Raw genomic sequence first — 57001 nt, 5'->3', positions numbered from 1 at the left:
CCAGCTCAGCCGCCGCACGCAGGGCCTCATCGGTGTACTCGATGCCATGGTGCGCTTCGAAGCGCCCCTTGAGCCCGCGCAGGATGCCGATGGTGTCTTCGACCGAAGGCTCGGACACATCGACTTTCTGAAAGCGACGCGCCAGGGCACGGTCTTTCTCGAAGATGCCGCGAAATTCCTGGAACGTGGTCGAGCCGATGCAACGGATATCACCCGAGGATAACAACGGCTTGAGCAGGTTGGAGGCATCCATCACCCCACCGGAGGCGGCACCGGCACCAATGATCGTGTGGATTTCGTCGATGAACAGAATCGCCTGCGGGCGTTTTTTCAGCTCGCCGAGCAACGCCTTGAAGCGCTTCTCGAAATCGCCCCGGTACTTGGTCCCGGCGAGCAAAGCGCCGAGATCAAGGGAGTAGACGACGCTGTTGGCCAGCAGGTCTGGCACCTGGTTATCCACGATGCGCTTGGCCAGGCCTTCGGCGATCGCGGTTTTACCCACACCCGCCTCACCCACCAGCAACGGGTTGTTCTTGCGACGACGCGCGAGGATCTGCGCCACGCGCTCAACTTCCAGCTCTCGCCCCACCAGCGGATCGATCCGCCCCTGGCGCGCCAGTTCATTGAGGTTGCTGGCATAGGCATCCAGTGGATTGCCCGAAGAAGAAGACTCACCACCCTCTTCGTCCTGCATCTCCTGCTCACCCTCGGAATGATCGCCGTGCCCAGGCACCTTGGAGATACCGTGGGCGATGTAGTTGACGACATCAATACGGGCAACGCTCTGCTGTTTCAGCAGGAACACTGCCTGGCTTTCCTGCTCGCTGAAAATCGCCACCAGCACGTTGGCGCCTGTGACTTCACGCTTACCGGAGCTCTGCACGTGGAAAACAGCACGTTGAAGCACCCGCTGGAAGCCCAGGGTTGGCTGGGTTTCACGGTCTTCATCGTGGACGGGAATAAGTGGCGTCGTGGAGTCGATAAACTCCTGCAGGTCATGCTTGAGTTTGTCGAGGTTAGCGCCGCACGCACGCAGAACGGTGGCGGCAGCTTCGTTATCCAAAAGTGCCAGCAGCAGGTGTTCGACGGTCATGAATTCATGACGCTTCGAACGGGCCTCCTTGAAGGCAAGATTGAGGGTGACTTCGAGCTCGCGGTTTAACATAGCTTCACCTCATACCCAAGTGGTCGGCGTTAACCGTCCTTCTCGATTTCACAGAGTAGCGGATGCTGGCTTTCCCTGGCGTACTGGTTGACCTGCATGGCCTTTGTCTCGGCGATGTCGCGGGTAAACACTCCACATACTGCCCGTCCTTCTGTATGAACGGCCAGCATTACCTTGGTGGCCAACTCGCGGTTCAGGTTAAAAAACACCTCGAGCACTTCGACGACGAAATCCATCGGTGTGTAGTCATCATTGAACAAAACCACCTTGTACATCGGCGGCGCCTGTAAAGCAGGCTTGGCCTCCTGAACAGCAATGCCTGCAGAACCGTCGTCATCATGTTCATGATCCGGTCGATCCTGATTGAATGTTAGTCGAATCTGGCTGTTTGCATGCATGGAAAGAAAGGTTCGTCAGTGGTTCAAATACAGTGGTGGGGGCGACCTGTCAGAATTTCAACTCTGACCGACTGGTCGCCTTGACTATCGGCAAATCGGTGTTACAACCAATAGAACCCACAGTGGGTAAAAAAGGTCCGCGCAGTCAACCTTATTTATTCGGGTTAGGACGGATAAACTGGATGATACTCCAGTGATGGAGTCTGGTGCAGAGGGATATGGGTATGTCTGGCGTCAAGATCAATGGAAAGAAAAAGGGCAAGGTCAAGTGGTTCAATAATGCCAAGGGGTACGGCTTCATTATTGAAGACGGCAAGGATGATGACCTTTTCGCGCACTACTCAGCGATCGAAATGGACGGGTACAAGACCCTGAAAGCGGGCCAAGCGGTAAGCTTCGAGATCATTCAAGGACCAAAAGGGCTGCACGCCGTGGGAATCTCTGCCGCTAAGGTTGATGCGCCTGAAAAACCAGCCACATCAAACGCTCCCAGCCAAAAAACGTTAACGACCTAAAAGCCCCTGAGTGCGAATATTGCAATGAAAAAACCGGTCAACTCAACCCAATGAGGTGACCGGTTTTTTTGTGCCCTTCCTTTACATATGCGAAATCAACGCATCGCCGAAGGCCGACGAAGACAGCAACTTGGCGCCCTCCATCAAGCGATGGAAGTCATAAGTCACTGTCTTGGCCGAAATGGCACCATTGGTGCCCTTGATGATCAAGTCCGCCGCCTCGATCCAGCCCATGTGGCGCAACATCATTTCCGCCGACAGAATCAGCGAACCCGGGTTGACCTGGTCCTTGCCCGCGTATTTCGGCGCAGTACCATGGGTAGCCTCGAACATCGCCACGGTGTCGGACAGGTTCGCGCCCGGCGCAATACCGATTCCGCCCACTTCTGCCGCCAAAGCATCGGACAGATAGTCACCGTTGAGGTTGAGAGTCGCAATCACGTCGTACTCAGCCGGACGCAACAGGATCTGCTGGAGCATGGCGTCCGCAATGGCATCCTTGACGACTACATTCTTGCCAGTCTTCGGGTTCTTGAACTGCATCCAAGGGCCGCCATCGAGCAGCGTTGCGCCGAATTCTTTTTCAGCAATACCGTAGGCCCACTCCTTAAAGGCGCCTTCAGTAAACTTCATGATGTTGCCTTTGTGCACGATAGTCAGCGAGTCGCGATCGTTGTCCACTACGTACTGGAGAGCTTTGCGCGCCAGACGCTCAGTGCCTTCCTTGGAGACCGGCTTCACGCCAATCCCGCAATCCTGATCGAAACGGATCTTGGTCACACCCATTTCTTCCTTCAGGAACTTGATCACCTTGATCGCCTCGGGCGAACCGGCCTTCCACTCGATCCCGGCGTAAATATCTTCGGAGTTCTCGCGGAAGATGGTCATGTCCACATCGCCAGGCTTTTTGACTGGGCTGGGCACACCTTCGAACCAGCGCACCGGACGCAAACACACGTAAAGGTCGAGTTGCTGGCGCAGGGCCACGTTCAACGAACGGATGCCGCCACCGACCGGCGTGGTCAGTGGGCCCTTGATGGACACCACGTAATCCTTGACCGCATCCAGGGTTTCCTGGGGCAGCCAGGTGTCTTGGTCGTAGACCTGGGTGGCTTTCTCGCCAGCATAAACCTCCATCCACGAGATCTTGCGCTTGCCGCCGTAAGCCTTTTCAACAGCTGCGTCGACCACCTTGATCATCACCGGACTGATGTCGACGCCGATACCGTCACCTTCGATATAAGGGATGATCGGTTGGTCAGGAACATTGAGAGAATGGTCTGCATTGACGGTGATTTTGTCGCCGACTGCCGGAACCTGAATCTTCTGGTATCCCATGCTGAACTCCATCTATGGATTAAACATCTGGCTGCGTTCGAGCCTACTCCAGATAAATGACGACTGAAACCTCACGCCAGGCTCATTTGCATCGAAAACAGCACATTTAGTCGCCTACAAGCTTGAAAGCAAAGGTAAAAGCGCCAATCTTGAGCACAACGTACGACTTTAGGTGCAACGTGGTACCTGCGACCTTTAGACCAATGGACGACACACCTTTTGTATGAAGGCTCGGCGTAAGCATAGCGACCTATGTATAATGCCGCCGCTGACCCAAGAGTCACGACAGCCGACCGCTCTAGAACAGATGCCCTCGGCTCGCAAAGCAGGACTATTACAATAGTCCACCCGCTTGACGCTCGACTGATGCAACCCAACATCACCGCGAAGAAACCTCGACATTTCGCTCATGGATGACTTTGAACGAACGCGCTCCACCCGGCGCATCTCGAGTTTCTGCGCACGCTTTCAGCAAAGAAGAGAGTTAATCCGAATATGCCCACCCGCTCGAAGATCATCTATACCTTCACCGACGAAGCCCCGGCCCTCGCCACCTATTCACTGCTGCCTATCGTAGAGGCCTTCACCGCTTCCGCTGATATTGCCGTGGAAACCCGCGACATCTCTCTCGCCGCGCGCATCCTCGCAAGCTTCCCCGAGCAACTGGGCGCCAAGGCTATCGCGGACCACCTCGCCGAACTGGGCGACCTGGCCGTTACGCCTGAAGCCAACATCATCAAACTGCCTAACATCAGCGCCTCGACCCCGCAGCTGCAAGCCGCGATCAAGGAACTGCAGGCCCAGGGCTACGCCCTGCCGGACTACCCGGAAACCGTAACCACCGACGCGGAAAAAGAAACCCGTGCACGTTACGACAAGGTCAAGGGCAGCGCCGTGAACCCGGTACTGCGCGAAGGCAACTCCGACCGCCGCGCACCGCTGTCGGTCAAGAACTACGCACGCAAGCACCCGCACAAAATGGGCGCCTGGGCTGCCGACTCCAAGTCGCACATTGCTCACATGAACAGTGGCGACTTCTACGGCAGCGAAAAAGCCGTACAGATCGAAGGTGCTGATGCCGTCAAAATCGAGCTGATCGCTCAAGACGGCACTGCGACCGTCCTGAAGGAAAAAACCTCGGTACAGGCTGGCGAAATCATCGACACCGCCGTACTGAGCAAGAAAGCCCTGCGCAGCTTCATCGCCGCTGAAATCGAAGACGCCAAGAAACAAGGCGTACTGCTGTCGGTTCACCTGAAAGCCACCATGATGAAGGTCTCCGACCCGATCATGTTCGGCCAGATCGTTGCCGAGTTCTATAAAGACGCCCTGGCCAAGCACGCGACCGTGCTGGAGCAGATCGGCTTCAACTTGAACAACGGCATCGGCGACCTGTACGCACGCATCAAGGCCTTGCCGGCTGACCAGCAAGCGCAGATCGAAGCTGACATCCAGGCGGTCTATGCCGCTCGCCCTGCCCTGGCGATGGTCAACTCCGACAAAGGCATCACCAACCTGCACGTGCCGAGCGACGTCATCGTCGACGCCTCGATGCCTGCCATGATCCGTGACTCCGGCAAAATGTGGGGCACCGACGGCCAGTTGCACGACACCAAGGCTGTGATCCCGGATCGCTGCTACGCCACCATTTACCAAGCCGTCATCGAAGACTGCAAGGCCAATGGCGCGTTCGACCCAACCACCATGGGCAGCGTGCCAAACGTTGGCCTGATGGCGAAGAAAGCCGAAGAGTACGGTTCCCACGACAAGACGTTCCAGATCAAAGCTGACGGCGTAGTCCGCGTCACCGACGGCAAGGGCAGCCTGTTGATGGAACAGAAAGTCGAGGCTGGCGACATCTTCCGCATGTGCCAGACCCAAGACGCGCCGATCCAGGACTGGGTCAAACTGGCCGTCAACCGTGCCCGCGCCAGCAACACCCCGGCCATTTTCTGGCTGGACCCACAGCGTGCACACGATGGCGTCGTGGTCGAGAAAGTTCAGGCTTACCTGAAAGACCACAACACCGAAGGCCTGGACATCCGCATCATGTCGCCCGTCGACGCGATGAAGTTCACCCTGGAGCGCACCCGCAAGGGCCTGGACACCATCTCGGTGACGGGTAACGTGCTGCGTGACTACCTGACCGACCTGTTCCCGATCATGGAGCTGGGCACCAGCGCCAAGATGCTGTCCATCGTGCCGCTGATGAACGGCGGCGGCCTGTTCGAAACCGGCGCTGGCGGTTCGGCCCCGAAACACGTTCAGCAACTGGTCGAAGAGAACTTCCTGCGCTGGGACTCCCTGGGCGAGTTCCTGGCCCTGGCCGCCTCCCTTGAGCATTTGGGTGTGACGTACAACAACCCGAAAGCCCTGGTACTGTCCAAGACCCTGGACCAGGCCACCGGCCAGTTCCTCGACAACAACAAGTCGCCATCGCGCAAAGTCGGCAACATCGACAACCGCGGCAGCCACTTCTACCTGGCGCTGTACTGGGCTCAAGCCCTGGCCGCTCAGACCGAAGACACTGCACTGCAAGCGCAGTTTGGCGAATTGGCAAAAACCCTGACCGCGAACGAAGCAACCATCGTTGCCGAACTGAACGCCGTACAGGGCAAGCCAGTGGACATCGGCGGCTACTACGCGCCAAGCCCTGAGCTGACCAGCAAGGCCATGCGTCCGAGCAACACGTTCAATGCAGCAATTGCCAAGTTGAAGTAAGGTTGTAAGGATGCAAAGAAGCCCCGGCCTTGTGCCGGGGTTTCTGTTCCTGGACTCTGCGGTTTTGCTGAAGAAACCGGATCAAAATGTGAGAGTGGGCTTGCTCGCGAATGCGGAGTGCCAGTTGCCCGATGCCTATCTGACCCATTGCATTTGCGAGCAGGCTCACACTGACTGCAATCCTGACTAAAGACCGCACCGCGCCATGAATCGAGGTTTTGAATGACCTGGCAACCCCACATCACCGTCGCCACCCTTGTCGAAGACAACGGCCGCTTCCTGATGGTCGAAGAGCTCAAGGGCGGCCGCGCCGTACTCAACCAGCCCGCCGGCCACCTCGACCCGCATGAAACCCTGACCGAAGCCGCCGTGCGCGAAACCCTTGAAGAAACCGGCTGGGACGTCGAAGCCACCGGCATCGTCGGCATCTACCTGTACACCGCCCCCAGCAATGGTGTGACTTACCAGCGTGTGTGCTTTACCGCCAAAGCCCTGAAACACCACCCGGGCTATCAACTCGACGAAGGCATCATCCGCGCCCGCTGGCTGACCCGCGACGAATTGATGGACCTGCGCGACAGCTGGCGCAGTGAGCTGATCATCCGCTGTATCGACGATTATCTGGCCGGCCAGCGGCACAGTCTCGAATTGATCCGCCCTTCTCTTTAGCCTTGAAGGCTCGGGCCTGATAGAATCGCGTCCTTTTTCAAGACACCCGTTGAAACCTATGCGTGATCCAGCCCCTTCTGACACCCAAAAGAAGCGCGTCATCGTCGGCATGTCCGGCGGCGTGGATTCTTCCGTTTCCGCCGTTCTGCTCATGGAGCAGGGTTATGAGGTGGAAGGCCTGTTCATGAAGAACTGGGAAGAAGACGATGGAACGGAATATTGCACCGCCATGGACGACCTGGCGGATGCCCAGGCCGTGTGTGACAAGATCGGCATCAAGCTGCACACCGCCAACTTTGCCGCCGAGTACTGGGACAACGTGTTCGAGCACTTCCTGGCCGAATACAAGGCCGGCCGCACGCCGAACCCGGACATCCTGTGTAACCGTGAAATCAAGTTCAAGGCGTTCCTCGACTACGCGATGATGCTCGGCGCCGATCTGATCGCCACGGGTCACTACGTGCGCCGCCGCGACATCGAGGGGCGCACCCAACTGCTCAAGGGCCTGGACCCAAACAAGGACCAGAGCTACTTCCTGCACGCCGTCGGCGGTGAACAGATCGCCAAGACCCTGTTCCCCGTGGGCGAACTGGAAAAGCCCGAAGTGCGCAGGATCGCCGAGAAACACGGCCTGGCCACCGCCAAAAAGAAGGATTCGACCGGGATCTGCTTTATCGGCGAGCGCCGCTTCAGCGACTTCCTCAAGCAATACCTGCCGGCGCAACCGGGCGAAATCAAAACCACCGAAGGCGACGTCATCGGCCGTCACCATGGCCTGATGTACCACACCATCGGCCAGCGCCAGGGCCTGGGCATTGGCGGCTTGAAAGACGCCAGTGAGGAGCCGTGGTACGTGCTGGTCAAAGACCTGGAACACAACGTGCTGATTGTTGGCCAGGGCAACGAACATCCATTGCTGTTCTCCGGCGCCCTGCTCGCCTCTGAAATCTATTGGGTCAACCCGATCGACCTGAGCACCCCGCGCCGCTTGACCGCCAAAGTGCGCTATCGCCAAAGCGACCAACCATGCACCCTGGAAAAAACCGCTACTGGCTACCGCGCAACCTTTGATGACCCGCAACGCGCGGTCACCCCTGGCCAGTCCGTGGTGTTCTATGACGGCGAAATCTGTCTGGGCGGCGGCGTGATTGAAGTCGCGCAAGCCTGGAGCAACCCGGCATGAGCCCGACCCAGGAGCAATTGACGGCACTCGGCGGGGTTTTCCTCGCCGCAGTACTGGTGGACAAGATCGCCAAGACTGGCCAAGTCACCGAGGCAGGCCTGACCTGCATGCTCGGCAGCTTGTTGATCCGCGACCCCAAGGACACCCTGGAAGTCTACGGGGGTGACGATATCGCGCTGCGTGAAGGTTACCGCGCCCTGATCGGCGCCCTGGAGCGCGACCCCAGCACCTTGCAGCGCGAGCCATTGCGCTACGCCCTGTCGATGCTCGGCCTTGAGCGTCAACTGGCCAAGCGTGAAGACATGCTCGAGGTCATCGGCAAGCGCCTGCCACAGATTCAGTCCCAGGTGGAACACTTCGGCCCAGCCCACGAAAACGTGGTCGCGGCCTGCGGCGCGCTGTACCAGGACACCTTGAGCACCTTGCGCCAGCGAATCCAGGTGCACGGCGACATGCGCAACCTGCAACAACCGAACAACGCCTCGAAAATCCGCGCCCTGCTCCTGGCCGGTATTCGCTCGGCGCGGTTGTGGCGCCAGCTGGGCGGTCATCGTTGGCAGTTGGTGATCAGTCGTCGCAAATTGCTCAAAGAGCTTTACCCGTTGATGCGCAACGAATAAGTCGCACCAGCAGGCCATTTTCAAGCCGTTACGCGTAATACGCCGGTCAGTTGGCAACGGACCGGCGGATTTTTTCATGTATGATACGCGCCCCATTTCGTTGCCCGACTGTCCGAGAACACCCCATGCAGCTTTCTTCGCTCACTGCGGTTTCCCCTGTTGACGGCCGCTACGCCGGCAAAACCCAGGCCCTGCGCCCTATTTTCAGCGAATACGGTCTGATCCGTGCTCGCGTACTGGTTGAAGTGCGCTGGCTCCAGCGCCTGGCCGCTCACCCTGCCATCAGCGAAGTGCCGGCGTTTTCCGCCGAAGCCAACGCTGTGCTCAACACCCTGGCGGAAAACTTCTCCCTGGAGCACGCCGAGCGTGTGAAAGAGATCGAGCGCACCACCAACCACGACGTCAAAGCCATCGAATACTTGCTGAAAGAGCAAGCGGCGAAGCTGCCGGAATTGGCCCAGGTCAGCGAGTTCATCCACTTTGCCTGCACCAGCGAGGACATCAACAACCTGTCCCACGCCCTGATGCTGCGCGAAGGCCGTGATGACGTCATGCTGCCGCTGATGCGCCAGACCGCTGAAGCCATCCGCGAACTGGCTATCCGTTTCGCCGATGTGCCGATGCTGTCGCGCACCCACGGCCAGCCGGCATCGCCAACGACCTTGGGCAAAGAACTGGCCAACGTGGTGTACCGCCTGGAGCGCCAGATCGCTCAGGTCGCAGCCGTGCCCCTGCTGGGCAAGATCAACGGCGCCGTAGGCAACTACAACGCCCACTTGTCTGCCTACCCTGAGATCGACTGGGAAGCCAACGCCCGCGCCTTCATCGAAGACGAACTAGGCCTGGGCTTCAACCCGTACACCACGCAGATCGAACCGCACGACTACATTGCCGAGCTGTTCGACGCCATTGCGCGCTTCAACACCATCCTGATCGACTTCGATCGCGATATCTGGGGCTACATCTCCCTGGGCTACTTCAAGCAACGCACGATTGCCGGTGAAATCGGTTCGTCGACCATGCCGCACAAGGTCAACCCGATCGACTTCGAAAACTCCGAAGGCAACCTCGGCATCGCCAACGCGCTGTTCCAGCACCTGGCCAGCAAGTTGCCGATCTCCCGCTGGCAGCGCGACCTGACGGACTCCACCGTACTGCGCAACCTCGGTGTGGGCTTTGCTCACAGCGTGATCGCCTACGAAGCCAGCCTCAAAGGCATCAGCAAGCTTGAGCTCAACGCGCAGAAGATCGCCGCTGACCTGGACGCGTGCTGGGAAGTCCTGGCCGAGCCAATCCAGACCGTGATGCGCCGCTACAACATCGAAAACCCTTACGAGAAGCTGAAAGAGTTGACGCGCGGCAAGGGCATCAGCCCCGAAGCACTGCAAACTTTCATCGACGGCCTGGACATGCCAGCCGCGGCCAAGGCCGAGCTGAAACTGCTGACCCCGGCCAACTACATCGGCAACGCTGTAGAGCAAGCCAAGCGCATCTGATTACCGCATGCCCCTTGAGACGCCCGGCCGCGCCGGGCGTTTTTATTTCAGTCTGAAAAGTGCATTTTTTCAATAGGTTACAAATGAATCCTGATATTCCTCTTCAACTTCTGGGCGGCATCACGGCACGGGAATTCCTGCGCGACTACTGGCAGAAAAAACCATTGCTGATCCGTCAGGCCATCCCTGATTTCGAAAGCCCGATCGACGCCGATGAACTGGCCGGCCTGGCCCTGGAAGAAGAAGTCGAATCGCGTCTGGTGATCGAACACGGCGAGCGTCCGTGGGAACTGCGTCGTGGCCCGTTCGCTGAAGACGCCTTCAGCACCCTGCCCGAACGTGAGTGGACCCTGCTGGTGCAGGCCGTCGACCAGTTCGTACCGGAAGTGGCCGAGCTGCTGGAGCAGTTCCGCTTTCTGCCGAGCTGGCGCATCGACGATGTGATGATCAGCTTTGCTGCCCCGGGTGGTAGCGTTGGTCCGCACTTCGACAACTACGATGTGTTCCTGCTGCAAGCCCAGGGCAAGCGCAACTGGAAGATCGGCCAGATGTGCAGCTCCGAAAGCCCGCTGCTGCAACACGCTGACCTGCGCATCCTCGCCGAATTTGAAGAAAGCGCCGAATGGGTCCTGGAACCGGGCGACATGCTCTACCTGCCGCCGCGCCTGGCGCACTTCGGCATCGCCGAAGATGACTGCATGACCTACTCGGTCGGCTTCCGCGCGCCAAGCGCTGCTGAAGTGCTGACCCACTTCACCGACTTCCTGGCCCAGTACCTGACCGACGAAGAGCGTTACACCGACGCCGACGCCCAACCCGTCAGCGACCCGCACCAGATCCAGAGCGACGCCCTCGACCGCCTCAAGAGCCTGCTGGCCGAGCACATGAGCGACGAGCGCATGCTGCTGACTTGGTTCGGCCAGTTCATGACCGAGCCACGCTACCCGGAACTGGTGGCCGGCGAAGAAGTGGGCGAAGAAGACTTCATCAGCAGCTTGCAAGACGGCGCGATCCTCGTGCGCAACCCGAGCGCGCGTATGGCCTGGTCGGAAGTGGACGACGACGTGCTGCTGTTCGCCAGCGGGCAAAGCCGTTATTTGCCGGGCAAACTGCGCGAATTGTTGAAGCTGATCTGCGCCGCCGACGCCTTGCACGCTGAAAACCTCGGCCCATGGCTGGCGGATGAAGACGGTCGCGACCTGCTGTGCGAATTGGTCAAGCAAGGCAGCCTGGGATTTGCCGATGAATAAGATTCACGTACGTGTCGCGGACTGGCGAATGGATATCGACGAGATTCGGCGCATTCGTGAAGCGGTGTTTATCGCTGAACAATCGGTTCCACCTGAGCTGGAGTGGGACGCTGACGACGCTGGCGCCATGCACTTTCTAGCATTTGAAGGCGACTTTCCTATCGGCACTGCTCGCCTGCTGCCCAGCGGCGAGATTGGTCGCGTATCAGTGCTCAAGGACTGGCGCGGACTGAAGGTCGGCGACAAGCTGATGGAAGCTGTGATCGGCGAGGCCGAGAAACGCGGCCAGACCAAGCAGTTTCTGAGTGCACAGGTTTATGCTGCGCCGTTCTATGAGCGGTTGGGTTTCAAGATTGTCAGTGATGAATTTCTTGAAGTCGGGATTCCGCATGTGGATATGGTGCGCGGGGACTGATCCGAAACCGCGTCGCCTGCGATAGCGATATCAGCAACACCAAAAATGCCCTGCCATGCCAGGGCATTTTGCCGTCCAGAATTCAATTTGCGACCCGCCAGGCCGACAAACTGGCAAACTCAAGCCCAAATGACTCGCAGAGATCACGGACATGTCCCTACGCACCCTGCTCACCGCCGTTCTCCTGACCACCAGCTTCGCGGCTGTGGCCGACACTGAAGTCGTCAACCTGAGCAACCGCACCAGCGCCGACCTGCTGCCTGTGGCACAGAACTTCATTGGCAAGGACGGCACCGTCAGTGCCTACGGCAACCAACTGATCGTTAACGCTGACCCCGCCAAGATCCAGGACTTGCGCGCCCTGCTCTCGCAACTGGACACCCCGACCAAGCGTTTGCTGATCACTGTCGACACCAACGAAAGCAATCAGCAGAACAGCGGCGACAGCCAGACCCGCATCATCAGCTACGGCACGACCAGCCGCGACGGCGGTATCCAGCAGATCCAGGCCAGTGAAGGTGTACCCGCCTTGATCCAGGTGGGTCAAAGCGTACCGCTCACTACCACCCAGCAAGACAGCTATGGTCGCCCGCAAAACCAGACCCAGTACCGCAACGTCACCCAGGGCTTCTACGTCACAGCCAGCGTCACCGGTGAAACCGTGCACCTGGCAATCAGTACCAACCGTGACCGCATGAGCCAGGAACGTCCCGATGTAGTGAACGTACAAAGCACCGACACAACCGTCAGTGGGCAGTTGGGTGAGTGGATTACCCTGGCCGGCATCAATCGCCAGACCCAGGCCGACAAATCCTCTACAACCCGCAGCTACTCTACTCAGGGCCGCGACGACCTGACAGTGCGAGTCAAGGTCGACACCCTGAACTGAAGCACCAAAAACTGACTGATGAGTCGTATTAGACTAAAGATGTAGTGCTGCAAAAAAATCACTACAAAACATTTGACGATCCAAAAAAGCATGGGCATGATGGCCTCGCTCCCGCTGATCAGGGGCCCTGGCAAGGGCCTTCGGATCGCTGCTCTAAGCTACCCACCTGAGCCGATTCGTGTCTGTACCGCCCACAAGGTGTGTTTGACGAGGTTGCGACTGGAACGAAGTTGTCCCGAGGGACGGAAGCTAACCAGGTAACCCGGCTACACGCTGCTGAACACCTAAGGGCCCACGACGCCTGAAGACTGTTCCTGGTCTGCCTTTACCTGCTCCCCCCTCTCGCCAATCGTTCATCCCGTCGCATTCCCCGCCAGACCCGACATGACCGCCTAAGCTTCTGGTCAGCGAGCAGCCCTGCCCACGCATTGAATGCAGGGCTGGCAAATGGATTTTTCCACCACACGAAGACGCGACGAGGTTTACTCCCATGGCACTGACACGCGAACAGCAAATTGCAGCCCTCGAGAAAGACTGGGCTGAAAACCCACGCTGGAAAGGCGTGACCCGCGCTTATTCCGCTGCTGACGTCGTCCGCCTGCGTGGCTCGGTTCAACCTGAGCACACCTTTGCAAAACTCGGCGCCGAGAAGCTGTGGAACCTGGTCACCCAAGGTGCCAAGCCTTCCTTCCGTCCCGACAAAGATTTCGTCAACTGCATGGGCGCCCTTACCGGTGGCCAGGCAGTACAACAGATCAAAGCAGGTATCCAGGCAATCTACCTGTCCGGCTGGCAAGTGGCGGCGGACAACAACTCCGCTGAATCCATGTACCCCGACCAATCGCTGTACCCGGTGGATTCGGTTCCAACCGTGGTCAAGCGCATCAATAACTCGTTCCGTCGTGCCGACCAGATCCAATGGAAAGCCGGTAAAGGCCCGGGCGACGAAGGCTACATCGACTACTTCGCCCCCATCGTGGCTGACGCTGAAGCCGGTTTCGGCGGCGTACTGAACGCCTACGAGCTGATGAAGAGCATGATCGAGGCAGGCGCTGCCGGCGTGCACTTCGAAGACCAGTTGGCTTCGGTGAAGAAGTGCGGCCACATGGGCGGCAAAGTACTGGTGCCAACCCAGGAAGCCGTACAGAAGCTGACCGCTGCTCGCCTGGCCGCTGACGTTGCCGGCACCCCGACCATCATCCTGGCGCGTACCGATGCCAACGCCGCTGACTTGCTGACCTCCGACTGCGACCCATACGACAAGCCATTCGTGACCGGCGAACGTACTCAGGAAGGTTTCTACAAGGTTCGCGCTGGTCTCGACCAGGCAATCGCCCGCGGCCTGGCCTACGCGCCGTACGCTGACCTGATCTGGTGCGAAACCGCCAAGCCGGACCTTGACGAAGCCCGTCGTTTCGCCGAAGCGATCAAGAAGGAGTACCCGGACCAACTGCTTTCGTACAACTGCTCGCCGTCCTTCAACTGGAAGAAAAACCTGGACGACGCGACCATCGCCAAGTTCCAGCGCGAACTGTCCGCCATGGGCTACAAGCACCAGTTCATCACCCTGGCCGGCATTCACAATATGTGGCACAGCATGTTCAACCTGGCGCACGACTACGCGCGCAACGACATGACCGCTTACGTGAAGCTGCAGGAGCAGGAATTCGCTGACGCAGCCAAGGGTTACACCTTTGTGGCGCACCAGCAGGAAGTGGGCACCGGCTACTTCGACGACATGACCACCGTGATCCAGGGCGGCACCTCGTCCGTGACCGCGCTGACCGGTTCGACCGAAGAAGAGCAGTTCCACTAAGTATCGAGTAAACGGCCACTGCGTAACCGTTCAAAAGCTAAACGCAGTGCCGCACAACAATCACGCCCCGACTGGTTCGGGGCGTTTTTTTGCCCACTAAAATCCCCCTGACGATAAAAGTCAAAATCTGTGTGGGCTTGCTCGCTCCCACAAGGGAATGCATCCAGCCTGAAGACTTAGTGCAAAACATTGATCCAGAGCGGTATTCGCCTCGATCAAATCGGTTAAAAGATCCCCATCAGCAACTAAGTGCCCATCCAGCAAGTAACAACAACTCCCGCGCCACACGAGAAACATTCGCTTAAACCCCACGCAAACAATATTCATTATCATTTGACCCATGAAAACTTCTTTACAGGTTAAACAAAACACATTTGATTAAATGCCTGCTAATGCCCGCCCCATAAGGGCTACAGCCCCACGAAGGTGCACTATGTGCTTATTCCATCGAATAATTTCGCTATCGGAATTTTACTTGCCCGGTGTTTAGCCATAAAATCACCGCGATTGATTGCAGTGCGACATATCGTCACTGCATCGTTACTTTTTCGAGCTCAGAGACCTTTGCTCTCTGTTAAGGATTTCTAGCATGACCGAAGCGACAGGACTCATGGCCCACAACTGGGGCTTTGCCATTTTCCTCCTCGGTGTTGTCGGCCTTTGCGCCTTCATGCTCGGCGTCTCCAGCCTCCTCGGGTCAAAAGCCTGGGGCCGTAGCAAAAATGAACCGTTCGAGTCCGGCATGCTGCCTACAGGTGGCGCCCGCTTGCGGCTATCAGCCAAATTCTATCTGGTCGCGATGCTCTTCGTGATCTTCGATATCGAAGCCCTTTTTCTCTTTGCCTGGTCTGTGTCCGTCCGCGAAAGCGGCTGGACCGGATTCGTCGAAGCCCTCGTTTTCATAGCAATTCTGTTGGCAGGCCTTGTCTACTTGTTCCGAGTGGGCGCCCTTGATTGGGCTCCGGAAGCTCGGCGTAAGCGGCAAGCGAAGCTGAAACAATGAGGCTTTGGCGATGCAATACAATCTCACCAGGATCGACCCGGATGCTCCTAACGATCAGTACCCTATCGGCGAACGGGAAACCGTTTCCGATCCGTTAGAAGATCAAGTCCACAAAAACATCTACATGGGCAAGCTGGAAGACGTGCTGAGTGGCGCGGTCAACTGGGGGCGTAAAAACTCCCTGTGGCCGTACAACTTCGGTCTGTCCTGCTGCTACGTGGAAATGACCACCGCCTTCACGGCGCCCCACGATATCGCGCGCTTTGGCGCCGAAGTTATCCGGGCATCGCCGCGTCAGGCGGATTTCATGGTTATCGCCGGTACCTGCTTTATCAAGATGGCGCCGATCATTCAGCGTCTCTACGAGCAAATGCTCGAACCAAAGTGGGTTATTTCCATGGGTTCGTGCGCCAACTCCGGTGGCATGTACGACATCTACTCAGTGGTTCAAGGGGTGGACAAGTTCCTGCCCGTGGACGTCTACGTGCCTGGCTGCCCGCCCCGCCCTGAAGCGTTCTTGCAAGGCTTGATGCTGTTGCAGGAATCGATTGGCAAGGAGCGTCGCCCGCTTTCCTGGGTCGTCGGCGATCAAGGCGTGTATCGCGCCGAGATGCCGTCGCAAAAGGAACAGCGCCGCGAACAGCGTATCGCAGTCACCAACCTGCGCAGCCCCGACGAAGTCTGATCCAGCACCGCTTCTTTTATAGAACGAAAACCTGGCTTCATTCTTTACGTTGACCGAAAGCGATAAAAAAACCATGACTACAGGCAGCGCTCTGTACATCCCGCCTTATAAGGCAGACGACCAGGATGTGGTCGTCGAACTCAATAACCGTTTTGGCCCTGACGCCTTCACCGCCCAGGCCACACGCACTGGGATGCCGGTGCTGTGGGTGGCGCGCGCCAAGCTCGTCGAAGTCCTGACATTCCTGCGTAACCTGCCCAAGCCGTACGTCATGCTCTATGACCTGCATGGCGTGGACGAGCGTCTGCGCACCAAGCGTCAAGGCCTGCCGAGCGGCGCCGATTTCACCGTGTTCTATCACCTGCTGTCGATCGAACGTAACAGCGACGTGATGATCAAGGTCGCGCTGTCCGAAAGCGACCTGAGCGTACCGACCGTGACCGGCATCTGGCCGAACGCCAGCTGGTACGAGCGTGAAGTCTGGGATATGTTCGGTATCGACTTCCCGGGCCACCCGCACCTGACGCGCATCATGATGCCGCCCACCTGGGAAGGTCACCCGCTGCGCAAGGACTTCCCTGCCCGCGCCACCGAATTCGACCCGTACAGCCTCAACCTCGCCAAGCAACAGCTTGAAGAAGAGGCCGCACGCTTCCGTCCGGAAGACTGGGGCATGAAGCGTTCAGGCACCAACGAGGACTACATGTTCCTCAACCTGGGCCCGAACCACCCTTCGGCTCACGGTGCCTTCCGTATCATCCTGCAACTGGACGGCGAAGAAATCGTCGACTGCGTGCCGGACATCGGCTACCACCACCGTGGTGCAGAGAAGATGGCCGAACGTCAGTCGTGGCACAGCTTCATCCCGTACACCGACCGTATCGACTACCTCGGCGGCGTGATGAACAACCTGCCGTACGTGCTTTCTGTCGAGAAGCTGGCCGGCATCAAGGTTCCGGACCGCGTCGACACCATCCGCATCATGATGGCCGAGTTCTTCCGGATCACCAGCCACCTGCTGTTCCTGGGTACCTATATCCAGGACGTTGGCGCCATGACCCCGGTGTTCTTTACCTTCACCGACCGTCAGCGCGCCTACAAGGTCATCGAAGCCATCACTGGCTTCCGCCTGCACCCGGCCTGGTACCGCATCGGCGGTGTGGCCCACGACCTGCCGAACGGCTGGGAGCGCCTGGTCAAGGAGTTCATCGACTGGATGCCCAAGCGTCTGGACGAGTACCAAAAGGCAGCGCTGGACAACAGCATCCTCAAAGGCCGTACCATCGGCGTCGCCCAGTACAACACCAAAGAAGCCCTGGAATGGGGCGTCACCGGTGCTGGCCTGCGTTCGACCGGCTGCGATTTCGACCTGCGTAAAGCGCGCCCCTACTCCGGCTACGAGAACTTCGAATTCGAAGTCCCGCTGGCGGCCAACGGCGATGCCTACGACCGTTGCATCGTGCGCGTCGAAGAAATGCGCCAGAGCCTGAAGATCATCGAGCAGTGCATGCGCAACATGCCGGCCGGCCCGTACAAGGCGGATCACCCGCTGACCACGCCGCCGCCGAAAGAGCGCACGCTGCAGCACATCGAAACCCTGATCACGCACTTCCTGCAAGTTTCGTGGGGCCCGGTAATGCCGGCCAACGAATCCTTCCAGATGATTGAAGCGACCAAGGGTATCAACAGTTACTACCTGACGAGCGATGGCGGCACCATGAGCTACCGCACCCGGATTCGTACGCCAAGCTTCCCGCACTTGCAGCAGATCCCTTCGGTGATCAAAGGCGAGATGGTCGCGGACTTGATTGCGTACCTGGGTAGTATCGATTTCGTTATGGCCGACGTGGACCGCTAAGCATGAATAGCACGCTTATCCAGACAGACCGTTTCACCCTGAGTGAAACCGAGCGCTCGGCCATCGAGCACGAGCTGCATCACTACGAAGACCCGCGCGCGGCGTCGATCGAAGCCTTGAAGATCGTCCAGAAGGAACGTGGTTGGGTGCCTGACGGCGCTCTCTACGCCATCGGCGAGATGCTCGGCATCCCCGCCAGCGACGTTGAAGGCGTGGCGACGTTCTACAGCCAGATCTTCCGCCAGCCGGTGGGTCGCCACATCATTCGCGTGTGCGACAGCATGGTCTGCTACATCGGCGGCCACGAGTCTGTGGTCAGCGAGATCCAGAACAAGCTGGGCATCGGCCTCGGCCAAACCACCCCGGACGGCCGCTTCACGCTGCTGCCGGTGTGCTGCCTGGGCAACTGCGACAAGGCGCCGGCGTTGATGATCGACGACGACACATTCGGTGACGTACAGCCTGCTGGCGTGACCCAATTGCTCGAGGGCTACCCATGACCCTGACATCTTTCGGCCCGGCCAACCTGATCAAGCGTTCGGCCGAGACTCACCCGCTGACCTGGCGCCTGCGTGACGACGGCGAGCCGGTGTGGCTCGACGAGTACCAGGCCAAGAACGGTTACGCCGCTGCGCGCAAAGCCTTCGCCGACATGGCCCAGGACGATATCGTCCAGACCGTGAAAGACGCCGGCCTTAAAGGCCGCGGCGGTGCAGGCTTCCCCACGGGTGTTAAGTGGGGCCTGATGCCCAAGGACGAATCCATCAACATCCGCTACCTGCTGTGCAACGCGGATGAGATGGAGCCGAACACCTGGAAAGACCGCATGCTGATGGAGCAACTGCCCCATCTGCTGATTGAAGGCATGCTGATCAGCGCCCGCGCGTTGAAAACCTACCGTGGCTACATCTTCCTGCGTGGCGAATACACCACCGCCGCCAAGCACCTCAACCGTGCGGTGCAGGAAGCCAAGGCCGCAGGCCTGTTGGGCAAGAACATCCTCGGTTCGGGTTTCGACTTCGAACTGTTCGTGCATACCGGCGCCGGGCGTTATATCTGCGGTGAAGAAACCGCACTGATCAACTCCCTCGAAGGCCGCCGCGCCAACCCGCGCTCCAAGCCGCCCTTCCCTGCCGCCGTGGGCGTGTGGGGCAAGCCGACCTGCGTGAATAACGTAGAAACCCTGTGCAACGTGCCGGCGATCATCGCCGACGGCGTCGACTGGTATAAATCGTTGGCCCGCGAAGGCAGCGAAGACATGGGCACCAAGCTCATGGGGTTCTCCGGCAAGGTCAAGAACCCTGGCCTGTGGGAGCTGCCGTTCGGCGTGACCGCACGCGAGCTGTTCGAGGATTATGCCGGCGGCATGCGCGACGGCTACACCTTGAAAGCCTGGCAGCCAGGCGGCGCCGGTACCGGTTTCCTGCTGCCTGAGCACCTCGACGCGCAAATGTATGCCGGCGGCATCGGCAAGGTGGGCACCCGGATGGGTACCGGCCTGGCGATGGCGGTCGACAACACGGTCAACATGGTTTCGTTGCTGCGCAACATGGAGCAGTTCTTCGCGCGTGAATCGTGCGGTTTCTGCACGCCATGCCGCGACGGTCTGCCATGGAGCGTGAAGCTGCTGATGGCGCTGGAAAATGGGGAAGGCCGCGAGGGTGATATCGAAACCCTGCTCGGCCTGGTCGGCTTCCTTGGTCCAGGCAAGACCTTCTGTGCTCACGCACCGGGCGCCGTGGAGCCATTGGGCAGCGCAATCAAATACTTCCGCTCGGAGTTCGAAGCCGGCATCGCGCCTACCAGCGCCGCCGTCCCGCCTCTGGCAAGGCCGATCGTAGTCGGCGCGTAACGCTTTAAAAGGCGAAGGGTCCGTGCCCTTCGCTTTCTCATGTGCTGACGCCTTTAGGGCTGTGTAGATGCACATGAATAACAAGATTCCATTAGCCACGCCCGCTGACAACGGGCCAACGAAGAACTTTGAACCATGGCCACTATCCACGTAGACGGCAAAGCGCTCGAAGTCGATGGGGCAGACAACCTGTTACAGGCATGTCTCTCACTAGGCCTCGACATCCCGTATTTCTGCTGGCACCCCGCGCTTGGTAGCGTCGGTGCCTGTCGCCAGTGTGCGGTCAAGCAATACACTGACGAGAACGACACCCGTGGTCGTATCGTCATGTCGTGCATGACGCCAGCCACCGACAACACCTGGATCTCCATCGACGATGAAGAATCCAAGGCGTTCCGCGCCAGTGTCGTTGAATGGCTGATGACCAACCACCCCCACGACTGCCCGGTCTGTGAGGAAGGCGGTCACTGCCACCTGCAAGACATGACGGTGATGACCGGCCACAACGAGCGCCGTTATCGCTTCACCAAGCGCACCCACCAGAACCAGCAACTGGGCCCATTCATTTCCCACGAGATGAATCGTTGCATCGCTTGCTATCGCTGCGTGCGTTTCTATAAAGACTACGCCGGCGGCACCGACCTCGGCGTGTTCGGCGCCCACGACAACGTGTACTTCGGTCGCGTTGAAGACGGCGTGCTCGAAAGCGAATTCTCCGGCAACCTCACCGAGGTCTGCCCGACCGGTGTGTTCACCGACAAGACCCACTCCGAGCGCTACAACCGTAAATGGGACATGCAGTTCTCGCCGAGCATCTGCCATGGCTGCTCCAGCGGTTGCAACATCTCGCCAGGCGAACGCTACGGCGAACTGCGTCGCATCGAAAACCGCTTCAACGGTTCGGTCAACCAGTACTTCCTGTGCGACCGTGGCCGTTTCGGCTATGGCTACGTCAACCGCGAAGACCGCCCGCGCCAGCCACTGCTGGCCGGCGGCGCCAAGCTGAGCCTGGACGACGCGCTTGATAAAGCCGCCGAACTGCTGCGCGGCCGCAACATCGTCGGTATCGGTTCGCCACGCGCCAGCCTCGAAAGCAACTTCGCGTTGCGCGAACTGGTCGGCGCTGAGCACTTCTACAGCGGTATCGAAGCCAGTGAACTGGAGCACATCCGCCTGGTCTTGCAAGTGCTGAACGACAGCCCGTTGCCGGTTCCGAACATGCGTGACATCGAAGACCACGACGCGATCTTCGTTCTCGGTGAAGACCTGACCCAGACCGCCGCGCGTATCGCCCTGTCGCTGCGCCAGTCGGTCAAAGGCAAGGCCGAAGACATGGCCGACGCCATGCGCGTACAACCTTGGCTCGACGCTGCGGTGAAAAACATCGGCCAGCACGCGCTGAACCCGCTGTTTATTGCAAGCATCGCTGAAACCAAACTCGACGATATCGCCGAAGAGTGCGTACACGCAGCACCGGACGACCTGGCTCGCATCGGTTTCGCCGTGGCCCACGCCCTCGACGCCAGCGCGCCTGCCGTCGAAGGCCTGGACACTGAAGCCGTTGAACTGGCCCAGCGTATCGCCGACGCCCTGCTGGCCGCCAAACGCCCATTGATCATTGCCGGTACCTCGTTGGGTTCCAAGGCGCTGATCGAAGCCGCTGCCAACATCGCCAAAGCCTTGAAGCTGCGCGACAAGAACGGCTCCATCAGCCTGGTCGTACCGGAAGCCAACAGCCTCGGGCTGGCCATGCTCGGTGGCGAGTCCCTGGACGCGGCACTGCACGCCGTGATCGACGGCAACGCCGACGCCATCGTCGTGCTGGAAAACGACCTGTACACCCGCACGGATTCGGCCAAGGTCGACGCCGCGCTGGACGCTGCCAAAGTACTGATCGTTGCCGACCACCAGAAGACCGCCACCAGCGAGCGTGCCAACCTGGTGCTGCCAGCCGCTACCTTCGCCGAAGGCGACGGTACCCTGGTCAGTCAGGAAGGCCGCGCCCAGCGCTTCTTCCAAGTGTTCGACCCGAAATACATGGACGCCAGTATCCTGGTTCACGAAGGCTGGCGCTGGCTGCATGCCCTTCGCGCGACCCTGCTGAACCAGCCAATCGACTGGACCCAGCTCGACCACGTCACCGCTGCCACCGCCGCAAGCGCGCCGCAGCTGGCACGTATCGTCGATGCGGCTCCGTCCGCCGCGTTCCGCATCAAGGGCATGAAACTCGCCCGTGAGCCGCTGCGTTACTCCGGTCGTACCGCCATGCGCGCCAACATCAGCGTGCACGAACCGCGTACGCCGCAGGACCCGGACACCGCGTTCAACTTCTCGATGGAAGGTTACTCCGGTTCGGTCGAGCCACGTCAGCAGGTGCCATTTGCCTGGTCGCCGGGCTGGAACTCGCCGCAGGCCTGGAACAAGTTCCAGGACGAAGTCGGTGGTCACATCCGCGCTGGCGACCCGGGCACCCGCCTGATCGAAAGCACCGGTGACTCGCTGAACTGGTTCGCGTCCGTCCCGCGTCCGTTCAACCCGGCCCCGGGCACCTGGCAGGTTGTGCCGTTCTTCCACCTGTTCGGCAGCGAAGAGAACTCTTCCAAGGCCGCGCCGGTTCAAGAACGCATTCCAGAAGCCTACGTGGCCCTGGCCAAGTCCGAAGCCGACCGCCTTGGCGTCAACGAGGGTGCCCTGCTCAGCTTGAACGTGGCTGGCCAGACCCTGCGTCTGCCGCTGCGCATCAACGAAGCGCTGGGTGCTGGCCTGGTTGCCCTGCCGAAAGGCATCGCCGGTATTCCAGCGGCGATCTTTGGCAAAACCGTTGACGGTCTGCAGGAGGCAGCGCAATGACTTGGTTCACGCCTGAAGTGATTGACGTGATCATCTCGGTGGTCAAGGCCATCGTGATCCTGTTGGCCGTGGTCGTCGCGGGCGCTCTGCTCAGCTTCGTCGAACGTCGCCTCTTGGGCTGGTGGCAGGACCGTTACGGTCCGAACCGCGTTGGCCCGTTCGGTATGTTCCAGATCGCTGCCGACATGCTGAAAATGTTCTTCAAGGAAGACTGGACCCCGCCGTTTGCCGACAAGGTGATCTTCACCCTGGCACCGGTCGTGGCCATGAGCGCCTTGCTGATCGCCTTTGCGGTCATCCCGATCACCCCGACCTGGGGCGTGGCGGATCTGAACATCGGCTTGCTGTTCTTCTTCGCCATGGCCGGCTTGTCGGTCTACGCGGTGCTGTTCGCGGGTTGGTCGAGTAACAACAAGTTCGCCCTGCTGGGCAGCTTGCGGGCGTCAGCCCAGACCGTGTCCTACGAAGTGTTCATGGGCCTCGCGCTGATGGGCATCGTGGTGCAGGTCGGCTCGTTCAACATGCGCGACATCGTCGAGTACCAAGCGCAGAACCTGTGGTTCATCATTCCGCAGTTCTTTGGCTTCTGTACCTTCTTCATCGCTGGCGTCGCCGTGACTCACCGTCACCCGTTCGACCAGCCGGAAGCAGAACAGGAACTGGCTGACGGTTACCACATTGAATACGCCGGCATGAAATGGGGCATGTTCTTCGTTGGCGAGTACATCGGCATCATCTTGATCTCGGCCCTGCTGGTCACGCTGTTCTTCGGCGGCTGGCACGGACCGTTTGGCATCCTGCCGCAGTTGGCGTTCTTCTGGTTCTTCCTGAAGACCGCGTTTTTCATCATGTTGTTTATCCTGCTGCGCGCTTCCATTCCGCGTCCACGATACGACCAGGTGATGGATTTCAGCTGGCGCTTCTGCCTGCCACTGACCCTGATCAATTTGCTGGTGACTGCTGCCGTTGTGTTGTTGAACACGCCAGCGGCCGCGGTTCAGTGAGGATTTGACCCATGTTCAAATATATTGGCGACATCGTTAAGGGTACCGGTACCCAGTTGCGAAGCCTGGTGATGGTTTTCGGCCATGGCTTTCGCAAACGCGACACCCTGCAATACCCGGAAGAAGCGGTGTACCTGCCGCCGCGTTATCGCGGCCGTATCGTGCTGACCCGCGACCCCGACGGCGAAGAGCGTTGCGTAGCCTGCAACCTGTGCGCCGTGGCGTGCCCGGTGGGTTGCATCTCCCTGCAGAAAGCTGAAACCGAAGACGGTCGCTGGTACCCGGACTTCTTCCGCATCAACTTCTCGCGCTGCATTTTCTGCGGCCTCTGCGAGGAAGCTTGCCCGACCACCGCAATCCAGCTGACACCGGATTTCGAGATGGCCGAGTTCAAACGTCAGGACCTGGTGTACGAGAAAGAAGATCTGCTGATCTCTGGTCCCGGTAAAAACCCTGATTACAACTTCTATCGTGTTGCAGGTATGGCCGTTGCTGGTAAGCCGAAAGGCGCCGCGCAAAACGAAGCCGAGCCGATCAACGTGAAGAGCTTGCTGCCTTAAGGAAGAAAGATGGAATTCGCTTTCTATTTCGCGTCCGGTATTGCAGTGGTGTCCACGCTTCGCGTGATCACCAACACCAATCCTGTGCACGCCCTGCTCTACCTGATCATTTCGCTGATCGCCGTGGCCATGACCTTTTTCGCACTCGGCGCGCCGTTCGCCGGTGTGCTGGAAGTGATCGCCTACGCCGGCGCCATCATGGTGCTGTTCGTGTTTGTGGTGATGATGCTCAACCTCGGTCCGGCTTCGGTCGCCCAGGAACGCGTCTGGCTCAAGCCTGGCATCTGGCTCGGCCCAGTCATCCTCGCAGCGCTGCTGCTGGCTGAACTGCTGTATGTGCTGTTCGCTCACCAGAGCGGCCAGGCCATCGGCCACACCACCGTGGACGCCAAGGCCGTGGGCATCAGCCTGTTCGGTCCTTACCTGCTGGTGGTCGAACTGGCGTCGATGCTGCTGCTCGCCGCAGCCATCACTGCCTTCCACTTGGGCCGCAACGAAGCCAAGGAGCAATGACGATGCCTGCTATCCCTTTGGAGCATGGTCTGGCGGTCGCCGGCATCCTGTTCTGCCTTGGCCTGGTCGGCCTGATGGTTCGCCGTAACATTTTGTTCGTGTTGATGAGCCTGGAAATCATGATGAACGCCGCAGCACTGGCGTTCATCGTGGCAGGCGCACGTTGGGGCCAGCCGGATGGACAAGTGATGTTCATCCTGGTGATCAGCCTGGCAGCCGCCGAGGCCAGTATCGGCCTGGCGATCCTGCTGCAACTGTATCGTCGCTTCCACACGCTTGATATCGACGCTGCCAGTGAGATGCGCGGATGAACATGATCTTTCTGACTTTCGTATTCCCCCTGATCGGTTTCCTGCTGCTGTCGTTCTCTCGCGGGCGCCTGTCGGAAAATGTGTCTGCCTTAATTGGTGTGGGTTCCATTGGCCTGTCGGCCATCGTTGCTGCCTACGTGATCTGGCAATTCAACGTGGCGCCGCCGGAAGGCGGCCACTACACCCTGGTGCTGTGGCAGTGGATGTCTGTGGAGGGTTTCAAGCCAAACTTCGCCCTCTACGTCGACGGCCTGTCGATCACCATGCTCGGCGTGGTCGTCGGTGTGGGCTTCCTGATCCACCTGTTCGCATCCTGGTACATGCGCGGTGAAGCCGGATACTCGCGCTTCTTCTCGTACACCAACCTGTTTATCGCCAGCATGCTGTTCCTGGTACTGGGCGATAACCTGTTGTTCCTGTACTTCGGTTGGGAAGGCGTGGGCCTGTGCTCGTACCTGTTAATCGGTTTCTACTACAGCAACCGCAACAACGGTAACGCCGCACTCAAGGCCTTTATCGTTACCCGCATCGGCGACGTGTTCATGGCCATCGGCCTGTTCATCCTGTTCCAACAGGTGGGCACGCTGAACATCCAGGAACTGCTGGTGCTGGCACCGCAGAAATTCCAGGTCGGCGACTTCTGGATCACCCTGGCCACACTGATGCTGCTGGGCGGCGCTGTCGGTAAATCCGCGCAACTGCCGCTGCAAACCTGGCTGGCGGACGCGATGGCCGGTCCTACCCCGGTTTCCGCACTGATTCACGCGGCAACCATGGTGACTGCGGGTGTGTACCTGATCGCGCGTACCCACGGCCTGTTCACCCTGGCGCCGGATATCCTGCACCTGGTGGGCGTAGTGGGCGGCGTGACCCTGGTACTTGCCGGCTTTGCCGCGCTGGTGCAAACCGACATCAAGCGTATTCTCGCCTACTCGACCATGAGCCAGATCGGCTACATGTTCCTGGCCCTGGGCGTTGGTGCCTGGGACGCGGCGATCTTCCACCTGATGACCCACGCCTTCTTCAAGGCCCTGCTGTTCCTTGCGTCCGGTGCGGTGATTGTTGCCTGCCACCACGAGCAGAACATCTTCAAGATGGGCGGCCTGTGGAAGAAACTGCCACTGGCCTACGCCAGCTTCATCGTCGGTGGCGCTGCCCTCGCAGCCCTGCCGCTCGTGACCGCCGGTTTCTACTCGAAAGACGAAATCCTCTGGGAAGCCTTTGCCAGCGGTAACCAGAACCTGCTGTACGCAGGCCTGGTGGGTGCGTTCATGACCTCGCTGTACACCTTCCGCCTGATCTTCATCACCTTCCACGGTGAAGCCAAGACCGAAGCACACGCAGGCCATGGCATTTCGCATTGGTTGCCTTTGTCGGTACTGATCATCCTGTCGACCTTCATCGGCGCACTGATCACGCCACCCCTGGCCGGTGTACTGCCGGAAAGCGCTGGCCATGCCGGCGGCGCTGCCAAGCACAGCCTGGAAATCGCCTCGGGCGCCATCGCCATCGCAGGTATCCTGCTGGCGGCCCTGCTGTTCCTGGGTAAACGTCGCTTCGTGACGGCCGTTGCCAACAGTGGCATTGGTCGTTTCCTGTCGGCCTGGTGGTTCGCTGCCTGGGGCTTCGATTGGCTCTACGACAAACTGTTCGTCAAGCCTTACCTCGCCATCAGCCACGTACTGCGTAAAGACCCGCTCGACCAGACCATCGGTTTGATCCCGCGTGCCGCCAAGGCCGGTCACACCGCCCTGAGTCGCAGCGAAACGGGCCAATTGCGTTGGTATGCAGCCTCCATGGCGGCCGGTGCCGTTTTGGTGATCGGCGCCATCGTCGTGGTAGCGGCCTGACTATGTTTGATTGCACTGCCAACTTTGCGAACTTGCGAAAGGAAACGAGCCTGTCATGATTCTGCCCTGGCTAATCCTGATCCCCTTTATCGGCGGCCTGCTCTGCTGGATGGGTGAACGCTTCGGCGCCACCCTCCCCCGCTGGATTGCGTTGCTGACCATGTCCCTGGAACTCGCACTCGGCCTCTGGCTGTGGGCCCATGGCGACTATTCATTTGCTCCGGCACCGGGTGCCGATCCAACCTTCGCGCTTGAGTTCAAGCACGTGTGGATCCAGCGCTTCGGCATCAACGTGCACTTGGCCCTCGACGGCCTGTCGTTGTTGATGATCCTGCTGACCGGCCTGCTGGGTATCCTTTCGGTACTCTGCTCCTGGAAAGAGATCCAGCGTCACGTGGGCTTCTTCCACCTGAACCTGATGTGGATCCTGGGCGGCGTTGTCGGCGTGTTCCTCGCCCTCGACCTGTTCATGTTCTTCTTCTTCTGGGAAATGATGCTGGTGCCGATGTACTTCCTCATCGCGCTCTGGGGTCACAGTTCTTCGGACGGCAAGAAAACCCGGATCTACGCGGCGACCAAGTTCTTCATCTTCACTCAGGCTTCCGGCCTGATCATGTTGGTGGCGATCCTGGGGCTGGTACTGGTCAACTTCAACAGCACGGGCGTGATTACGTTCAACTACGCCGACCTGTTGAAAACCAAGATGTCCCTGACCACCGAGTACATCCTGATGCTGGGCTTCTTCATCGCGTTCGCGGTGAAGCTGCCGGTGGTGCCTTTCCACTCCTGGCTGCCGGATGCCCACGCACAGGCGCCGACTGCCGGTTCCGTGGACTTGGCTGGTATTCTGTTGAAGACTGCGGCCTACGGCCTGCTGCGTTTCGCCCTGCCGCTGTTCCCGAACGCCTCGGCCGAGTTCGCGCCGATCGCCATGACGCTGGGTCTGATCGGGATCTTCTACGGCGCGTTCCTGGCCTTCGCACAAACCGACATCAAGCGTCTGATTGCCTTCTCGTCCGTTTCCCACATGGGCTTCGTACTGATCGGCATCTACTCCGGCAGCCAGTTGGCATTGCAAGGCGCCGTGATCCAGATGTTGGCCCACGGTGTCTCGGCCGCTGCACTCTTTATCCTGAGTGGCCAGCTGTACGAACGCCTGCACACCCGTGACATGCGGGAAATGGGTGGCGTGTGGTCGCGCATCGCTTACCTGCCGGCGATCAGCCTGTTCTTTGCCGCCGCGTCGCTGGGCTTGCCGGGTACCGGTAACTTCATCGGCGAGTTCCTGATCCTGATGGGTGCCTTCGTGCAAACACCGTGGATCAGTGCGATTGCTACCTCCGGCCTGGTGTTTGGTTCGGTCTACTCGCTGATCATGATCCACCGCGCCTACTTCGGCCCGGCCAAGTCCGACACCGTCCTGCAAGGGATGGATGCTCGCGAACTGATCATGGTGCTCGGCCTTGCGGTACTGCTGATCTACATCGGCGTGTACCCGCAACCGTTCCTGGACACTTCTGCCGCGACGATGCATGGCGTGCAGCAGTGGTTCGGCACCGCCTTCTCTCAACTCGCTTCGGCCCGGTAAGAGCGCTATGGAATTCACGATCCAACACTTTATCGCGCTTGCGCCGCTGCTGATTACCAGCCTCACCATCGTGGTGGTGATGCTGGCAATCGCCTGGCGCCGCAATCACTCGCAAACGTTCCTGCTGTCGTGTGCCGGTCTCAACCTGGCCCTGCTGTCGATCATTCCGGCCCTCAAGGTCGCACCACTGGCGGTCACGCCACTGATGATGGTCGATGACTTCGCGCTGCTGTACATCGCGTTGATCCTGGTCGCGACCCTGGCCTGCGTCACCCTCGCCCACGCCTACCTCGGCGAAGGCGGCACCGGCTACCCGGGCAACAAGGAAGAGCTGTACCTGCTGATCCTGCTGGCTGCGGCCGGCGGTATCGTGCTGGTCAGCGCTCAGCACCTGGCCGGCTTGTTCATCGGCCTGGAACTGCTGTCGATCCCGACCTATGGCCTGGTGGCCTATGCCTTCTTCAACAAGCGCTCGCTGGAAGCCGGCATCAAGTACATGGTGCTGTCGGCCGCCGGTTCAGCGTTCCTGTTGTTCGGTATGGCCCTGCTCTACGCCGAAGCTGGCAGCCTGAGCTTCACCGGCATCGGCCACGCGCTGGCGGCGACCAGCATGCCTGCGCCGATTGCCCAACTGGGCCTGGCCATGATGCTGATCGGCCTGGCGTTCAAGCTGTCCCTGGTGCCTTTCCACTTGTGGACCCCGGACGTGTACGAAGGCGCCCCGGCGCCGGTGGCAGCGTTCCTGGCGACCGCGTCGAAAGTGGCCGTGTTTGCGGTGATGGTGCGTCTGTTCCAGATCTCCCCCGCCGCCAACACCGGCGTGCTGAGCGACGTGCTGACCGTGATCGCCATTGCTTCGATCCTGTTCGGTAACCTGCTGGCCCTGACCCAGAACAACCTCAAGCGTCTGCTGGGTTACTCCTCCATCGCTCACTTCGGTTACTTGCTGATCGCCCTGGTGGCGAGCAAGGGCCTTGCCGTGGAAGCCATGGGCGTGTACCTGGTCACCTACGTGATCACCAGCCTCGGCGCATTCGGCGTGATCACGCTGATGTCCTCGCCGTTCAAAGGCCGTGACGCCGACGCGCTGTACGAATACCGCGGCCTGTTCTGGCGCCGTCCGTACCTGACTGCCGTACTCACCGTGATGATGCTGTCCCTGGCGGGTATCCCGCTGACTGCCGGCTTTATCGGCAAGTTCTACATCGTGGCGACCGGTGTTCAAGCGCATGAATGGTGGCTGGTTGCATCGCTGGTGCTAGGCTCCGCCATCGGCGTGTTCTATTACCTGCGCGTGATGGTCACCCTGTACCTGATCGAGCCAAACCTGCGCCGTGTGGACGCCGAGCTGCACTGGGAACAGAAGGCAGGCGGCGTGATGCTGCTGGCCATTGCCCTGCTCGCGTTCTTCTTGGGCGTGTACCCACAACCGTTGCTCACACTGGTGCAGCACGCGGTGCTGGGCGTTTGATCGCTTAGCGGGATGCAGTAAACAAAAACGGCGCCTTCGGGCGCCGTTTTTGCGTTATGGGGAAGAATCAGGACACTGCGCCGTACGGATTGATGCGGTCCTTGAGGTCCACGGTGTCGCTGCCAAAGTCATCTACCTTGAGCCTGGTGCGGCTCATCGATAGTGCGACGGGCGCCCACTGGGTGTAACTGCTCTGGCCGTCGAAGCTCAGGCGATAAGGTTCGTGCGCCGTGGCCTGCGGGCGTCAGCACGCAGCTTGTCATTTTGAATGAACCTTTTTGAACGCTCCCGTATCCATCTATAACAACACAGGGAGGCAACATGAGTACCGCAAAAATCTACACCATCAACTACCAACTGCACGGTCAACGGAAGTCCTTTGTGGTGCGCGCCGAAGTGATGAACAACGCCGAGGCATGGCACTGGGCGGCCGTTGATGCCGACATTGCGCATGTCAGTCGCGTGGGTCGAGTCGGCCACGAACAAGTGAAGAAAACTACCCGGCCTTGGGCGGAGAAATTCGGCATTACCGACGTCATCTGGATCGCGCCCAAATAAACAAAAGCCCCGCACAAAGGCGGGGCTCGATTTAAGGCTTTAAGTCGCCCAACGGATCGTAGGGCGGCTTTTTTTCGGCCTGGTCTTTCTTGTCCTTGTCCAGCGGTGCAATGGCAGGGCCGATGGGGTCGACCTGTGGGTCTGCCACATCCGGCGAATCCGGGTCGAAGCCCAATTCATCCTTACCGCTGGCATGCTCGTCTGAAGACGGACCTTTCGGTGGGTTATTCACGGCGATCTCCTTGTTTAGACCGGGCGGGCTTTGTCGTGAAGGTTTTCCAGGTCTTCCTCGACGCGTTCCACGTCGTCGTTCTGACGCTCCGCCGGGTCATTGGGGCGCAACGCATCGTTGTCACGCTCCTCTTCACCGGGTGTGCGATCAGGGTTCGGGGTGCCAGGCGGCGGCTGCTTGTATTCGGACATGGTGGTTCACCTCAAAGGGTCTACACAGATTTAGAGAAACCGCTGTGCGCCATCGTTCAACTTGTTTGCCCAAGCGTGAGATGATGCCCGCCCCTTCTGGAGAAACGACCCGGATGTTCGAGCTCAAACCCTGCGACCCTGTCACCTTTCGCCAACAGACCCGGCGCAGTACGCTGATCGTGGCGGTGCTCTTCCTGGCCCTGGGTATGCTGCTGTCGAGCCTGGCAGTGATGCTGTTCGGCGAGCCCGGCGGTGATAACTTCCGCTTCAATGTCGGCGGCGTCTTCGCCGGGGTGCTGATCACTTTGGCCCTGGTGCGCGGGCCGTTCTGGACCCAGCCTTGGCTGGCGTCGGCGGTGTACGGTTGGCAACTCAAGCGCAGCCTGATGAGCGTGACCAATGTGATGCACAAGGTCACCGAGCGGGCCCAGGCCAATGACCCGACGGCGATCAAGGTGCTGCGTTTTTATCACCTGGGCCTGACGCAAATGCATGAGTTGGACGCCAACTCCAGCGCTCAGGCGCAATTGGTCGGTGAGGTCGAGGCCCATAAGGCCAAGATGCACACGTTGGGCATGGACACCGAGCAAACCCGTTTCGATCCGGCCTGGCTGCAAAGCTTCAAAACCCCTTGAATCATTGCGCTGAGCGTGGCACTTCGCTACGAAACAGCGCCGTACCTGCATAAATAAACAGCAGGACGATCGCGATAATCAAGGCGGTAAATTCGCGTGGAACGTCCGACTTTTTTCAGCACCAGCAGGCAACCAGGCTCACACCCGCCGAGCCGGTACGTAGCTGCCCCCCCTCGCACATGTTCAGTGGCTTGCAGTGACGAACAGTGCACTCAGGTCCAGATGCCCCTCCTTGATTGGTGGGCACCAGTAGTATCCACCGGTCAGCGGCGTGCTGATGCGATACAACCCATCGACAATCCCATCTTCCAGGCCGCTCATGCGGCGCAGTTGCGCTTCAAACGCATCAAAGGAATGACCAAACGCAAGAAACATCAACCCGGCCTGGCCATTCTCGGCCCATGGCATGGAACGGCGTACCACGAAGGCTTGCGGGGTAAAGCTTTCCTGGGCGGTGCGTTTGGTGTGGGCGGACTCGGGGGCGTCGTCGAGTTCTTCGTTGTCGCCGTGGCGACGGCCGATGATGTGGTCGCGCTCTTGCGCAGGCAAGGCGGCGAAGGCGTCGAGGTCGTGCTGCCACTGCTGGATCGCGGCAAAACTGGCGCCGCTGTCGGTCAGGGCCGCTTCAACCGCTGCGTCGTCATGGGGGTTTTCAGTGCCGTCTTCGTAGTCGGTCAGGTCGAAGCCGGTTTTGTAGCGGAAACCTTCGGTCGTCTGCACCAGGCGAAACGCCGGGGCCAGGGCCTTTTCAAACGCGCGGCTGCGCAACAGCAGTTCACCACGATCCACACCGTGCAACCACACCCACAGTGCTTGCTGTGTCGACGGGTTATGCGCGCCCGGCCCGCTGACGGTGGGGAATGTGCGCAGGCCTTCAATCCGTGCGCCCAGCGCGTTTACCAGCAGCTCGCCAAAACCGACCACTGCCGCCGAATCGGCCAACTGCACCAACGCGTCCAGCGCTGCAGGAACGGCGGCCAGGGAATCCACGGCAAAAAACAGATGGCGTGCCTGCAACGGCACCGGTGCGGCAAGAATGCCCGGCTGGTACTGACTCATGTGAACTCCTTCAAGAAAGCCGCCAAGTTTACCCGGCCAGCGCGGGCTTGTGCTCAAGGTTTTCCAGGTCACCGGGCTGCTCTGATGCCGCTGGCCCTTGCCACGCAGCCCTTGGATGGGTGACTCTCTAGTCATGTTTTGCAACTATTCCAGGGGTAGCGACATGACCACCAGCAACCTGCTCGCCCAGCTGTTTCCCACCTGCGCCGCCGACATTCCCGAACAATTGCGCCTGGCAGCGCCCATCGAACAGCGCGATTACCTGGTCGACGGCCAGTTGCAAGTATGGAACGGCCCGTTAGCCAAGGTGCAGAGCCCGGTGCAACTGGGCGACGAACGTGTGCATATCGGCAGCACGCCGCTGCTGGATGCCGACACCGCCCTGACCGCCCTCGACGCCGCCGTACGCGCCTATGACCGGGGCCAGGGCGAATGGCCGACGATGCGCGTGGCCGACCGCATCCAGCATGTCGAAGCGTTCTTGCGACGCATGCGTGAACAACGCGACGCGGTGGTGAAGCTGCTGATGTGGGAAATCGGCAAGAACCTCAAGGACTCGCAGAAAGAATTCGACCGTACCTGCGACTACATCACCGACACCATCAATGCCCTCAAGGAACTCGACCGTCGCTCCAGCCGTTTCGAGCTGGAACAGGACACCCTCGGCCAAATCCGCCGCGTCCCGCTGGGCGTGGCCTTGTGCATGGGACCTTATAACTATCCGCTGAACGAAACGTTCACCACGCTGATCCCGGCGCTGATCATGGGCAATACCGTGGTGTTCAAGCCGGCCAAGCTCGGCGTGCTGCTGATCCGCCCGCTGCTGGAGGCGTTCCGCGACAGTTTCCCGGCCGGGGTGATCAACGTGATCTACGGCAGCGGCCGTGAAACCATCAGCGCGCTGATGGCCAGCGGGAGGATCGATATCTTCGCGTTTATCGGCACCAACAAGGCCGCCAGCGACTTGAAGAAATTGCACCCCAAGCCGCACCGCCTGCGCGCGGCGTTGGGCCTGGACGCGAAAAACCCCGGCATCGTGCTGCCTGAGGTGGACTTGGACAATGCCGTCAGCGAAGCCGTTACTGGTTCCCTATCGTTCAACGGCCAGCGCTGCACCGCGTTGAAAATCCTGTTCGTGCATGAAGACGTCGTCGGCAGCTTTATCGACAAATTCAACAAGAAGCTGGCCACGCTCAAGCCCGGCATGCCGTGGGAGGACGGCGTGGCGCTGACGCCATTGCCCGAAGTGGGCAAGGTGGATTACCTCAACAGCCTGGTGGCCGATGCCGCGCAACACGGTGCCAATGTGGTGAATGAGCATGGCGGTGAGAGTCGCGGTTCGTTCTTCTACCCGGCCGTGCTGTACCCGGTGAACCCGCAGATGCGCGTGTACCACGAAGAACAGTTCGGCCCAGTGGTGCCGATCGTGCCTTACCGTGATGTAGAGAAGGTGATCGACTACGTGCTGGACTCTGATTTCGGTCAACAACTGAGCATCTTCGGTACGAATGCCGCGGAAGTTGGGCGCCTGGTGGATACCTTCGCCAACCAGGTCGGCCGTATCAACATCAACGCCCAGTGCCAGCGCGGCCCGGACACTTTCCCTTTCAACGGGCGCAAGAACTCGGCCGAGGGCACGTTGTCGGTACATGACGCATTGCGCGTGTTCTCAATCCGCACCTTGGTGGCGACCAAGTTCCAGGAGAGCAACAAGGCGCTGGTCAGCGATATATTGCGCAACCGTGATTCGAGTTTCTTGACCACTGATTACATTTTCTAACAACGCCACATTTGACCGCATACATTCATACCGTCGAGGCCAATTTTAGAACGATGAACCTGCCCTTCTTCGCCCGGCGCCTGTTGCGCCCCTTGCTCGACCCGTACCGCCGCTATCGCCATGCCAAGCTGATCCACGCCGTGCGCGTGTCCATCGGCTTGCTGGCGACGATTATGCTGACCACTGGCCTCAACCTGCCCCATGGTGAGTGGGCCTCGGTGACCATGCTGGTGGTGATCGGCGGCTTGCAGCACCACGGCAATATCGGCAAGAAAGCCGTGGAGCGTGCCTATGGCACCTTGATCGGCGCCAGTGTCGGCTTGTTGCTGGTGGTGCAGGAGGCATACGTCGGCCAGCCGCTGTTGACCTATCTGCTGATGTCGGTGGTGTGCGGCTTCTTTTCCTACCACGCCATCGGCAAGGGCGGCTACACCGCGTTGCTCTCGGCGATCACTGTGTTTATCGTCGCGGGTCACGGCGACAACCCGCTGTCGGACGGGCTATGGCGCACCGTGGATATCCTGATCGGCATCGCCCTCGCCCTGGCCTTTTCCTTCGCCCTGCCGCTGTATGCCGTGTACTCCTGGCGCTACAACCTGGCCAGCGCGTTGCGCGATTGCGCCGAGATCTATAGCCGGATCATCAATGGCGAGTCGGTCACCGATGATCAACACCTGAAGCTGCTCAATCGTCTGAATGCCGCGATGTTGCAGTTGCGCTCGTTAATGCCGTCGGTGTCCAAGGAGGTACGCATCTCCATGACTGAACTGGACGCGATACAGCGGCATTTACGGATGTGCATCAGCACCCTGGAGATTCTCGGCAATACCCGGCCTGACCCTCGCGACGAACCGGCGATGGCGCGGATGCAGGTGATATTGAGGGCCGAGCATCGGCAAATTCGCGTGCAACTGGTGGGCATGGCACGGGCGTTGAAATCTGGCCTAACGGAGCGGTTGGAGCGGCCGAGTCACGCCAGCGTTGAGCCTGGGTTGGACGTGCCGGTCTATAGCGCATTGGATGGCTACCGGCTGCTGACCTTGCAACTGGCGCAGAACATCGGTGCGATGCGCCAGAGGCTGGCCAAGAGTGCCGGGCGCTGGAAAATCTGAATTCGCTGAGAGGAAAAGAAATTCCCCATGCGTTTACAGACTTCAAGGTTTTCACACTTTACCTTACAAAGTTTTCACGTTTTATTCACATCCCGGAACGTAATGTGAAGCCTCATCCGTTACAAACGTTGCATATCAAGCCCGCCGCCCCAGCGGGCTTTTTTTTGCCTGGAATTCGAGCTAGCGCGCCGCCTTGTTCGCTGGCGCTATCGCCTGCTCACGAATGGCCCGCTGGGTATCCAGCACCTTGGCCAAGGCATGTTCCGCTTCCGGACTTTGCTGTGGCACGCGGATCGCCGCCGACACCAGGGTGATCAACTTGGCCATCACCTCGGCATCCGTCGCCGGACGGCCCAGGCTCATGGAGTTCATCAGCAAGCGCAGCTCGGTCCCGGCCATCACGCCGGAAATCGCCTTGAGGGCAAATTGCAGGCGCACCCCAAGTTCATTGCGCGGCAGATCCGGCAAGGCCAGGGCGAAAGCTTCGAAGAAACGCTGGAACACCGGCTGGTAATGCACCTTGAGGTATTCCTGGATAAACGGCGACGTGTCGCTGTAGACCCGCCCCAGGAACCGGATAAACGAACGCCCTTCCCCACTCGCGCTGGCTGGATCGCTGCGTTCCAGGCCCATGGCGGGGGCAAATAGCACGCCAAGCAAGGTGTCGCAATCGAGTGGGCCGTCGGACTCGGCTTCGCAGCGTGCCAACAGTTCCAGGCGCTGCTCGTTGAGCGGTTCCAGGCGCTGCATCAGCAGGGTTTTCATCAGGGAGTCCTTGTCCCCGAAGTGGTAGTTCACCGCCGCCAGGTTGACCTGGGCACGCTCGGTAATCTGCCGCAACAAAACTGCGTCGTATCCATACTTGATGAAGAGAGCCTCTGTCGCATCCAGCAATCGAGTCTTGGTAATGTTCGGAGCGCTGACTTTCTTCGCGACCATAGAAGTTCCACGTGGGAAATATTGTTTTAAAAAATAATTTGATTTTTTATACCGGGGACGTCGCTCGAAAGCAAGTAGTGACACCGTGTCATATTATCAAAAGCCTTTGCAGCCGGGCCCTTTGAGCGTAGCCGAGGTTTTTTTGAAGGGCTTGCTAGCGCCTCGAAGTAATCGTTTCAAAGGGTAAAACCGCTCTACATCCATGGCTGGCGAAGCGGCTGGAACGCGGCTAGTATTCAAACAATATTTTAAAAACAAGAAATAAAACCAGTCTGTGACGCAGACCAGGCAGCTCCCGAACTTGTTACAAGGCTTTACCGGGGGCATGACGGCGGCGTCGAGACTGAAGGCGTAGTCATGATGACAGATACCCTCGCGCACCCAGGCTTGATCTCCCTGCAAGGCATCGGCAAAAGCTATCAACTGGCCGGGCAACACCTGTGCATTCTCAATGATGTATGCCTGACCATCGCCAGCGGCGACAGCTGCGGCATCCTGGGGGCGTCCGGCTCCGGCAAAAGTACCTTGCTCAATATCCTCGGCCTGCTGGACCTGCCCAACTGTGGTCAGTACCACTTCGCCGGCCACGATATCTTCAACGCCACCCCCGATCAGTTGGCGGCCATCCGCAATCAGCAGATCGGTTTCGTGTTCCAGAGTTTCAACCTGCTGCCACGCCTCAGCGCCCTGGACAATGTCGCCCTGCCCTTGAGTTATCGCGGCGTATCGCGCCATGAGTCAGTGGAGCAAGCCCTGCGCATGCTCGAGCAAGTCGGCCTGGCCGACCGTGCCCACCATCGCCCCGCCGACCTTTCCGGCGGCCAGCGCCAACGGGTCGCGATTGCCCGGGCCCTGGTGGGCAAACCCTCGGTGATACTGGCCGACGAACCCACCGGCAACCTCGACAGCACCACCGCCCAGGACATCATGGACCTGCTGCTGGCGTTGAACCGCGAGCAACAGGTCACGCTGATCATCGTCACTCACGACCCGCACATCGCCGAGCGCCTGGAACGCAAGATCCTGGTGCGCAATGGCGTGGTGCAAGAGGCCGGCTGCCTATGACTCAGCAGGGAGAAAGCCGCCTGCGGGTCGAACAAAGCCTCAGCCAACTGCTGCACGAAGCGTTTGTCAGCCTGCGCACCTTAGGCAAGCGTTCGATCCTGGCCCTGCTGGGTATCGTGATCGGCAGCTCGTCGGTGGTGGCGCTGATTAATATCGGCCATAACGCGGCGGTGGATGCGGCGATGATCTTCAAGGACATGGGCACCGACACCCTGATCGCCCAGTTCCCACCTAAAGGCGGCAGCAGTTCACCGATGCCCGCCCGCCTCGACCTGGACGCCGTGCGCCAGGCGGTGCCAGGCATCGCGCACATCGGCGCCCTCACGTTGTTCAGCGGGCCCATCGTATTCCATGGCCGCACCGTCAACACCAACTTCGTCGGCAGCACACCGGATATCAAGGACGCGATGCGCCTGGCACTGCAACAGGGACGTTTCCTGTCGAGCTTTGATGCCAACGAAACCTACGGCGTGATCGGCGCGCAGGTGGCCGAGGCCCTGGGCGTGCCGGGAGATCCGCTGCAGCTGGGCGATCGTGTGCGCATCAACGATTACCTGTTCCTGATTGTGGGCATCCTGCAAGGCCAGCCGCGGGCAATGCTAATGCCGGTGCAGGCCAACGAATCACTGTTCATCCCCGCCGAAGGCATGCGCCGCATCTATGCAGCGCCACAGATCGGCAACGTGATCATCCGCGCCACGCAGGGCCAGGACATGGAGCGCATTGCCAAGGACGTAGCCGCCGCTCTCAAACCGCAACTTCCCGACCACGATGTGGACATCCAGGTGCCCCAGCAAATGATCGACGGCATGACTCGGCAAAGCCGCACCTTCGCCTATCTGCTGCTGGCCCTGGGCGCGATCTCCCTGGTGGGCGGTGGCGTGGGGGTGATGAACGTGATGTTGATGAACGTCTCGGAGCGGCGTCGCGAAATCGGCATTCGCATGGCTCTCGGCGCGCGCCAGCGAGACATCCGCAACCTGTTCCTGCTCGAAGCCATCACGCTCACGGCCGTGGGTGCCTTGTGCGGCGCGGTGTCGGGCATGACCGCCGCGTGGCTGTACGCCTGGCTGTCGGGCTGGGAATTTGCACTCGCTGTCGCGGCCTTGCCGCTGGGGGTGGGCAGCACGTTGCTGGTGGGGTTGTTCTTCGGCATCTACCCGGCAATCTCGGCCTCACGGTTGCAACCGGTGGAGGCCCTGCGCGATGAATAAATGGCTCTGGCTGCTCGCATTGGTCAGCCTGCCTGGCGTGGCCGCCGACGTGGTGATCAAACCGTCGGCGCCGAGCACCACGCGCAGCGGTTACGATCGGAGCGTCTCGCTGAATGCCCAGGCCACCACCATGACCCTGGGCGACGCAGTCTACCTGGGCCTGCGCAACAACCCGGCGATTCGCAGCGCCTACCTGCAACGGGTAGCGCAGAAGTTCGACCTGCGCGTAGCCGAAGATGTATTCAAGCCCAAGCTCACCCTCAACAGCTACTACCGTAATACCCGCGGCTCAGCCGACAACGCGCGCAATGCCAGCGTGGCGCCGGCGACCAGCCTGCTCGGCGAATACGGCACGCGCCTGAGCATGGCCTGGACCCAGCAACTGAGCAACGCCGACCGCGCCGGCCGCTATCGCAGCGACGGTCTCGACCTGGCGATCATCCAGCCACTGCTACGCGGCGCCGGCTGGGACGCCACCACCGCACCGCTGCGCCTGTCGCGCCTGTCGGAACAGGCCAACCGCTTGAACCTCAAGGCCACCGTGGCACAGACCATCAGCCAGATCATCGCGACCTACCGCGAGCTGCTGCGCGCCCAGGAGCAACTGAGCATCGTGCAGGACGCCCTCAAGCGCTCTAACACCTTGCTGCAAGTCAACAAGGCGCTGATCAGTGCCGGGCGCATGGCCGAATTTGAAATCGTGCAGACCGAAGCCGACATCGCCACCCAGCAACTGGGCGTGGAAGAGGCGCAGAACCAACTGGACACCAGCCGTCTCTCCCTACTGCGCCTGCTGGCCCTGGACCTCTCCACGCCGGTCCGCGCCACCGAAGCCCTGGAGGCCCGGCCGATGCAGATCGACAAGCGCCAGGCCTTCAACCTGGCGCAGACCCAGCAGCCGGAATACCTGGCGGCCCTGCTCGGCAGCCAGCAGGCTGACCTCAACCTGGTGATCGCCAAGGACTCCGGGCGCTGGCAGGTGGACCTGGTAGCCGGCGCAAATCAGGTGCGCGACGCCTACAATAACGACGCCGGCAGCAGCAATAATCGCACGTGGGACAGCTACGCCGGGGTGCAGGTGCAAATCCCCATCGGCGATATCAGCACGCGCCAGGCCGAAGTCCGCGCACGGGTAAACGTGGAGGACCAGCAGATCCGCATCACCGACGCGCGCCAGGAACTGGAGCGAAGCGTCAACGATGTAGTGCGCGACCTCGGCACCCGCTGGCGCCAATATGAAATCTCCCAGCGCGCCGTGGAATTGTCGCGGCGCAAGATCGAGATCGAACGGGAAAAACTCAGCGCCGGGCGCTCCACCAACTTCCAGGTGCTGAGTTTCGAGACCGACCTGCGCAACGCCGAAAACGCGCAGCTCAATGCGCTGATCGCTTATTTGAACGCCCAGACCCAGCTCGACTTGACGCTGGGCATGACGCTGGAAAGTTGGGAAATCGCCCTCAATGACTACTAATCAGAAACGCCTGCTGGGCGCTGTATTGATCGTACTGCTGGGGGGCGCGGGCCTGGCCTTGCGCAGCCCTGCGTCCGCGCCGGCCAGCACCAGCGAGCAGTGGCTGGCCGTCAAGCCCGACGCGCTGGTGCACCAGATCGGCCTGGTGGGCAAAATCGAGCCCGACACCACCATCACCCTTACCGCGCCTTTCGATGGCAATGTGCAAGCCAATCTGGTGGAGCAAGGCCAGCGGGTCGAGGCCGGCCAAGTGCTGTTGCGCATGGACCCGACGACCCTGGAGGTGCAACTGCGCGACGCCCTCTCCGCCCAACTCAAGGCCCGGCGCACCGTGCAAGAGATGCAGGACTGGGACAACGGCCCCACCGTCAGCCGTGCACGCCGCAGCCTGCGCACCACCGAAATGACCGCCAGTAACACCCAGCGCAAACTCACCGAAAGTGAAAACCTGTTCCAGCGCGGCATCATCCCGCGCAATGAGTTGGACGACCTCAAGCAACAGACCCAGCAGCAACAACTGGACCTCGCCTCCGCCCGCAGCGAACTGCAACAGGCGATCGACCAGGGCAAGGGCGAATACCGCCAGATCGCCGATATGGAACTGACCAACGCCACGGTGAAATACGACGCACTGCACCAACTGCTCGAAGGCAAAGAGGTCAAGGCACCGTTCTCCGGCATCGTGGTGCCACCGCCCGGCAATAGTGCCTCCTCCCAAGGCGGCGGCAACAACAATGCCCCGGTGCAGGCTGGCAGTAAGGTCAGCCAGGGTGAGGTGTTGTTTGGCCTGGCAAATATCGAGCGGCTGAAAATCGTTGCCAAGGTGTCAGAGCTGGACATCAACCAGTTGCACCAGGGCCAGGCGGTGGAAGTGCTGGGGGATGGTTTTGAGGGGGAGCGACTGACAGGGTCGGTAAGCGTGGTGAGCGGTTTGGCGATTGCCACCGACAGCCAGGGCAGCGCGCAGTTTCCGGTGACCTTGTCGATCCCCAAGCTCACGCCACAACAGCTGCAACGGGTGCGGCTGGGGATGAGTGCGCGGTTGACCATCGTGACCTACAACAATGCGCAGGCGATTGTGGTGCCGAGCCAGGCGATAGGGCCGGACATGACGGTTGAATACCGGGCGGCGATGGATAAGCCGGTGGAGCGGGTGACGGTGACCACTGGGCAATCGACGCCCCAAGGGGTTGAGGTGTTTGGCCTCAAACCTGGGCTTGTGAAAGTCACAAGATAAATGAAGACCCAAATGTGGGAGCGGGCTTGCCCGCTCCCACATTTAGATTTTTGTCAGCTTTAAGGCAAGTGCCTTGGCTTGAATCGCCACATCCGTTACCGCCGTACTTTCCCACCACATTCCCCGCAACGGCGGCCCCATGGCAAACAACCGCGCGCTGACCTGCCCCTGAGCATCCACCACCGCCCCCGAAGCATCCGCGGCGATCCCCAACGCCAACGGCCCAGGCTGAATCAACCCACGCTTGAGCAACTGCTGCGGCAACGGCCGGGCCACGCGGCGCCAGTCGTATTCGATGCCGCTGGAGTTGATCAACGCCGCCCCTGAAACCTGAGTGACCGCTTGCTCGCCGCGGTAACGCAAACGGATGGTCACCCCTTCAACCGAAGGTTCCAGCCCTTTGTAAGACGCCGCCCTAATCCGCAACCGCCCCTCTTCCTGCAACCGTGCCACCCGCTGCGCGCTCAACGGCGGCGAGCGGTGATGATGGCTTTCCCACCACGGCCTTACATGACGCACAAACTGACGTTTTTCACGCTCGCTGGCCTGGCTCCACAGGCGACCGATGTGCGCGCGCACCGTGTCCAGCGGCGCTTGCCAATCGATGCCCTGCGCTTGCGCAATCCGGCATTGGCGACGCACCTCACGCAGCAATTGCCAAGGAGTGCGCAGGCTGTAGTCTTCGCCGAGAAAATCCACCCAGCTCGGCGGTTGTCGGCGCACATGGGGTAGCAGGCCGTGACGCGAGAAAACTTCGATCGGCCCACAATGCCCGGCCTGTTCCAGGGACACCACGGCGTCGACCATGGTCAACCCGGAACCGATGATCAGCACCGGCGCTTGCGGGTCAATCAAGGTCATCGCCTGCACGTCCCAAGGGTCGACCGCCGCCGCGTTCAAGCCGCTGGACTTGGTCTGCGGTGTACGCGCCGCCGGGAACATGCCGGTGGCCAACACCGCAAAGCTGCCGCGCAGTTGCTGCCCGTTATCGAGGGTGAGCAGCGTCGAGGCTTCATCCACTTGCAGGTCGACCCCTTCACCGCGCACATGCTCGACGCTGGAAGCGGACTGCGCCTTGGCTTCGGCCAAGCGTTGCTGGGCATACAGACCAAAAATACCGCGCGGTGGAAACAGCTCGCTGATCGGCACAGCCTGCTGGCCTGACTCGGGCCACCCGCCCGCGCCGATGTAGTCGGTGAGCCATTGGGTCAGGTCGTCGGCATTGTCCGGGTCGACGCTCATACGCGCCGCGTTGCCGTTCAGGGTGTGGCCCAGCTCGACGGCGCTGTAGGCTTCGCCGCGGCCGAGTTCAGCGCGCGGCTCGATCACCAGAATCTGCCGCTTGCCCGGCAAGCGCAGCAGTTGCACGGCCAGCATCGTGCCGCTCAGGCCGCCGCCGATGATCAGCACATCAGCGTTGCGGATGGATTCAGTCATGCGGAGTCGCCCTTACTGTTTGCCCAGATAAATATCATGCAGGTCGCCCCGCGCCAGCAGTTCAGCGGCGCTGCCACTCAGGGCTACACGCCCAGTATCCAGCACGTAGCCGCGGGACGCATAGTTCAGCGCGACGTTGATGTTCTGTTCGGCGATCAAAAAGCTCACCTGCTGCTCACGGTTGAGTTGCGCGATGCTCTCGAAAATCTCCTGCACGATCATAGGCGCCAAACCCATGGACGGTTCGTCGAGCAGTACCAAAGTAGGACGCGTCATCAGCGCCCGGCCGATGGCGACCATCTGTTGCTCGCCGCCCGACGTCAGCCCGGTGCAGGTGAGTGTCGGCACGCTCCATCAACCCTGGCGGCAGGACTTTGCCGAAGTAATCCTCGGTCGCGGTTTGCAGCACGATGTCCACTACGCCCAAGTGGTTCTGCGGGATCTGGCCCAGTGAAGGGTGCGCGGCGGAAATCAGTTTGATCACCTCGTCCACGGTCACATAGGACACCTCGGCGCGGCCAGGCGCCTGGCAACCTCGATGGCTTCCGCGTCCGAGCGGATGATATGGGCAGGGTGTTGAGGGTGGGCAGACATGGGCCGACTCCAGGCTCCGTTGGGATGCTGGAGTGATCGCAGGAGTCGTGCCTAAAATTAATCTTCAGTTAAATCAGCCAGTTGCTGGCGCCATAACGCGAAAGTTCGTGCTTCAAACCAACAAAGTGTCCATCCACTGTTGCCGGGCAAACAGTTAGATGACCACGTTGCGCACAAAGCGCACCGCCATGTCCCCATCATTGCGATAGGCGTGGGCCTGGCGGCTGGCGAACATATAGAACTCACCGCCGGCAACGTGTTTTTCATCGTCATCCAGGATCAGCGTCAGGCTGCCTTCGAAGACAAACAGCTGCACGCTCCAGCCTTCCGGGTCTGGCTCGGGGGCGTAGCGATCGCCCGGCTCCAGGCGCATTTCCCACAATTCCACTTCGCGTCGGGCGGTTGCCTTGGCCAGCAACACGGCCTTGCTGCCGGGAATTTCACCGGCCCAAGCCAGCTCATTGATGCGGCTGTGGTCACGCACATCCGGCGCCTGGATCAGGTCGCTGAACGCCACCTCCAACGCTTCGGCCACGCGGTCGAGGGTGGACAGGCTGACATTCTTCTCGCCCGCCTCAATCGCCACCAGCATGCGCCGGCTGACCCCGGACTTTTCCGAGAGCGCGGTCTGGCTGAGGTCGGCGGCATGGCGCAGGCGACGAACATTCTGGCTGACGTGCTGCAGGACCGAGGCCCGTTGCGGATTTTCTTTGTGCACTATATTGCTCAATGGGTGGGTGTGCGCAGTATACTGCCCAGCGTGCGGCGCATTGTGCGGTCCGTGCCTTTCCCTTGCAAGACCGAGCCGCCATGACCACCCCGAACTCCCCTTCGCGTTTCAACCGTTTCAGCAAAGCCGAATGCATCCTAGTGGTGATCACCATGATATGGGGCGGCACCTTTTTGCTGGTGCAGCACGCGATGACCGTCAGCGGGCCAATGTTTTTCGTCGGCCTGCGTTTTGCTGCTGCGGCCATTGTGGTTGGCTGCTTTTCCTTGCGCACCCTGCGTGACTTGACCTTGTTCGAATTGAAGGCCGGTGTGTTTATCGGTGTAGCGATCATGTTTGGCTACGGCCTGCAGACCATCGGTTTGCAGACCATCCTGAGCAGCCAGTCGGCGTTTATCACCGCGCTCTATGTGCCATTCGTGCCACTGCTGCAATGGCTGGTGCTGGGCCGTCGTCCGGGGTTGATGCCGAGCATTGGCATCATGCTGGCGTTTGCCGGCTTGATGCTGCTGACGGGGCCGGCGGGGGCGTCGTTGAATTTCAGTCCCGGTGAAATCGCTACGCTGATCGGCGCCATCGCCATTGCGGCGGAAATCATCCTGATCAGTGCATTCGCGGGGCAAGTGGATGTGCGCCGGGTGACGGTTGTGCAACTGGCCACCGCTTCGCTGTTGTCGTTCCTGATAGTTGTGCCGATGGGCGAAGCGCTGCCGGGGTTTTCGTGGCTGCTGCTGTTCAGCGCAGTGGGCCTGGGCTTGACCAGCGCGGTGATCCAGGTGGCGATGAACTGGGCGCAGCAGAGTGTTTCGCCGACGCGGGCGACGTTGATTTATGCCGGTGAGCCGGTGTGGGCGGGCGTGGTGGGGCGGATTGCCGGCGAACGCTTCCCGCCGATTGCGATGCTGGGAGCGGTGTTGATTGTGGTGGCGGTGATTGTGAGTGAGATGAAGAGGAGCAACTCGAAAGCTGTTGAGGCTAAGGCCGATGTTGAGCCGGAAAGTCAGGGTTGATGCTATGCGCTGCAAGCGGCAACACGCTCGGGCCCGGCTATCCTCTTGTAGACTGCCACTTGTAGCTGCCTTCGACTGCTTCTGTAGGATCCTTACACATCTTGCCGTTTGGTGATCGCGAAAGCGGCACGTATGATGCATCCCAAACTCCCGCAGATTAGAAGCCTATGTCCCTGATAGTTCTACTGCTTCTGCCTTTTATTGGCAGCTGTCTGGCGGCCTTGCTGCCGCACAATGCACGTAACACCGAATCCCTGCTGGCAGGCCTTGTGGCGCTGGTTGGCACCCTTCAAGTCGCCCTGCTCTACCCCCAGATCGCCCACGGTGGCGTGATCCGCGAAGAATTCATGTGGTTACCCAGCCTTGGGCTGAACTTCGTGCTGCGCATGGATGGGTTTGCCTGGCTGTTCTCAATGCTGGTGCTCGGCATCGGTTCGCTGGTTGCGCTGTATGCACGTTACTACATGTCGCCGGACGATCCGGTGCCGCGCTTTTTCGCGTTTTTCCTGGCATTCATGGGCGCCATGCTCGGGCTGGTGATTTCCGGCAACCTGATCCAAATCGTGTTTTTCTGGGAACTGACCAGCCTGTTCTCGTTCCTGCTGATCGGCTATTGGCACCACCGCGCCGATGCCAGGCGCGGCGCGTATATGGCGCTGATGGTCACCGGTGCCGGCGGCTTGTGCCTGCTGGCGGGCGTGATATTGCTGGGGCATATTGTCGGCAGCTATGACCTGGACCTGGTATTGGCGGCGGGCGATCAGATTCGCGCGCATTCGCTGTACCCGGCCATGCTGGTCTTGGTGTTGATCGGTGCCCTGAGCAAAAGCGCGCAGTTCCCGTTCCACTTCTGGCTACCCCACGCGATGGCAGCCCCAACGCCGGTGTCGGCGTATCTGCATTCGGCGACAATGGTGAAAGCCGGCGTGTTCCTGCTGGCCCGCTTGTGGCCGTCGCTGTCCGGCAGCGAAGAATGGTTCTATATCGTCGGCGGTGCCGGCGCCCTCACCCTCCTCATCGGCGCTTACTGCGCCATGTTCCAGAATGACCTCAAGGGCCTGCTGGCCTACTCCACCATCAGCCACCTCGGGCTGATCACCTTATTGCTGGGCCTTAACAGCCCGCTGGCCGCCGTTGCCGCGGTGTTCCATATTCTCAATCACGCGACCTTCAAGGCCTCGCTGTTCATGGCGGCGGGCATCATCGACCACGAAAGCGGCACGCGGGATATCCGCAGGCTCAGCGGCCTGGTGCGGCTGATCCCGTTTACCGCGACCCTGGCAATGGTAGCCAGTGCATCCATGGCCGGTGTGCCGTTGCTCAATGGTTTCCTGTCCAAAGAAATGTTCTTCGCCGAAACCGTATTCGTGTCATCGACCGCCTGGGTGGAAATCGCCCTGCCGATGATCGCGACCATCGCCGGCACCTTCAGCGTGGCCTATGCGCTGCGCTTCACGGTCGATGTGTTCTTCGGCCCGCCCGCAACTGACCTGCCCCACACGCCTCACGAACCGCCGCGCTGGATGCGCGCGCCAGTTGAGTTGCTGGTCTTCACTTGCCTGTTGGTGGGGATTTTCCCGGCCCAGGTGGTCGGTTCGATCCTCGCAGCCGCCGCGCTGCCGGTTGTCGGCGGTGAGTTGCCCGAATACAGCCTGGCGATCTGGCACGGCTGGAATGCGCCGATGATCATGAGCCTGGTCGCCATGTCCGGCGGCGTGGTGCTGTACCTGCTGCTGCGCAAGCAACTCAAGCGTGGCCGCTTCAAGTACCCGCCGGTGATCAGCTACTTCAACGGCAAGCGCATGTTCGAGCGCTGCCTGGTGGTGATGATGCGCGGCGTGCGCAAGATCGAAAAACGCATCAGCACCAAGCGCCTGCAAACCCAGCTGTTTCTTCTGGTGCTGGTGGCGGTCATCGGCGGCATGATCCCAATGATCAACAGTGGCCTCAGTTGGGGCGACCGGCCGAGAATCCCGGGCTCCATCGTGTTTGTCACCCTCTGGCTGCTGGCGATCGCCTGCGCCCTCGGTGCCGCCTGGCAAGCCAAGTATCACAGGCTGGCGGCCCTGACCATGGTCAGCGTGTGCGGCCTGATGACCTGCGTCACCTTTGTGTGGTTCTCGGCGCCGGACCTGGCGTTGACCCAACTGGTGGTCGAAGTGGTCACCACGGTGCTGATCCTGCTGGGGCTGCGCTGGTTGCCGCGGCGGATCGAAGAAGTGTCGCCACTGCCCAGCTCGCTGCGCAAGGCACGCATCCGTCGTCTGCGCGACTTCCTGTTGTCGACCGTGGTGGGTGGCGGCATGGCGCTGCTGTCCTACGCGATGCTGACCCGCCAGACGCCCAACGATATCTCCTCGTTCTACCTCAGCCGCGCACTGCCCGAAGGCGGCGGCAGCAATGTGGTGAACGTGATGCTGGTGGATTTCCGCGGCTTCGACACCCTCGGCGAAATCACCGTACTCGGCGCCGTGGCGCTGACGGTTTACGCCCTGTTGCGCCGCTTCCGCCCGTCGAAAGAAAGCATGCAACTGCCCGCACAACAGCGCCAACTGGCGCCGGACGTGGCCACCGACCTGGTCAACCCGCGCCAGGCCAGCGATACCGCCCTGGGCTTTATGATGGTGCCCGCGGTGCTGGTGCGCCTGCTGCTGCCGATTGCGCTGGTGGTGTCGTTCTACCTGTTTATGCGCGGCCACAATCAACCGGGCGGCGGGTTTGTGGCAGGCCTGGTGATGTCGGTGGCGTTTATCCTGCAATACATGGTGGCCGGCACCCGGTGGGTCGAGGCACAGATGAGCCTGCGGCCGATGCGCTGGATGGGCTTCGGGCTGTTCTCGGCGACCCTCACCGGGCTCGGCGCACTCTTTGCCGGGTACCCGTTCCTGACCACCCATACCTGGCATTTCAACTTACCGCTGCTGGGCGATATCCACATCGCCAGCGCGCTGTTCTTCGACGTCGGCGTGTACGCCATGGTCGTCGGTTCGACGCTGCTGATGCTCACTGCCCTCGGTCACCAGTCGGTGCGAGCGCATAAACCGAGCAACCAGGCCAAAGTCGTTGCTGCAACAGAAGGAGCCGCCTGATGGAAGAAGTCATCGCAATTGCCATTGGAGTCCTGGCCGCCTCCGGCGTCTGGCTGATCCTGCGGCCACGGACGTTCCAGGTGGTGATGGGCCTGTGCCTGCTGTCGTATGGGGTCAACCTGTTCATCTTCAGCATGGGCAGCCTGTTTATCGGCAAGGAGCCGATCATCAAGGACGGCGTGCCGCAGGACCTGCTCCACTACACTGACCCGCTGCCACAGGCGCTGGTGCTCACGGCGATCGTGATCAGCTTCGCCATGACCGCGCTGTTTCTGGTGGTGTTGCTGGCCTCGCGCGGCCTGACCGGTACTGACCATGTTGATGGCCGGGAGCCCAAGGAATGAATTGGGTCAACCAACTGATCGTTGCACCGATCCTGCTGCCATTGCTCACCGCCGCGCTGATGCTGATGCTGGGCGAAAAACGTCGCCCGCTGAAGGCGCAGATCAACTTGGTCTCGAGCATGCTTGGCCTGGGCGTGGCCATTGTGCTGCTGTATTGGACGCAAAAAGGCGGCCCCGGCTCGATCGGGGTGTACCTGCCGGGCAACTGGCAAGCGCCGTTTGGCATCGTGCTGGTGGTGGACCCGTTGTCAGCGCTGATGCTGGTGCTCACCGGGATCATCGGCGTGAGCGCGCTGCTGTTCGCCATGGCCCGCTGGGATCGTGCAGGCACCAGTTTCCATGCGCTGTTCCAGATCCAGATGATGGGCTTGTATGGCGCGTTTCTCACCGCAGACCTGTTCAATCTGTTCGTGTTTTTCGAGGTGCTGCTGGCGGCGTCCTATGGCTTGATGCTGCACGGCTCCGGCCGTGCGCGGGTGTCGTCGGGGCTGCATTACGTCGCGATCAACCTGCTGGCGTCGTCACTGTTCCTGATTGGCGCGGCGATGATCTATGGCGTGACCGGCACCCTGAATTTTGCTGACCTGGCGTTGAAAATCCCGCTGGTGCCGGAAGCCGATCGCGGCCTGCTGCATGCCGGTGCGGCGATCCTCGCCACCGCGTTCCTGGCCAAGGCCGGCATGTGGCCGCTGAACTTCTGGCTGGCCCCAGCCTATTCCTCGGCCAGTGCGCCGGTGGCGGCGATGTTTGCGATCATGACCAAGGTCGGCGTGTACACCGTGCTGCGCCTGTGGACCCTGCTGTTCTCCGGCCAGGCCGGTGCGTCGGCGCTGTTTGGCGGCGACTGGCTGGTGTATGGCGGCATGGCAACGATTATCTGCGCGGCGTTGGCCATGTTGGCGGCGCAGCGCCTGGAACGCATGGCCAGCCTGAGCATTCTAGTGTCAGCCGGGATTCTGCTGTCGGCGGTGGGCTTCGCCCAGCCGAGCCTGACTGCTGGGGCGCTGTTCTACCTGGTCAGCTCCACACTGGCGTTGAGCGCGTTGTTCTTGCTGGCTGAATTGATCGAGCGGTCACGTTCGGCCAACGATCTGCCGCTGGATGAGGAAATCGATGCGTTGCCCAAGGCCATGGAATCCCTGCATCCACGGCCCGGCGTCAACCTTGATGACGAACAGAAGGCTGTGGTTGGCCAGGTGATTCCGTGGACCATGGCGTTCCTCGGCTTGAGCTTTGTCGCCTGTGCGCTGTTGATTATCGGTATGCCGCCGCTGTCCGGGTTTATTGGCAAACTCAGTTTGTTGAGTGCGCTGGTCAATCCGCTGGGCTTGGGCAACGCGGTGGATGCGCCGATTCGTCCAGCTGCCTGGGGCTTGGTGGCGCTGTTGATCCTCTCGGGCCTGGCCTCGCTGATCGCCTTCGCCCGCCTCGGCATCCAGCGTTTCTGGACCCCGGAAGAGCGCCCTTCGCCGCTGCTGCGTCGCTACGAGTGCCTGCCGATCTTCTTCCTGCTCGGCTTGAGCATCCTGCTCACCTTCAAGGCCGAACCGCTGATGCGCTACACCCAGGCGACCGCCGAAAGCCTGAACAACCCGGAACACTATGTGATGGCGGTGATGGCGACGCGCCCGACTCCAAGCCCTGAAGCCAAGGCCGCAGCCGTGGAGGTGCAACCATGAAGCGCCTGTTCCCCGCCCCGTGGTTGTCCCTGGCGTTGTGGGTGTTGTGGCTGGTGCTGAACCTGTCGGTGAGCCCCGGCAACCTGTTGCTGGGCGCGCTGCTGGGCTTTCTCGCACCGCTGCTGATGGCGCCGCTGCGCCCGCTGCCGATCCGCATCCGCCGCCCCGGCGTGATCATTCGCCTGTTCTTCGTGGTGGGCCGTGACGTCATCGCCTCCAACCTGCAAGTGGCCTGGGGCGTGCTGGTGTGCGGCTCGCGCCCGCCGCGCTCGCGCTTTATCAAGATACCCCTGGACCTGCGCGACGCCAATGGCCTGGCCGTCTTGTCGATGATCACCAGCGTCACGCCCGGTACCGTCTGGTCGGAACTGGCGCTGGACCGCAGTATTTTGCTGATCCACGTGTTCGACCTGAATGACGAAGCGCACTTTATCCAGCACTTCAAACACGCCTACGAACGGCCCCTGATGGAGATCTTCGAATGAGCGACCTGCTCTCCAATGCGATCCTGTTCAGCCTGTTCCTGTTTTCCCTGGCAATGGTGCTGACGCTGTTACGCCTGTTCAAAGGCCCGTCGGCCCAGGACCGGGTCCTGGCGCTGGACTATTTGTACATCCTGGCGATGCTGATGATGCTGGTGCTGGGCATTCGTTATGCGAGTGACACTTACTTTGAAGCGGCGCTGCTGATTGCGCTGTTTGGCTTCGTGGGCTCATTTGCCTTGGCGAAATTCCTGCTGCGTGGGGAGGTGATTGAATGATGCCGTTATGGGTGGAAGTGATCGTGGCGGTGCTGCTGGTAGTGAGCAGTGTGTTTGCGTTGATTGGCGCGATTGGCTTGCTGCGGATGAAGGACTTTTTTCAGCGCATGCACCCGCCGGCACTGGCCTCGACCTTGGGCGCATGGTGCGTGGCGCTGGCGTCGATCATCTACTTTTCGGTGCTCAAGTCCGGGCCGGTGTTGCACGGGTGGTTGATACCGATTTTGTTGGCCATCACGATGCCGGTGACCACGTTGTTGCTGGCCCGCACCGCGTTGTTTCGAAAGCGCATGGCGAGGGATGATGTACCGGCCGAAGTCAGCAGTCGACGCTGATCCCTATAGAGAACACGGCCCCCTCCCACATTTGGCTGGGCGCCAGGCAAAAGATCTGATGTGCGCCGCCAATTCCGCCAAACCGGCATCATCGGCCCGCACATGATCATGGGACGAGATATAACCTTCATAAGCCTCAAAGAACTTGTCCACCTTCGAACTCAGCGGCTTGAAGGTACTGTCACCGCCGGTCCCATGCACGGGAAACAACTTCGCATGCAGGTGATCCACTCCATACCCTTCGAGTATCATGCCGGTGCGCGCCACATCGGGAAACGCCCGATCAATCTGTAGCGCGGTCTTCTTCGCCGCCACCGCAAGCGCGGCCAGCACCTCATCCGACTGCGCAAACGCATAGCTGCCGTAGTGCTGCTTAGGGATTACCACGCTGAACCCCGGGGTGTTGGGGAAGATCGACAGGAAAGCACTATGCCGGTCGTCCTCCCAGAGAATGTGGGCTGGGGAGGTTTTGCGGACCATATTGCAGAAAATACAATCCATTTGAATTACCACCAGTTTCGTCTTGGGTTTGGTCGTGGCAATCATCTAAAGCTAGGATGGAATGAGCGTCAAACCCTCCCAGTCAAACGGGACTTGAACAGGTGGTGGAAACGTGAATGGCGCACTGCTATTTCGCTTTAAAAAAGCCCCGAACCAGTCGGGGCGTTTTTTATTCAGCGTACAGCAACCAACTGTCAGTCAGCCAACCGCCACGTCGTCCCACCCTTCCCGTCTTCCAACACCACACCCATCGCGGTCAGTTGGTCACGAATCCGGTCGGATTGCGCCCAGTCTTTGTTGGTACGCGCAGCCAGACGCGCCTGAATCAGCGCATCAACTTCAGCCGCATCCACACGCCCTTCGGCGCCAGCTTGCAGGAAGTCATCGGCTTCCATCTGCAACACACCCAGCACGCTCGCCAGTTCTTTCAAACGAGCGGCAAGGCCCGCCGCCGCATCAAGATCACTCTCGCGCAGGCGGTTGATCTCGCGCACCATCTCGAACAGTACCGCGCAGGCTTCCGGTGTGCCGAAGTCGTCGTTCATGACCTCGGTAAACCGTGCCACGAACGCTTCGCCGCCGGCAGGCGCCACGGATGGCAAGCCTTTCAACGCATGGTAGAAGCGCTCCAGGGCGCCTTTGGCGTCCTTGAGGTTGTCTTCCGAGTAGTTGATGGCGCTGCGGTAATGGCTCGACACCAGCAGGTAACGCACGACTTCCGGAGGGTATTTTTCCAGCACGTCGCGAATGGTGAAGAAGTTGTTCAAGGACTTGGACATCTTCTCGCCATTGATGCGGATCATGCCGCAGTGCATCCAGGCGTTGGCGTAGGTTTTGCCAGTAGCCGCTTCGCTTTGGGCGATTTCGTTTTCGTGGTGCGGGAACTCAAGGTCGCTGCCGCCGCCATGAATGTCGAAGGTCTCACCCAGGCAGCAGGTGGACATCACCGAGCATTCGATGTGCCAGCCCGGACGGCCCGCACCCCATGGCGATTCCCAGCTTGGCTCGCCCGGCTTGGTAGCTTTCCACAGCACGAAGTCGAGCGGATCTTGCTTGGCTTCATCGACTTCGATGCGTGCGCCGATGCGCAGGTCTTCGATTTTCTTGCGCGACAGCTTGCCGTAGCCCATGAACTTGGCGACGCGGTAGTACACGTCGCCATTGCCTGGGGCGTAGGCGTAACCCTTGTCGATCAGGGTCTGGATCATCGCATGCATGCCAGGGATGTGGTCCGTGGCGCGCGGCTCCATGTCCGGTTTGAGGATGTTCAGGCGCGCCTCATCCTCGTGCATGGCGGCGATCATGCGCTCGGTCAGCGCGTCGAACGACTCGCCGTTTTCATTGGCGCGGTTGATGATCTTATCGTCGATGTCGGTGATGTTGCGCACGTACGTCAAGTCATAGCCGCTGAAGCGCAACCAGCGGGTCACCAGGTCGAAGGCAACCATGCTGCGGCCGTGGCCGATGTGGCAGTAGTCGTACACGGTCATGCCGCACACGTACATGCGCACCTTGTTGCCTTCCAGCGGTTTGAAGACTTCTTTGGTCTTGCTGAGTGTGTTGTAGATCGTTAGCACGACAAATCCTTCTTTCTACGCAAAGCCGCCAAAGGCGTCACTGGCCCCACGAATCACGCAAGGTCACGGTACGGTTGAATACCGGCTGACCGGGTTTCGAGTCCTTGATATCCGCGCAGAAGTAACCTTCGCGCTCGAACTGGAAACGGTCTTCCGGCTGTGCGTCGGCCAACGAGGGCTCGGCACGACAGCCCGTGAGTACTTGCAGGGAGTCAGGGTTGATGTTGTCGAGGAAACTCGCGCTGTCTTCGGCCTTTTCAGGGTTCGGCGAGCGGAACAGACGATCGTACAGGCGCACTTCGCACTCGATGCTGGCAGCCGCCGGCACCCAGTGGACCACGCCCTTGACCTTGCGGCCTTCAGGGTTCTTGCCGAGGGTTTCCGGGTCGTACGAGCAACGCAGTTCGACGATGTTGCCATCGGCGTCCTTGATCGCTTCATCGGCACGGATCACGTAGCTGCCACGCAGGCGCACTTCGCCGTTTGGCTCCAGGCGTTTGTAGCCTTTTGGCGGTTCTTCCATGAAGTCATCGCGGTCGATGTAGATTTCACGGGCGAACGGCAGCTTGCGCACGCCGAGTTCTTCTTTTTGCGGATGACGCGGCAGTTCGAGGTGCTCGACTTTGTCTTCCGGGTAGTTGGTGATCACAATTTTCAACGGACGCAGCACGCACATGGCGCGCGGGGCGTTCGCGTCGAGGTCCTGGCGGATGCTGAATTCGAGCATGCCGAAGTCAACCACGCCGTCGGAACGGTTGGTGCCGACCATGTCGCAAAAGTTGCGGATCGACGCAGGCGTGTAGCCACGACGGCGGAAGCCCGACAGCGTCGACATGCGCGGGTCATCCCAGCCATGCACGTGCTTTTCATCGACCAGTTGCTTGAGCTTACGCTTGCTGGTGATGGTGTAGTTCAGGTTCAAGCGGCTGAATTCGTACTGACGCGGGTGCGCCGGTACCGGCAGGCTGTCGAGGAACCACTCATACAACGGGCGATGGCTTTCGAACTCCAGGGTGCAGATGGAGTGGGTGATGCCTTCAATGGCGTCGGACTGACCGTGGGTAAAGTCGTAGTTGGGGTAGATGCACCACTTGTCACCGGTCTGATGGTGATGGGCGTGGCGGATGCGGTACATGATCGGGTCGCGCAGGTTCATGTTCGGCGAGGCCATGTCGATCTTGGCACGCAGTACGCGGGCGCCGTCCGGGAACTCACCCGCGCGCATGCGGGCGAACAGGTCCAGGTTCTCTTCCACCGAACGGTCGCGGAACGGGCTGTTCTTGCCCGGTTCGGTCAGGGTGCCACGGTATTCCTTGGCTTGCTCCGGGGTCAGGTCGTCGACATAGGCCTTGCCGGCCTTGATCAGCTCGACCGCCCAGTCAAACAACTGGTCGAAATACTTGGACGCATAGCGCACTTCACCGGACCACTCGAAGCCCAGCCACTTGATGTCACTTTCGATGGCGTCGATGTATTCCTGGTCTTCCTTGGCCGGGTTGGTATCGTCGAAACGCAGGTGCGTGACGCCGCCGAATTCCTGGGCCAGGCCGAAGTTCACACAGATCGACTTGGCGTGACCGATGTGCAGGTAGCCGTTGGGCTCTGGCGGGAAGCGGGTGACAATCTGCGTGTGCTTGCCCGAATCCAGGTCCGCCTGGATGATCGGGCGCAGGAAATTGACCGGGACGGCAGGTCCGGCCTTGGCATTCGAGGTAGGGTCGACAGTGGGCTTGCTCATAGGATCCTTGAACAGACAAGTACGTGGCCGGGCTAGGCCGACAAAACAAAGGCGATATCATAGCCGATGCTGTCAAGCACCTGACAGAGAAGCACTGAAAACGGCTGCATTTATTGCATAGGCGGTAAAAAACCACCTCGAAATTCCTGCAAGGCACGCTAAACTGCGCGTCTTGGCCGCAACTTCGCCATACCGGTCGTGGTGCCCAGGCACCCAAACCCACGAATTCCCTGAAAAGAGTAGTGAACATGACTCAAGTCAAACTGACCACCAACCACGGTGACATCGTCATCGAGCTGAACGCCGAAAAAGCGCCGATCACCGTCGCCAACTTCATCGAATACGTTAACGCCGGCCACTACGAAAACACTGTTTTCCACCGCGTCATCGGCAATTTCATGGTCCAGGGCGGCGGTTTCGAACCTGGCATGAAAGAAAAGAAAGACAAGCGCCCAAGCATCCAGAACGAAGCGGACAACGGCCTTTCCAACGACAAGTACACCGTCGCCATGGCCCGTACCATGGAGCCGCATTCGGCCTCCGCGCAGTTCTTCATCAACGTGGCCGACAACGCCTTCCTCAACCACAGCGGCAAGAACGTGCAGGGCTGGGGTTACGCGGTATTCGGTAAAGTGACCGAAGGCCAGGACGTCGTTGACAAGATCAAAGGCGTGCAAACCACCGGTAAAGCCGGCCACCAGGACGTTCCGGTAGAAGACGTTATCGTCGAGAAAGCCGAGATCGTTGGGTGATATTGCTGATTTCAGATTTGCATCTGATCGATACGCGCCCGGACATCACCCGGGCGTTTCTGGATCTGCTCCATGGCCGCGCCCGTGGCGCCCAGGCGTTGTACATTCTGGGGGACTTCTTTGAAGCCTGGATTGGCGACGACGGTATGACACCGTTCCAGCGTTCGATTTGCGCGGCTCTACGCGAACTGAGCGACAGCGGCACCCCGATTTTTATCATGCATGGCAACCGCGATTTCCTGATTGGCAAGGCGTTCTGCACAGCAGCCGGCGCCACCCTGCTCAAGGACCCGAGTGTCGTGCAGCTCCGTGGCGAGCCTGTGCTGTTGATGCATGGCGATAGCCTCTGCACCCGCGACGTTGGCTATATGAAGCTGCGGCGCATCCTGCGCAACCCGATTTTGCTGTTTATCCTGCGCCACCTGCCATTGCGCACCCGGCACAAGTTGGCGCGCAAGCTGCGCAGTGAAAGCCGTGCGCAGACGCGCATGAAGGCCAACGACATTGTTGATGTGACTCCCGAAGAAGTACCACGGGTGATGCAACAATTTGGCGTGCGCACCCTGGTCCACGGCCATACGCACCGTCCCGCCGTTCACAAGTTGCAGATTGGTGAGCAGGCGGCCAAGCGTATTGTGCTGGGGGATTGGGATAAGCAAGGCTGGGCGTTGCAAGTGGATGAGCAAGGGTTTCAGTTGGCGGCGTTTGATTTTGTGAACCCGCAGTTGGCGTTGCCTGTGGGAGCCGGGCTTGCCCGCGATGCAGGCACCTCGGTGTAACAAGAGCACCGAGGTGATGCTATCGCAGGCAAGCCAGCTCTTATCAAACAAAAAATAACTCATTGTTTTTGCTCTTAAAATTTAAGCCGCTTTAACCAGCTGCAATCCAAGTTTGCGTGCCTTGCGTTCCAAGGCGCGCATCTGCCGATCACGGCTTCTTTCT

The 57001-nt window shown here is 60.2% G+C and carries 52 protein-coding genes and 2 pseudogenes (1 of these 54 cut by a window edge); 40 read left to right on the top strand and 14 right to left on the bottom strand.

Annotated elements, in window-relative coordinates:
- On the bottom strand, positions 1 to 1165 hold the 5' portion of the coding sequence (gene clpA, locus AACY44_RS20400) for an ATP-dependent Clp protease ATP-binding subunit ClpA (protein ID WP_339417863.1). Its footprint begins 1106 nt before the window's first position; only the first 1165 of its 2271 coding nucleotides appear in the window; the start codon lies at positions 1163 to 1165; the stop codon falls past the left edge of the window.
- A 29-nt stretch (positions 1166 to 1194) separates the two neighbouring features.
- On the bottom strand, positions 1195 to 1563 hold the full coding sequence (clpS, locus tag AACY44_RS20395) for an ATP-dependent Clp protease adapter ClpS (protein ID WP_101271708.1): 369 nt from the start codon (positions 1561 to 1563) through the stop codon (positions 1195 to 1197).
- A gap of 224 nt (positions 1564 to 1787) precedes the next feature.
- Here clpS and cspD point away from each other — a divergent pair, with 224 nt between their 5' ends.
- Positions 1788 to 2078 (top strand): cold shock domain-containing protein CspD, encoded by a 291-nt coding sequence (gene cspD, locus AACY44_RS20390; protein ID WP_370467904.1) that lies wholly within the window; start codon positions 1788 to 1790, stop codon positions 2076 to 2078.
- 81 nt (positions 2079 to 2159) lie between these two features.
- Here the strand turns inward: cspD and icd are convergent, their stop codons facing one another.
- Entirely contained in the window at positions 2160 to 3416 is a 1257-nt protein-coding gene (icd, locus tag AACY44_RS20385; RefSeq protein WP_339417871.1) for an NADP-dependent isocitrate dehydrogenase, read from the bottom strand.
- Between the two features lie 495 nt (positions 3417 to 3911).
- On the opposite strand from icd, the gene AACY44_RS20380 reads away from it, so the two are divergent.
- From AACY44_RS20380 to AACY44_RS20270, 23 genes are all read left to right on the top strand, one after another.
- Entirely contained in the window at positions 3912 to 6137 is a 2226-nt protein-coding gene (locus tag AACY44_RS20380) for an NADP-dependent isocitrate dehydrogenase (RefSeq protein WP_339417873.1), read from the top strand.
- Between the two features lie 222 nt (positions 6138 to 6359).
- Positions 6360 to 6806, top strand: a complete 447-nt coding sequence (locus AACY44_RS20375; protein WP_339417875.1) for an NUDIX hydrolase — start codon at positions 6360 to 6362, stop codon at positions 6804 to 6806.
- Between the two features lie 58 nt (positions 6807 to 6864).
- Positions 6865 to 7989 (top strand): tRNA 2-thiouridine(34) synthase MnmA, encoded by a 1125-nt coding sequence (gene mnmA / locus AACY44_RS20370; protein WP_339417876.1) that lies wholly within the window; start codon positions 6865 to 6867, stop codon positions 7987 to 7989.
- A complete protein-coding gene (gene hflD / locus AACY44_RS20365; RefSeq protein WP_065872067.1) occupies positions 7986 to 8609 on the top strand; it encodes a high frequency lysogenization protein HflD in 624 nt (207 codons plus the stop codon). The genes mnmA and hflD overlap by 4 nt, the downstream gene beginning before the upstream one ends.
- Positions 8610 to 8734: 125 nt before the next feature.
- Positions 8735 to 10105, top strand: coding sequence for an adenylosuccinate lyase (gene purB / locus AACY44_RS20360; protein WP_032889684.1), 1371 nt, complete (start codon positions 8735 to 8737; stop codon positions 10103 to 10105).
- Between the two features lie 83 nt (positions 10106 to 10188).
- On the top strand, positions 10189 to 11355 hold the full coding sequence (locus AACY44_RS20355; protein ID WP_049712673.1) for a ribosomal protein uL16 3-hydroxylase: 1167 nt from the start codon (positions 10189 to 10191) through the stop codon (positions 11353 to 11355).
- Positions 11348 to 11770: a GNAT family N-acetyltransferase gene (locus AACY44_RS20350; RefSeq protein WP_339417882.1), complete on the top strand. Its 423-nt coding sequence runs from the start codon at positions 11348 to 11350 to the stop codon at positions 11768 to 11770. The genes AACY44_RS20355 and AACY44_RS20350 overlap by 8 nt, the downstream gene beginning before the upstream one ends.
- A 151-nt stretch (positions 11771 to 11921) precedes the next feature.
- Positions 11922 to 12659, top strand: coding sequence for a secretin N-terminal domain-containing protein (locus tag AACY44_RS20345; RefSeq protein WP_339417884.1), 738 nt, complete (start codon positions 11922 to 11924; stop codon positions 12657 to 12659).
- Positions 12660 to 13149: 490 nt separating this feature from the next.
- A complete protein-coding gene (aceA, locus tag AACY44_RS20340) occupies positions 13150 to 14475 on the top strand; it encodes an isocitrate lyase (protein WP_339530938.1) in 1326 nt (441 codons plus the stop codon).
- 589 nt (positions 14476 to 15064) lie between these two features.
- The gene (locus tag AACY44_RS20335) at positions 15065 to 15478 is read left to right on the top strand and encodes an NADH-quinone oxidoreductase subunit A (protein ID WP_003219575.1); all 414 of its coding nucleotides are present in this window, start codon (positions 15065 to 15067) and stop codon (positions 15476 to 15478) included.
- A 10-nt stretch (positions 15479 to 15488) separates the two neighbouring features.
- Positions 15489 to 16163, top strand: coding sequence for a NuoB/complex I 20 kDa subunit family protein (locus AACY44_RS20330; protein WP_012724951.1), 675 nt, complete (start codon positions 15489 to 15491; stop codon positions 16161 to 16163).
- 73 nt (positions 16164 to 16236) lie between these two features.
- Positions 16237 to 18021 (top strand): NADH-quinone oxidoreductase subunit C/D, encoded by a 1785-nt coding sequence (gene nuoC, locus AACY44_RS20325; RefSeq protein WP_065872063.1) that lies wholly within the window; start codon positions 16237 to 16239, stop codon positions 18019 to 18021.
- Between the two features lie 2 nt (positions 18022 to 18023).
- The gene (gene nuoE, locus AACY44_RS20320) at positions 18024 to 18521 is read left to right on the top strand and encodes an NADH-quinone oxidoreductase subunit NuoE (protein WP_049712670.1); all 498 of its coding nucleotides are present in this window, start codon (positions 18024 to 18026) and stop codon (positions 18519 to 18521) included.
- Positions 18518 to 19873 (top strand): NADH-quinone oxidoreductase subunit NuoF, encoded by a 1356-nt coding sequence (gene nuoF / locus AACY44_RS20315; RefSeq protein WP_065872061.1) that lies wholly within the window; start codon positions 18518 to 18520, stop codon positions 19871 to 19873. The genes nuoE and nuoF overlap by 4 nt, the downstream gene beginning before the upstream one ends.
- Before the next feature lie 135 nt (positions 19874 to 20008).
- On the top strand, positions 20009 to 22723 hold the full coding sequence (gene nuoG, locus AACY44_RS20310) for an NADH-quinone oxidoreductase subunit NuoG (protein WP_339417893.1): 2715 nt from the start codon (positions 20009 to 20011) through the stop codon (positions 22721 to 22723).
- Positions 22720 to 23727 carry an NADH-quinone oxidoreductase subunit NuoH gene (gene nuoH / locus AACY44_RS20305; RefSeq protein ID WP_012724954.1) on the top strand — a complete coding sequence of 336 codons (1008 nt, stop codon included), beginning with the start codon at positions 22720 to 22722 and terminating at the stop codon, positions 23725 to 23727. The genes nuoG and nuoH overlap by 4 nt, the downstream gene beginning before the upstream one ends.
- Positions 23728 to 23738: 11 nt before the next feature.
- Complete coding sequence (gene nuoI, locus AACY44_RS20300) at positions 23739 to 24287, top strand: NADH-quinone oxidoreductase subunit NuoI (RefSeq protein WP_003174725.1); 549 nt, start codon at positions 23739 to 23741, stop codon at positions 24285 to 24287.
- Positions 24288 to 24296: 9 nt separating this feature from the next.
- Positions 24297 to 24800, top strand: coding sequence for an NADH-quinone oxidoreductase subunit J (gene nuoJ, locus AACY44_RS20295; RefSeq protein WP_049712667.1), 504 nt, complete (start codon positions 24297 to 24299; stop codon positions 24798 to 24800).
- 2 nt (positions 24801 to 24802) lie between these two features.
- A complete protein-coding gene (gene nuoK / locus AACY44_RS20290) occupies positions 24803 to 25111 on the top strand; it encodes an NADH-quinone oxidoreductase subunit NuoK (RefSeq protein WP_003174727.1) in 309 nt (102 codons plus the stop codon).
- Positions 25108 to 26961, top strand: coding sequence for an NADH-quinone oxidoreductase subunit L (gene nuoL, locus AACY44_RS20285; protein ID WP_339427839.1), 1854 nt, complete (start codon positions 25108 to 25110; stop codon positions 26959 to 26961). The genes nuoK and nuoL overlap by 4 nt, the downstream gene beginning before the upstream one ends.
- A gap of 55 nt (positions 26962 to 27016) precedes the next feature.
- Complete coding sequence (gene nuoM, locus AACY44_RS20280; RefSeq protein WP_049712665.1) at positions 27017 to 28549, top strand: NADH-quinone oxidoreductase subunit M; 1533 nt, start codon at positions 27017 to 27019, stop codon at positions 28547 to 28549.
- A gap of 7 nt (positions 28550 to 28556) precedes the next feature.
- Positions 28557 to 30020 (top strand): NADH-quinone oxidoreductase subunit NuoN, encoded by a 1464-nt coding sequence (nuoN, locus tag AACY44_RS20275; protein ID WP_049712664.1) that lies wholly within the window; start codon positions 28557 to 28559, stop codon positions 30018 to 30020.
- 321 nt (positions 30021 to 30341) lie between these two features.
- Positions 30342 to 30578 carry a DUF6555 family protein gene (locus AACY44_RS20270; protein WP_339417897.1) on the top strand — a complete coding sequence of 79 codons (237 nt, stop codon included), beginning with the start codon at positions 30342 to 30344 and terminating at the stop codon, positions 30576 to 30578.
- 31 nt (positions 30579 to 30609) lie between these two features.
- Here AACY44_RS20270 and AACY44_RS20265 read toward each other — a convergent pair whose 3' ends face one another.
- Both AACY44_RS20265 and AACY44_RS20260 read right to left on the bottom strand, forming a co-directional pair.
- Positions 30610 to 30810 (bottom strand): DUF6021 family protein, encoded by a 201-nt coding sequence (locus tag AACY44_RS20265; protein ID WP_314566665.1) that lies wholly within the window; start codon positions 30808 to 30810, stop codon positions 30610 to 30612.
- Positions 30811 to 30824: 14 nt separating this feature from the next.
- Complete coding sequence (locus tag AACY44_RS20260) at positions 30825 to 31001, bottom strand: hypothetical protein (RefSeq protein WP_339427840.1); 177 nt, start codon at positions 30999 to 31001, stop codon at positions 30825 to 30827.
- Between the two features lie 113 nt (positions 31002 to 31114).
- Between AACY44_RS20260 and AACY44_RS20255 the strand changes: the two genes are divergently transcribed.
- Entirely contained in the window at positions 31115 to 31636 is a 522-nt protein-coding gene (locus AACY44_RS20255) for a DUF3087 domain-containing protein (protein ID WP_339417901.1), read from the top strand.
- A gap of 183 nt (positions 31637 to 31819) precedes the next feature.
- On the opposite strand, the gene AACY44_RS20250 is transcribed toward AACY44_RS20255, so the two are convergent.
- Positions 31820 to 32695 carry a Dyp-type peroxidase gene (locus AACY44_RS20250; RefSeq protein WP_339417902.1) on the bottom strand — a complete coding sequence of 292 codons (876 nt, stop codon included), beginning with the start codon at positions 32693 to 32695 and terminating at the stop codon, positions 31820 to 31822.
- Positions 32696 to 32858: 163 nt separating this feature from the next.
- On the opposite strand from AACY44_RS20250, the gene AACY44_RS20245 reads away from it, so the two are divergent.
- Complete coding sequence (locus AACY44_RS20245) at positions 32859 to 34475, top strand: NADP-dependent glyceraldehyde-3-phosphate dehydrogenase (protein ID WP_339417903.1); 1617 nt, start codon at positions 32859 to 32861, stop codon at positions 34473 to 34475.
- 53 nt (positions 34476 to 34528) lie between these two features.
- Positions 34529 to 35587: an FUSC family protein gene (locus tag AACY44_RS20240; RefSeq protein ID WP_339417904.1), complete on the top strand. Its 1059-nt coding sequence runs from the start codon at positions 34529 to 34531 to the stop codon at positions 35585 to 35587.
- Between the two features lie 180 nt (positions 35588 to 35767).
- Here the strand turns inward: AACY44_RS20240 and AACY44_RS20235 are convergent, their stop codons facing one another.
- The gene (locus tag AACY44_RS20235; RefSeq protein WP_339417905.1) at positions 35768 to 36526 is read right to left on the bottom strand and encodes a TetR/AcrR family transcriptional regulator; all 759 of its coding nucleotides are present in this window, start codon (positions 36524 to 36526) and stop codon (positions 35768 to 35770) included.
- Positions 36527 to 36883: 357 nt separating this feature from the next.
- On the opposite strand from AACY44_RS20235, the gene AACY44_RS20230 reads away from it, so the two are divergent.
- Genes AACY44_RS20230 through AACY44_RS20215 form a run of 4 tightly spaced genes read left to right on the top strand, consistent with a single transcriptional unit; the run spans position 36884 to position 41513 of the window.
- Positions 36884 to 37591 carry an ABC transporter ATP-binding protein gene (locus AACY44_RS20230; RefSeq protein WP_339417907.1) on the top strand — a complete coding sequence of 236 codons (708 nt, stop codon included), beginning with the start codon at positions 36884 to 36886 and terminating at the stop codon, positions 37589 to 37591.
- Entirely contained in the window at positions 37588 to 38805 is a 1218-nt protein-coding gene (locus AACY44_RS20225) for an ABC transporter permease (RefSeq protein WP_339417908.1), read from the top strand. Before AACY44_RS20230 ends, AACY44_RS20225 begins: the two co-directional genes overlap by 4 nt.
- Entirely contained in the window at positions 38798 to 40276 is a 1479-nt protein-coding gene (locus tag AACY44_RS20220; protein ID WP_339417909.1) for a TolC family protein, read from the top strand. Before AACY44_RS20225 ends, AACY44_RS20220 begins: the two co-directional genes overlap by 8 nt.
- A complete protein-coding gene (locus AACY44_RS20215) occupies positions 40266 to 41513 on the top strand; it encodes an efflux RND transporter periplasmic adaptor subunit (RefSeq protein WP_339427842.1) in 1248 nt (415 codons plus the stop codon). Before AACY44_RS20220 ends, AACY44_RS20215 begins: the two co-directional genes overlap by 11 nt.
- A 42-nt stretch (positions 41514 to 41555) precedes the next feature.
- Here the strand turns inward: AACY44_RS20215 and AACY44_RS20210 are convergent, their stop codons facing one another.
- From AACY44_RS20210 to AACY44_RS20195, 4 genes and pseudogenes are all read right to left on the bottom strand, one after another.
- On the bottom strand, positions 41556 to 42950 hold the full coding sequence (locus AACY44_RS20210; RefSeq protein WP_339417911.1) for an FAD/NAD(P)-binding protein: 1395 nt from the start codon (positions 42948 to 42950) through the stop codon (positions 41556 to 41558).
- A 12-nt stretch (positions 42951 to 42962) separates the two neighbouring features.
- Positions 42963 to 43286: pseudogene (locus tag AACY44_RS20205) on the bottom strand (ATP-binding cassette domain-containing protein); the annotation flags it as partial.
- A 31-nt stretch (positions 43287 to 43317) separates the two neighbouring features.
- Positions 43318 to 43544 (bottom strand): annotated as a pseudogene (locus AACY44_RS20200) (SfnB family sulfur acquisition oxidoreductase); the annotation flags it as partial.
- 154 nt (positions 43545 to 43698) lie between these two features.
- Positions 43699 to 44262 carry a helix-turn-helix domain-containing protein gene (locus AACY44_RS20195; RefSeq protein ID WP_339417912.1) on the bottom strand — a complete coding sequence of 188 codons (564 nt, stop codon included), beginning with the start codon at positions 44260 to 44262 and terminating at the stop codon, positions 43699 to 43701.
- A gap of 92 nt (positions 44263 to 44354) precedes the next feature.
- On the opposite strand from AACY44_RS20195, the gene AACY44_RS20190 reads away from it, so the two are divergent.
- From AACY44_RS20190 to AACY44_RS20160, 7 genes are all read left to right on the top strand, one after another.
- On the top strand, positions 44355 to 45284 hold the full coding sequence (locus tag AACY44_RS20190) for a DMT family transporter (RefSeq protein ID WP_339427843.1): 930 nt from the start codon (positions 44355 to 44357) through the stop codon (positions 45282 to 45284).
- A gap of 167 nt (positions 45285 to 45451) precedes the next feature.
- Positions 45452 to 48373, top strand: a complete 2922-nt coding sequence (locus AACY44_RS20185; protein ID WP_339427844.1) for a monovalent cation/H+ antiporter subunit A — start codon at positions 45452 to 45454, stop codon at positions 48371 to 48373.
- Complete coding sequence (locus AACY44_RS20180; protein WP_007986256.1) at positions 48373 to 48717, top strand: Na+/H+ antiporter subunit C; 345 nt, start codon at positions 48373 to 48375, stop codon at positions 48715 to 48717. The genes AACY44_RS20185 and AACY44_RS20180 overlap by 1 nt, the downstream gene beginning before the upstream one ends.
- The gene (locus AACY44_RS20175) at positions 48714 to 50396 is read left to right on the top strand and encodes a monovalent cation/H+ antiporter subunit D (protein WP_339427845.1); all 1683 of its coding nucleotides are present in this window, start codon (positions 48714 to 48716) and stop codon (positions 50394 to 50396) included. The genes AACY44_RS20180 and AACY44_RS20175 overlap by 4 nt, the downstream gene beginning before the upstream one ends.
- Entirely contained in the window at positions 50393 to 50881 is a 489-nt protein-coding gene (locus tag AACY44_RS20170; protein ID WP_339417917.1) for a Na+/H+ antiporter subunit E, read from the top strand. Before AACY44_RS20175 ends, AACY44_RS20170 begins: the two co-directional genes overlap by 4 nt.
- Positions 50878 to 51156, top strand: a complete 279-nt coding sequence (locus AACY44_RS20165; protein WP_053256896.1) for a K+/H+ antiporter subunit F — start codon at positions 50878 to 50880, stop codon at positions 51154 to 51156. Before AACY44_RS20170 ends, AACY44_RS20165 begins: the two co-directional genes overlap by 4 nt.
- Positions 51153 to 51491 carry a Na+/H+ antiporter subunit G gene (locus tag AACY44_RS20160; protein ID WP_339417918.1) on the top strand — a complete coding sequence of 113 codons (339 nt, stop codon included), beginning with the start codon at positions 51153 to 51155 and terminating at the stop codon, positions 51489 to 51491. Before AACY44_RS20165 ends, AACY44_RS20160 begins: the two co-directional genes overlap by 4 nt.
- A gap of 3 nt (positions 51492 to 51494) precedes the next feature.
- Here the strand turns inward: AACY44_RS20160 and AACY44_RS20155 are convergent, their stop codons facing one another.
- The 3 genes from AACY44_RS20155 to AACY44_RS20145 form a co-directional block, all read right to left on the bottom strand.
- Positions 51495 to 51992 carry an HIT family protein gene (locus AACY44_RS20155; RefSeq protein WP_339506146.1) on the bottom strand — a complete coding sequence of 166 codons (498 nt, stop codon included), beginning with the start codon at positions 51990 to 51992 and terminating at the stop codon, positions 51495 to 51497.
- 194 nt (positions 51993 to 52186) lie between these two features.
- A complete protein-coding gene (cysS, locus tag AACY44_RS20150; protein WP_339417924.1) occupies positions 52187 to 53569 on the bottom strand; it encodes a cysteine--tRNA ligase in 1383 nt (460 codons plus the stop codon).
- Positions 53570 to 53606: 37 nt separating this feature from the next.
- Entirely contained in the window at positions 53607 to 55307 is a 1701-nt protein-coding gene (locus tag AACY44_RS20145) for a glutamine--tRNA ligase/YqeY domain fusion protein (RefSeq protein WP_339417925.1), read from the bottom strand.
- 248 nt (positions 55308 to 55555) lie between these two features.
- Here AACY44_RS20145 and AACY44_RS20140 point away from each other — a divergent pair, with 248 nt between their 5' ends.
- Both AACY44_RS20140 and lpxH read left to right on the top strand, forming a co-directional pair.
- Positions 55556 to 56059 carry a peptidylprolyl isomerase gene (locus AACY44_RS20140; RefSeq protein ID WP_016977438.1) on the top strand — a complete coding sequence of 168 codons (504 nt, stop codon included), beginning with the start codon at positions 55556 to 55558 and terminating at the stop codon, positions 56057 to 56059.
- The gene (gene lpxH / locus AACY44_RS20135; protein ID WP_339417926.1) at positions 56056 to 56838 is read left to right on the top strand and encodes a UDP-2,3-diacylglucosamine diphosphatase; all 783 of its coding nucleotides are present in this window, start codon (positions 56056 to 56058) and stop codon (positions 56836 to 56838) included. The genes AACY44_RS20140 and lpxH overlap by 4 nt, the downstream gene beginning before the upstream one ends.
- Positions 56839 to 57001 lie beyond the last annotated feature (163 nt).

It is taken from the genome of Pseudomonas sp. RA_15y_Pfl1_P11, assembly GCF_963970975.1.
Lineage (GTDB): Bacteria > Pseudomonadota > Gammaproteobacteria > Pseudomonadales > Pseudomonadaceae > Aquipseudomonas > Aquipseudomonas tritici.
Note: the sequence above shows the minus strand (reverse complement) of the source record. Positions and strands in the feature narration are given on the sequence as shown.

Bases quoted from the DNA above. Each gene is read 5' to 3' on its own strand.
- AACY44_RS20140 (WP_016977438.1), top strand. From the start codon at position 55,556: ATGACTCAAGTCAAACTGACCACCAACCACGGTGACATCGTCATCGAG.
- AACY44_RS20230 (WP_339417907.1), top strand. From the start codon at position 36,884: ATGATGACAGATACCCTCGCGCACCCAGGCTTGATCTCCCTGCAAGGC.
- nuoH (WP_012724954.1), top strand. From the start codon at position 22,720: ATGACTTGGTTCACGCCTGAAGTGATTGACGTGATCATCTCGGTGGTC.
- AACY44_RS20255 (WP_339417901.1), top strand. From the start codon at position 31,115: ATGTTCGAGCTCAAACCCTGCGACCCTGTCACCTTTCGCCAACAGACC.
- nuoC (WP_065872063.1), top strand. From the start codon at position 16,237: ATGACTACAGGCAGCGCTCTGTACATCCCGCCTTATAAGGCAGACGAC.
- AACY44_RS20220 (WP_339417909.1), top strand. From the start codon at position 38,798: ATGAATAAATGGCTCTGGCTGCTCGCATTGGTCAGCCTGCCTGGCGTG.
- AACY44_RS20210 (WP_339417911.1), bottom strand. From the start codon at position 42,950: ATGACTGAATCCATCCGCAACGCTGATGTGCTGATCATCGGCGGCGGC.
- AACY44_RS20225 (WP_339417908.1), top strand. From the start codon at position 37,588: ATGACTCAGCAGGGAGAAAGCCGCCTGCGGGTCGAACAAAGCCTCAGC.
- AACY44_RS20175 (WP_339427845.1), top strand. From the start codon at position 48,714: ATGAATTGGGTCAACCAACTGATCGTTGCACCGATCCTGCTGCCATTG.
- nuoM (WP_049712665.1), top strand. From the start codon at position 27,017: ATGATTCTGCCCTGGCTAATCCTGATCCCCTTTATCGGCGGCCTGCTC.
- AACY44_RS20260 (WP_339427840.1), bottom strand. From the start codon at position 31,001: ATGTCCGAATACAAGCAGCCGCCGCCTGGCACCCCGAACCCTGATCGC.
- AACY44_RS20215 (WP_339427842.1), top strand. From the start codon at position 40,266: ATGACTACTAATCAGAAACGCCTGCTGGGCGCTGTATTGATCGTACTG.
- AACY44_RS20355 (WP_049712673.1), top strand. From the start codon at position 10,189: ATGAATCCTGATATTCCTCTTCAACTTCTGGGCGGCATCACGGCACGG.
- clpS (WP_101271708.1), bottom strand. From the start codon at position 1,563: ATGCATGCAAACAGCCAGATTCGACTAACATTCAATCAGGATCGACCG.
- cspD (WP_370467904.1), top strand. From the start codon at position 1,788: ATGTCTGGCGTCAAGATCAATGGAAAGAAAAAGGGCAAGGTCAAGTGG.
- AACY44_RS20160 (WP_339417918.1), top strand. From the start codon at position 51,153: ATGATGCCGTTATGGGTGGAAGTGATCGTGGCGGTGCTGCTGGTAGTG.
- AACY44_RS20190 (WP_339427843.1), top strand. From the start codon at position 44,355: ATGACCACCCCGAACTCCCCTTCGCGTTTCAACCGTTTCAGCAAAGCC.
- AACY44_RS20240 (WP_339417904.1), top strand. From the start codon at position 34,529: ATGAACCTGCCCTTCTTCGCCCGGCGCCTGTTGCGCCCCTTGCTCGAC.
- AACY44_RS20350 (WP_339417882.1), top strand. From the start codon at position 11,348: ATGAATAAGATTCACGTACGTGTCGCGGACTGGCGAATGGATATCGAC.
- AACY44_RS20155 (WP_339506146.1), bottom strand. From the start codon at position 51,992: ATGGATTGTATTTTCTGCAATATGGTCCGCAAAACCTCCCCAGCCCAC.
- AACY44_RS20185 (WP_339427844.1), top strand. From the start codon at position 45,452: ATGTCCCTGATAGTTCTACTGCTTCTGCCTTTTATTGGCAGCTGTCTG.
- nuoJ (WP_049712667.1), top strand. From the start codon at position 24,297: ATGGAATTCGCTTTCTATTTCGCGTCCGGTATTGCAGTGGTGTCCACG.
- nuoE (WP_049712670.1), top strand. From the start codon at position 18,024: ATGAATAGCACGCTTATCCAGACAGACCGTTTCACCCTGAGTGAAACC.
- AACY44_RS20380 (WP_339417873.1), top strand. From the start codon at position 3,912: ATGCCCACCCGCTCGAAGATCATCTATACCTTCACCGACGAAGCCCCG.
- hflD (WP_065872067.1), top strand. From the start codon at position 7,986: ATGAGCCCGACCCAGGAGCAATTGACGGCACTCGGCGGGGTTTTCCTC.
- AACY44_RS20335 (WP_003219575.1), top strand. From the start codon at position 15,065: ATGACCGAAGCGACAGGACTCATGGCCCACAACTGGGGCTTTGCCATT.
- nuoK (WP_003174727.1), top strand. From the start codon at position 24,803: ATGCCTGCTATCCCTTTGGAGCATGGTCTGGCGGTCGCCGGCATCCTG.
- AACY44_RS20345 (WP_339417884.1), top strand. From the start codon at position 11,922: ATGTCCCTACGCACCCTGCTCACCGCCGTTCTCCTGACCACCAGCTTC.
- nuoF (WP_065872061.1), top strand. From the start codon at position 18,518: ATGACCCTGACATCTTTCGGCCCGGCCAACCTGATCAAGCGTTCGGCC.
- AACY44_RS20330 (WP_012724951.1), top strand. From the start codon at position 15,489: ATGCAATACAATCTCACCAGGATCGACCCGGATGCTCCTAACGATCAG.
- aceA (WP_339530938.1), top strand. From the start codon at position 13,150: ATGGCACTGACACGCGAACAGCAAATTGCAGCCCTCGAGAAAGACTGG.
- AACY44_RS20180 (WP_007986256.1), top strand. From the start codon at position 48,373: ATGGAAGAAGTCATCGCAATTGCCATTGGAGTCCTGGCCGCCTCCGGC.
- AACY44_RS20375 (WP_339417875.1), top strand. From the start codon at position 6,360: ATGACCTGGCAACCCCACATCACCGTCGCCACCCTTGTCGAAGACAAC.
- nuoN (WP_049712664.1), top strand. From the start codon at position 28,557: ATGGAATTCACGATCCAACACTTTATCGCGCTTGCGCCGCTGCTGATT.
- AACY44_RS20165 (WP_053256896.1), top strand. From the start codon at position 50,878: ATGAGCGACCTGCTCTCCAATGCGATCCTGTTCAGCCTGTTCCTGTTT.
- AACY44_RS20235 (WP_339417905.1), bottom strand. From the start codon at position 36,526: ATGGTCGCGAAGAAAGTCAGCGCTCCGAACATTACCAAGACTCGATTG.
- icd (WP_339417871.1), bottom strand. From the start codon at position 3,416: ATGGGATACCAGAAGATTCAGGTTCCGGCAGTCGGCGACAAAATCACC.
- AACY44_RS20245 (WP_339417903.1), top strand. From the start codon at position 32,859: ATGACCACCAGCAACCTGCTCGCCCAGCTGTTTCCCACCTGCGCCGCC.
- nuoG (WP_339417893.1), top strand. From the start codon at position 20,009: ATGGCCACTATCCACGTAGACGGCAAAGCGCTCGAAGTCGATGGGGCA.
- AACY44_RS20170 (WP_339417917.1), top strand. From the start codon at position 50,393: ATGAAGCGCCTGTTCCCCGCCCCGTGGTTGTCCCTGGCGTTGTGGGTG.
- AACY44_RS20270 (WP_339417897.1), top strand. From the start codon at position 30,342: ATGAGTACCGCAAAAATCTACACCATCAACTACCAACTGCACGGTCAA.
- AACY44_RS20250 (WP_339417902.1), bottom strand. From the start codon at position 32,695: ATGAGTCAGTACCAGCCGGGCATTCTTGCCGCACCGGTGCCGTTGCAG.
- nuoI (WP_003174725.1), top strand. From the start codon at position 23,739: ATGTTCAAATATATTGGCGACATCGTTAAGGGTACCGGTACCCAGTTG.
- AACY44_RS20145 (WP_339417925.1), bottom strand. From the start codon at position 55,307: ATGAGCAAGCCCACTGTCGACCCTACCTCGAATGCCAAGGCCGGACCT.
- mnmA (WP_339417876.1), top strand. From the start codon at position 6,865: ATGCGTGATCCAGCCCCTTCTGACACCCAAAAGAAGCGCGTCATCGTC.
- purB (WP_032889684.1), top strand. From the start codon at position 8,735: ATGCAGCTTTCTTCGCTCACTGCGGTTTCCCCTGTTGACGGCCGCTAC.
- nuoL (WP_339427839.1), top strand. From the start codon at position 25,108: ATGAACATGATCTTTCTGACTTTCGTATTCCCCCTGATCGGTTTCCTG.